Annotated in this window: 33 protein-coding genes and 1 tRNA gene; 18 read left to right on the forward strand and 16 right to left on the reverse strand. The window is 71.3% G+C overall.

Annotation, left to right across the window (positions count from 1 at the left end; translation table 11 throughout):
• The 4 genes from ACFVYS_RS24625 to ACFVYS_RS24640 form a co-directional block, all read right to left on the reverse strand.
• Window positions 1–505: hypothetical protein (locus ACFVYS_RS24625; RefSeq protein WP_389505221.1), on the reverse strand; the 505-nt coding region annotated here is incomplete at its 3' end.
• Window positions 506–548: 43 nt separating this feature from the next.
• Window positions 549–1,544 carry a nucleoside triphosphate pyrophosphohydrolase gene (locus ACFVYS_RS24630; protein WP_389505223.1) on the reverse strand — a complete coding sequence of 332 codons (996 nt, stop codon included), beginning with the start codon at window positions 1,542–1,544 and terminating at the stop codon, window positions 549–551.
• Between the two features lie 79 nt (window positions 1,545–1,623).
• The gene (locus ACFVYS_RS24635) at window positions 1,624–2,268 is read right to left on the reverse strand and encodes a SurA N-terminal domain-containing protein (RefSeq protein ID WP_142264683.1); all 645 of its coding nucleotides are present in this window, start codon (window positions 2,266–2,268) and stop codon (window positions 1,624–1,626) included.
• 201 nt (window positions 2,269–2,469) lie between these two features.
• Window positions 2,470–3,300, reverse strand: coding sequence for a glycoside hydrolase domain-containing protein (locus tag ACFVYS_RS24640; RefSeq protein WP_389505281.1), 831 nt, complete (start codon window positions 3,298–3,300; stop codon window positions 2,470–2,472).
• Window positions 3,301–3,581: 281 nt separating this feature from the next.
• On the opposite strand from ACFVYS_RS24640, the gene ACFVYS_RS24645 reads away from it, so the two are divergent.
• Window positions 3,582–3,971, forward strand: a complete 390-nt coding sequence (locus tag ACFVYS_RS24645) for a hypothetical protein (protein WP_389505225.1) — start codon at window positions 3,582–3,584, stop codon at window positions 3,969–3,971.
• 36 nt (window positions 3,972–4,007) lie between these two features.
• Here the strand turns inward: ACFVYS_RS24645 and ACFVYS_RS24650 are convergent, their stop codons facing one another.
• Together ACFVYS_RS24650 and ACFVYS_RS24655 are read right to left on the reverse strand one after the other, a co-directional pair.
• Window positions 4,008–4,751 (reverse strand): N-acetyltransferase, encoded by a 744-nt coding sequence (locus ACFVYS_RS24650; protein ID WP_389505227.1) that lies wholly within the window; start codon window positions 4,749–4,751, stop codon window positions 4,008–4,010.
• 175 nt (window positions 4,752–4,926) lie between these two features.
• Window positions 4,927–5,691 carry an HNH endonuclease family protein gene (locus tag ACFVYS_RS24655; RefSeq protein ID WP_389505229.1) on the reverse strand — a complete coding sequence of 255 codons (765 nt, stop codon included), beginning with the start codon at window positions 5,689–5,691 and terminating at the stop codon, window positions 4,927–4,929.
• A gap of 188 nt (window positions 5,692–5,879) precedes the next feature.
• Between ACFVYS_RS24655 and ACFVYS_RS24660 the strand changes: the two genes are divergently transcribed.
• Entirely contained in the window at window positions 5,880–6,065 is a 186-nt protein-coding gene (locus tag ACFVYS_RS24660) for an antitoxin (protein WP_389505231.1), read from the forward strand.
• A gap of 139 nt (window positions 6,066–6,204) precedes the next feature.
• Here the strand turns inward: ACFVYS_RS24660 and ACFVYS_RS24665 are convergent, their stop codons facing one another.
• Window positions 6,205–7,146, reverse strand: a complete 942-nt coding sequence (locus tag ACFVYS_RS24665) for a hypothetical protein (RefSeq protein WP_389505233.1) — start codon at window positions 7,144–7,146, stop codon at window positions 6,205–6,207.
• Window positions 7,147–7,254: 108 nt separating this feature from the next.
• Here ACFVYS_RS24665 and ACFVYS_RS24670 point away from each other — a divergent pair, with 108 nt between their 5' ends.
• Window positions 7,255–7,818, forward strand: coding sequence for a TetR/AcrR family transcriptional regulator (locus ACFVYS_RS24670; RefSeq protein ID WP_389505235.1), 564 nt, complete (start codon window positions 7,255–7,257; stop codon window positions 7,816–7,818).
• Between the two features lie 88 nt (window positions 7,819–7,906).
• Here ACFVYS_RS24670 and mfd read toward each other — a convergent pair whose 3' ends face one another.
• The 3 genes from mfd to ACFVYS_RS24685 form a co-directional block, all read right to left on the reverse strand.
• Window positions 7,907–11,440 (reverse strand): transcription-repair coupling factor, encoded by a 3,534-nt coding sequence (mfd, locus tag ACFVYS_RS24675; RefSeq protein WP_389505237.1) that lies wholly within the window; start codon window positions 11,438–11,440, stop codon window positions 7,907–7,909.
• 357 nt (window positions 11,441–11,797) lie between these two features.
• The gene (locus ACFVYS_RS24680) at window positions 11,798–14,377 is read right to left on the reverse strand and encodes an ABC transporter permease (protein ID WP_389505239.1); all 2,580 of its coding nucleotides are present in this window, start codon (window positions 14,375–14,377) and stop codon (window positions 11,798–11,800) included.
• Entirely contained in the window at window positions 14,374–15,162 is a 789-nt protein-coding gene (locus tag ACFVYS_RS24685) for an ABC transporter ATP-binding protein (RefSeq protein WP_389505241.1), read from the reverse strand. Before ACFVYS_RS24685 ends, ACFVYS_RS24680 begins: the two co-directional genes overlap by 4 nt.
• A 421-nt stretch (window positions 15,163–15,583) precedes the next feature.
• Here ACFVYS_RS24685 and ACFVYS_RS24690 point away from each other — a divergent pair, with 421 nt between their 5' ends.
• From ACFVYS_RS24690 to ACFVYS_RS24700, 3 genes are all read left to right on the forward strand, one after another.
• A complete protein-coding gene (locus tag ACFVYS_RS24690) occupies window positions 15,584–17,149 on the forward strand; it encodes an MFS transporter (RefSeq protein WP_389505243.1) in 1,566 nt (521 codons plus the stop codon).
• Between the two features lie 346 nt (window positions 17,150–17,495).
• A complete protein-coding gene (locus tag ACFVYS_RS24695) occupies window positions 17,496–17,924 on the forward strand; it encodes a DUF485 domain-containing protein (RefSeq protein WP_389505245.1) in 429 nt (142 codons plus the stop codon).
• Entirely contained in the window at window positions 17,921–19,531 is a 1,611-nt protein-coding gene (locus ACFVYS_RS24700) for a cation acetate symporter (RefSeq protein ID WP_389505247.1), read from the forward strand. The genes ACFVYS_RS24695 and ACFVYS_RS24700 overlap by 4 nt, the downstream gene beginning before the upstream one ends.
• A 112-nt stretch (window positions 19,532–19,643) precedes the next feature.
• On the opposite strand, the gene ACFVYS_RS24705 is transcribed toward ACFVYS_RS24700, so the two are convergent.
• Complete coding sequence (locus tag ACFVYS_RS24705; RefSeq protein ID WP_389505248.1) at window positions 19,644–20,234, reverse strand: TetR/AcrR family transcriptional regulator; 591 nt, start codon at window positions 20,232–20,234, stop codon at window positions 19,644–19,646.
• A 278-nt stretch (window positions 20,235–20,512) separates the two neighbouring features.
• On the opposite strand from ACFVYS_RS24705, the gene ACFVYS_RS24710 reads away from it, so the two are divergent.
• Both ACFVYS_RS24710 and ACFVYS_RS24715 read left to right on the forward strand, forming a co-directional pair.
• Window positions 20,513–21,532, forward strand: coding sequence for an aldo/keto reductase (locus ACFVYS_RS24710; RefSeq protein WP_389505250.1), 1,020 nt, complete (start codon window positions 20,513–20,515; stop codon window positions 21,530–21,532).
• Window positions 21,533–21,575: 43 nt separating this feature from the next.
• The gene (locus ACFVYS_RS24715) at window positions 21,576–22,451 is read left to right on the forward strand and encodes an LLM class flavin-dependent oxidoreductase (protein ID WP_389505252.1); all 876 of its coding nucleotides are present in this window, start codon (window positions 21,576–21,578) and stop codon (window positions 22,449–22,451) included.
• A gap of 105 nt (window positions 22,452–22,556) precedes the next feature.
• Here the strand turns inward: ACFVYS_RS24715 and ACFVYS_RS24720 are convergent, their stop codons facing one another.
• The 3 genes from ACFVYS_RS24720 to ACFVYS_RS24730 all read right to left on the reverse strand — a co-directional run bounded on the left by ACFVYS_RS24720 (window position 22,557) and on the right by ACFVYS_RS24730 (window position 27,552).
• Entirely contained in the window at window positions 22,557–23,441 is an 885-nt protein-coding gene (locus ACFVYS_RS24720; RefSeq protein ID WP_389505254.1) for a cellulose-binding protein, read from the reverse strand.
• Between the two features lie 200 nt (window positions 23,442–23,641).
• Entirely contained in the window at window positions 23,642–26,545 is a 2,904-nt protein-coding gene (locus tag ACFVYS_RS24725) for an SUKH-4 family immunity protein (RefSeq protein ID WP_389505283.1), read from the reverse strand.
• Window positions 26,546–26,553: 8 nt separating this feature from the next.
• The gene (locus ACFVYS_RS24730; RefSeq protein WP_389505256.1) at window positions 26,554–27,552 is read right to left on the reverse strand and encodes an SMI1/KNR4 family protein; all 999 of its coding nucleotides are present in this window, start codon (window positions 27,550–27,552) and stop codon (window positions 26,554–26,556) included.
• A 306-nt stretch (window positions 27,553–27,858) separates the two neighbouring features.
• On the opposite strand from ACFVYS_RS24730, the gene ACFVYS_RS24735 reads away from it, so the two are divergent.
• Window positions 27,859–28,446, forward strand: coding sequence for a YwqJ-related putative deaminase (locus ACFVYS_RS24735; protein ID WP_389505258.1), 588 nt, complete (start codon window positions 27,859–27,861; stop codon window positions 28,444–28,446).
• Between the two features lie 85 nt (window positions 28,447–28,531).
• On the forward strand, window positions 28,532–29,026 hold the full coding sequence (locus ACFVYS_RS24740) for an SUKH-3 domain-containing protein (RefSeq protein WP_389505260.1): 495 nt from the start codon (window positions 28,532–28,534) through the stop codon (window positions 29,024–29,026).
• Window positions 29,027–29,050: 24 nt separating this feature from the next.
• Here the strand turns inward: ACFVYS_RS24740 and ACFVYS_RS24745 are convergent, their stop codons facing one another.
• Window positions 29,051–30,337 carry a sensor histidine kinase gene (locus ACFVYS_RS24745; RefSeq protein ID WP_389505262.1) on the reverse strand — a complete coding sequence of 429 codons (1,287 nt, stop codon included), beginning with the start codon at window positions 30,335–30,337 and terminating at the stop codon, window positions 29,051–29,053.
• 330 nt (window positions 30,338–30,667) lie between these two features.
• Between ACFVYS_RS24745 and ACFVYS_RS24750 the strand changes: the two genes are divergently transcribed.
• From ACFVYS_RS24750 to ACFVYS_RS24775, 6 genes are all read left to right on the forward strand, one after another.
• Window positions 30,668–30,742, forward strand: a tRNA-Gln gene (locus tag ACFVYS_RS24750).
• Window positions 30,743–30,854: 112 nt separating this feature from the next.
• A complete protein-coding gene (glmU, locus tag ACFVYS_RS24755; RefSeq protein WP_389505264.1) occupies window positions 30,855–32,303 on the forward strand; it encodes a bifunctional UDP-N-acetylglucosamine diphosphorylase/glucosamine-1-phosphate N-acetyltransferase GlmU in 1,449 nt (482 codons plus the stop codon).
• 134 nt (window positions 32,304–32,437) lie between these two features.
• Complete coding sequence (locus ACFVYS_RS24760) at window positions 32,438–33,412, forward strand: ribose-phosphate diphosphokinase (protein ID WP_329410776.1); 975 nt, start codon at window positions 32,438–32,440, stop codon at window positions 33,410–33,412.
• Between the two features lie 176 nt (window positions 33,413–33,588).
• Window positions 33,589–34,176 carry a 50S ribosomal protein L25/general stress protein Ctc gene (locus ACFVYS_RS24765; RefSeq protein ID WP_389505266.1) on the forward strand — a complete coding sequence of 196 codons (588 nt, stop codon included), beginning with the start codon at window positions 33,589–33,591 and terminating at the stop codon, window positions 34,174–34,176.
• A gap of 70 nt (window positions 34,177–34,246) precedes the next feature.
• A complete protein-coding gene (pth, locus tag ACFVYS_RS24770) occupies window positions 34,247–34,849 on the forward strand; it encodes an aminoacyl-tRNA hydrolase (protein WP_389505268.1) in 603 nt (200 codons plus the stop codon).
• 252 nt (window positions 34,850–35,101) lie between these two features.
• Complete coding sequence (locus tag ACFVYS_RS24775) at window positions 35,102–35,548, forward strand: hypothetical protein (RefSeq protein WP_389505285.1); 447 nt, start codon at window positions 35,102–35,104, stop codon at window positions 35,546–35,548.
• 86 nt (window positions 35,549–35,634) lie between these two features.
• Here the strand turns inward: ACFVYS_RS24775 and ppc are convergent, their stop codons facing one another.
• On the reverse strand, window positions 35,635–38,376 hold the full coding sequence (ppc, locus tag ACFVYS_RS24780) for a phosphoenolpyruvate carboxylase (protein WP_389505270.1): 2,742 nt from the start codon (window positions 38,374–38,376) through the stop codon (window positions 35,635–35,637).
• A gap of 313 nt (window positions 38,377–38,689) precedes the next feature.
• Between ppc and ACFVYS_RS24785 the strand changes: the two genes are divergently transcribed.
• The gene (locus tag ACFVYS_RS24785; RefSeq protein ID WP_389505272.1) at window positions 38,690–39,703 is read left to right on the forward strand and encodes an acyl-CoA desaturase; all 1,014 of its coding nucleotides are present in this window, start codon (window positions 38,690–38,692) and stop codon (window positions 39,701–39,703) included.
• The gene (locus tag ACFVYS_RS24790; protein WP_389505273.1) at window positions 39,700–40,380 is read left to right on the forward strand and encodes a TetR family transcriptional regulator; all 681 of its coding nucleotides are present in this window, start codon (window positions 39,700–39,702) and stop codon (window positions 40,378–40,380) included. Before ACFVYS_RS24785 ends, ACFVYS_RS24790 begins: the two co-directional genes overlap by 4 nt.
• The last annotated feature ends 70 nt before the right edge of the window (window positions 40,381–40,450 follow it).

A 40,450-nucleotide genomic window follows, 5' to 3' on the forward strand; every position in this document is an offset into this window, starting at 1 on the left:
GCCGGGCAGTGCGCTCGGAGGACACGGCAGCGGGATCGGGGAGCCGGGCAGTGCGCTCGGAGGACACGGCAGCGGGATCGGGGAGCCGGGCAGTGGGCCCGAACCCCTGGCGAGCGGACTCGGAGGACCCCGCAGGGGGATCGGCGCGATGGGCAGTGGGATCGGCGTGCCGGGCGGTGGGATCGGCGCGATGGGCAGTGGGCTCGGGCGGCCATGGAGTCTGCTCGAAGCGGTCGATCAGCTCGAACAGCTCGGTGAGCGCTCCTTCCTTCCCGGACAGGAGCCAGGCCTCGATGTGCCGGCCCTCGACCTCGACGAGCGTCGCCTCGGAGCCGTCGGAGCCGTCCAGCGGAGAGGTGATCTGTGCCGGAACCGAGCCGGGTCCCCCGTGTCGCACGAACCACTCGACGAACGCCCGCCGGATCTCCTCCCGGTTCTCCGACAGCAGCCCCCGGTTGAGCACCCCCGCGGCCCAGGCCGCCAGCTCCTCCGACTCCCGTTCCATACAAGCCCCCGCACCCCACGAACCGGATCAGAAGCTCACCGTACTAACCCTCGACCCCCTCGACACCCCGGATCGCGTCCCGGTACGCCCGGGCCGCCGCGCGCAGGGCCGCCTCCGGGTCGACGCCCTCCGACTCGGCTCTCGCCGCCAGGGCCAGCAGTTCGTAGCCGATGCCCTCGGCCGTCGGCAGCGGTACCTCCAGCCGTGCCGTGCGGGCCCGGGACACCAGCTTCGCCGCGAGGGCCAGGCCGGGCTGGTGGAGGGGAATGCCGTCGGTCACCGACTCCCGCCGCTTCTCCGCCGCCTTCGTGCGCAGCCAGTGCTCCTTCACTTCCTCCGGGGTGGTGGCCGTGGCGTCGCCGAAGACATGGGGGTGGCGGTGGATGAGCTTGGCGACGATCGTGCCCGCGACGTCGTCGACGGAGAACGGGGACTCCTCGTCCTCCTCGGCGATGCGGGCGTGGAAGACGACCTGGAGCAGGACGTCGCCCAGTTCCTCGCGGAGTTCGTCGTGGTCGCCGTCCTCGATCGCCTCGACCAGTTCGTACGACTCCTCGACCGCGTACTTCGCCAGGCCCTGGTGGGTCTGCCGGGAGGACCACGGGCATTCGGCGCGGATCCGGTCCATGACCTGGACGAGGTCGAGGAGCCGGGCGCCGGGGAGGTCGTAGGAGGCGGGGAGCAGTTCCAGGTCGGGCATGGACACGCGGCCGGAGCCGGCCAGGCGGGCCAGGCCGTCGGTGAGGGCCGGTTCGCCCTCACCGGTGGCCACGACCACGACCGTGCGGCCGTCGGCGCAGGCGGCGAGCAGTTCCTCGGCGGTCGGCGAGGTCTCCTCGACGGTGACGCCCGCGTCCCGCAGATAGGGCAGCTGCGGATGCGCGCCGTCCGCGCACAGCACCCGGTCCGCCGTGCGCAGGGCCTGCCAGGCGGGCCAGGACAGCAGGCCGGGGGCGACGCGGTGGCTGGTGGTGAGCAGGACGACGCGGCCGGGGGCGTCGGCCGTGGTGTGGGCAGCGGCGGAGCTGATGGCGTTCACACCCCGAACGTAACCCACGCCCGTCAGCGGCCCCGCGAGTTATCCACAGGAAGGACCGCCCGGTCGTACGATCACACGATCACGTCGTCTGCTGCGTCCCGGCCGCCGAGATCTCCCGTACCCAGGGCGTCTTCGCGTCGACGCGTGCGACCTTCTGCGCGTCCCAGTTCCCGTAGCGCGGGTTGAGATCCACGTCGAGCGCCTTGGACGCCTTGGACAGCGCGTTCCAGAAGGCGGGCTGGCTGGTGTTGGTGCCGAGTTCGGTGGCGAGTTTCTGGGCCTCCAGCTGGAGGCGGAGGTTCTCGTCGAGACGCTGCGGCGGAATGCCGTACTGCTGGAGCCACGCCGTCTCCAGGCCCTTCGCGCCACCCGCCTGCTGTTCCAGGCCGGCCCGCATCTCCTGGACCTCCCGGCGGCTGACGGTGATACCCGCGTCCTCGGCGGCGCGGTGCAGCACCTTGTCGAGGACCATGCCGTGCAGGGTGTCGCGGGCGAGTGAACCGGTCTGGGCGACGGCCTGCGCGTACTGGGCGTCGTCGGTGACCGCGGCCCGCTGGGCCGTGCGCACCTCGTTCACCCGGCTCTCCAGTTGCGCGACGGTGATCCGCTGGTCGCCGACGACGGCCGCCGCGCCGGGATGCGCGTCGTTCCCGCAGGCGGCGAGGAGAGGGGCCGCCACGATCGCGGCGGACAGCAGGAGCGCGGTGCGACGACGGCGGTGCAAGGGAAACCTCCCGAGGAGATTGTGCGACGGTGCACAAAGTCTTGCGGTGATCGATGGTAGGCAGTGGGGCGGCTGGGGCCAACCCATTCGACCAACGATTCACCAGGACTTCGGGCACCGCCGCGCCCGCTCGTCGCCCGCTCTTCGGTGCGAGGGCTCAGCCCCCCGCGCGCGGGGCACCCCTCACGGGGACGATCCGGTTCAGCCGACGATGGCGACCGGCGCGTCCCACGCGTCGCGGTCCACGGTGATCGTGTAGCCGCCGCGGGTCTCCTTGCTGTTCACCATGTACTGGTGACCACGGCTGTGGGCGGTGTACTGGGTGGCGCCCCACGGCCAGTCGGTGGTCGTGGTGTCCTTCTTGTCCCACAGGGCGTACCAGAGGTTGCCCGGCAGGTCCGTCTTGTTCGTCGCGGTGGCGATCGCCTTGGCGCTGGAACTGCTGAAGCCGTAGTAGCCGGCCCGGTACGTCTTGGCGCGCAGCGTCTTGGTGAAGGAGCGCACATACGTCAACACGGCGTCGTTGCACGCCTTGTCGGTGATGTCGTAGGGCTCCATGTCGAGGTAGATCGGGCTGCCGGCCTTCATGCCGAGCGCCGCGGACTTGGCGACCGCGTCGGCGCCGTCGGTCGCGCCGAGGGAGGCGGCCGTGGCGGCGGTGAGCTTCTCGGGGCTGGAGCCGGTCTGGCAGGACGGCTGGGCGCCCACGTAGATCGGGATCAGCTTCCAGCCGGCCGTGTTGACCGACTTCACCCAGGAAGCGGTCAGGTTGGGCTGCGCGCAGCCGCGGTTCTTGCCGCCGACGTAGACGGCGGCACCCCCGTAGTAGCCGTCGGTCTTCCAGGCCTTCATCGCGGCCGACGAGGGCGCGGTGCAGGCGTCGAAGGCGCGGCCGGTGTACGTCTTCTGGGCGGGCCAGGTGGTGGCCGCCATCGAGGTCTGCGCCGCTATCCCGGCCCCCGCGAGGACGGCCGCGCCGGCCACGCCCCACGTGATGTATCTGCGCTTTCTGGACTGCCGGTGCTCGGCCATCCCCACCCCATCGTTCATCTTCGCGTACGGCGCTGTCGCCGCGCACGGTCGTGTCTGGCTGAAGTCCCCTGATTCGGTGCGACGATACGGCCTCGGCTCGACGTCCAGCACCTGAACGGAACGCACGGTAACCCGCGGCCCGTCACCGATCGGGAAACGCAGGCCCCCCATAGGCACAAGATTCACTCATGTCACAGTAAAGAAGCGATGCCCTGCGGCAGCCTGTCCGTGTCCTACCCTTGGCCTCTGGTGACTTGGGGGGCGACATGACAATGCCGACGATGCCGACCGGGGCGGGCGCGGAGAGACAGCTGACGGCCGGCTGGTTCCAGCGGCTCGCCTGGGTGGCCCTGGTGTGGGTCTCGCTGGGCTTCCTGGTCTGGGTGCCCTTCCTGTACGTGGCGACCCGCCGCGGCCTCTCCTCGGACTGGGTGGCCTTCGGCTCGTTCGCGCTGTACGAGTGCGCGATCCTGCCGTGGGCGGTGATCACGCCCGACGGCGACGGGGACGCGCTCTTCGGCATCGCCATCCTGGTGACCCTGCTGACGGCGACGGTGCTGCTGCTGAGCGCGGTGTTCGACAAGAAGATCCCGGCCGTCCAGCCTGCGTACGCAGGGGCCATGGCCCCTCAGGGCCAGCCGTATCAGCAGGGGTATCCGTACGGGCGGTAACCGCCGCGCGTCAGGGACTTCGGGCGCGGCACCACCTCAGAGCGGGTGCCGCATCCACACGTTGGGCTCGACGTACACCGCGTAGTCCCGCTCCGGTTCGCACCGTACGGGGACCAGCGCGCCGGGCACCTCGACGTCGCCCTGCATGTCGAAGGGCAGCCCGGTCCAGCGACGCCACTCCGCCAGCGAACCCGCCACCGTCATCGACGCCGGCGCGACCCGCTCGATGCTCGCGCCCGCCCGGGCGTGCACCCGCAGCCACGGGTCGTACGGCAGCCCGTCCTCCCGTACCCGGTGCGCGTACTCCTCGATCGGAGTGCGCGGCTCCAGGTGCTTGGCGTTCGGCCGGACCGGGGCCACGACCTCGGTGAAGCCCTTCGCCCGGGCACTGTCCCGCATCGCCGCGAGCATCCGCCCGGACAGGCCGAGGCCCTGCGCGTGCGGGGCGATGACGATGGAGATCGCGCTCACCGTGTCGGGCCGCGTCCCGCTCCGCTGATCGGCGAAGGCCCAGACGAGCACCTGGTCCCAGCCCCGCGCGGGCAACCCGCCCCGGCCGTCGGCGTGCAGGGCGAACGGCACGCTGTAGGCATGGGCGACGACCTGCCCCCGCTCGTCCTGCGCGAACAGCACGTACTCCGGGAACTCGACGGGGATCCGGCCGTAGTGCGCGTTGCCCACCGGGTCCTGAGTCGCGAACTCCGGCCAGGTGTCGGGCATGTCCTGGACCGGGCCGAGCATGTCGGGACGGTCGGCGAGGCTGGACACCTTCAGTTCCATACGGTCACGGTAGGCGAGGAGCCGAGCGGGCGGGACTGGATTTCGGCGGCCTCGGGTGCTTCGGGGACCTGGGCAGCCTCAGACGCTCCGGGGACCTCGCGACTTCGGTCGCCGCAGGGCCTCCCCGAGGCCTCCCTGAGGCCGCCGTAGGGCCGCCGCCGGTCTGCCGTTCCGCTCACCCCGCGTGGAAACGCTCCGGTGCCTTCGTGGGGTTGCCCCCGGTGGGGAGTTTCTGGGCGGGGCAGGTCTCCAGGACCTTCTCCATCGCGGACTTCTCCGCCGCGGTGACCCACAGTTCGTACTTCTTCTTCACGGCGACCTGCGCCGCCACGTACGTGCACCGGTAGGCCTTGTTGGGTGGCAGCCAGGTCGCCGTGTCGCCGTCGCCCTTGGAGCGGTTGGTGCTCGCGTCGACGGCCAGGAGGTTGAGCGGATCGTTGGCGAGAGCGATGCGCTTGCCGGCGTCCCAGTATTTGGCGCCCTTCTGCCAGGCGTCGGACAGGGCGACCACGTGGTCGATGTCGACCTTGCTGCTGCCACGCCGGTACGTCACGTCCTTCCCGGAGTACGGGTCCGACTCCAGCACGCCGTAGGACACCTTGCACACGCCGCCGGTGAACTTCACCTCCTCCAGGTCGCGCTTGAGTATGTCGTCACGGGTGTCGCAGGAGTTGGAGTCCGTGTCCGCCCAGGCGGAGCCGAACTTCTCCCGGTCGTAGCCGGTCTTGGGTGCCCGCCCCTTCACGGCCAGCGACTCGGCCGCCGCGAGAGCCGCTCCGCCGCTCCCCGCTCCATCGCCCGCCGTCGCTCCCGCACCACCGGAACCCGCACCCGCACCGGAACCGGAGTCCGAGCCGGTGACCTGCTCCTTGCATCCGGCCACCGAAACGGCACACATCAGCACGGCGGCGACCGCCGCCCCACCCCTCAGACGCTTCACGCGCCCCTCCCCTTGCCTGCCCGATGCCACCCCGCACAGGGCGCTTTCCCCTGACGGGGACTGCCACACACGGTAGCGGGGGGGCGCCCGGGGGCAGTCGGGAGGTCCAGACCACCCCGACTCAAGTGGGCATCTCGTACTTGTCGGGAATATCGTCGGTGGAGAGTCACCTCCGGAAGGAGCTCTGGATGGGCATCCTCGACAGGTTCAAGAGCCACAAGGCGGCACAGGACAAGGCCAGGAACATGTCCGACTCCGCGGAGCAGAAGGCGAACGAGAGGACGGGCAACAAGTACGAGTCCCAGGTCGACTCCGGGCAGCAGAAGCTGCACGAGCGGCTCGGCATGGACGAGGAACGGCCCGACCAGCCCTAGCCCGCAGCCCGGCCCGAAGACTCATGGGGCCGAGCCACCGACATCACCCGGCACATGAGGCCGTCCGCGCGGAGCGAGCCCGCCGCGGGCGGCTTCGCCCTGCCCCCTCCTCCTCTCCCCGGTGGAGCGGCGGCGACGCTCACACCCTGCCGATGCCGAGCGTCGACTCCGAGGGCAGCAGCCCGGATCCCAGCACCGCGACCCAGTAGTCGCCGAGGAGCGCGGCCAGGCGTTCGGTGCATTGCGGGCCGAGGGCCTGCCAGGGGCCGAGTGCCAGCCGGTCGGTGTCCTCCTCGACCAGGCGGCGCAGGTCACGGCCCGCTTCCGTCGCCGCACCGTCCGGCTCGAGCAGGCCCCTGGCCGTCAGCCGCTCGCGCGCCGCCGCCCACTCCTCGCGGGTCCAGCCGCGGCTTTCGAAGCGCTCGACGGACGCGGCGCCTATCGCGGCGAAGGACACCAGCGCCTCGACCGGGTCGAGGCCGGCGAGCAGCAGGGCGGCGAGATGCCCGTCGCCGCGGTGCTCGCGCAGGACGGTCGCCGCCTGCCAGAGCTGGAGGTGGGGCTCCCTCGGCCACTCCAGCGCGGCGTTGGCCGCGGCGAGCGGGCGCCCCGCCGTGACGGCCGCCTCGGCGGCGCGGCGGGCGAGAGCGGCGGCCTCGGCCAGCCCGGGACTGTCCACCAGGTCACCGAACAGCCTGCGGTACAGCCGGTCGATGCCTCTGCGTCGCGCCGCCAAAGCCGCTTCGGGGGTGGCAACCTTCCAGGCGTCCTCGACGTACCGGGCGACCATGCCGGGCTGGAAACTGTAGAAGGCGGAGGTCACCGCCTCGACACTCACCGGGCCCAACGGGGCGGCCCGGAACGGGAAGTAGCTCCCCCAGCGGTCCTCGGTCGCGTAGCCGAGCGCGCCCGCCTCCTCGAAGACCTCGGGCGCGTAGTACACCACCGCGTGCAGCGGCTCCAGCAGATGCCAGAGCCTGCGCGCCTGCGCCGGCGCGACCTGTTCGCCCCGCTCGCCCGGTCCGAACCGCTCGGCCTGTTCGGCCTGTTCGCTTGCCTGGTGCTCGTGATTCTCGGACATGACGTCTCCCCCTCGTCGCGTTCGGACATCGGCCACAACTTGACACTGACTAGATTGCCCGAGCCTCGCGAACTTGTCAATGCCTAGATACCGCGTACGCTGCTGTCCATGAGCGACCGCCCCTACCACCACGGTGACCTGCGGCGCGCCATCCTGGCCGCCGCCCTCGACGTCATCGCCACCGACGGCCCCACCGGGCTGAGCCTGCGCGACCTCGCCCGCCGCGCCGGTGTCTCGCACGCGGCGCCGGCCCACCACTTCCGGGACCGCACGGGCCTGTTGACGGCGATCGCGGCGGAGGGGCACGGGCTGCTGGCCACCGCGCTGGCGGAGGCGACGGATCTACGGGACTCGGGCGTGCGCTACGTCCGCTTCGCGCGCGAACACCCGGCGCACTTCCAGGTGATGTTCTCGCCCGAGCTGCTGCGCGCCGACGACCTGGAGCTGACCACGGCCCGTGCTCTGTCGGCCGCCGCCCTGGCCGACGCCATCGCCACCACCGCACCCGCCGGGGACGGCACGGACGCCCGGCTGGCCCGTATCGCCGTCTGGTCCCTGGCCCACGGCTTCGCCACCCTCCTGCTCGGCCACAACCTCGACGGCCTCCTGGGCGACGAGGACCCCGAGGAGGTACTCCGCGCGCTGCCGATGGTGCTGTTCCCTTCGGCCTGAACCCGGCAGGCCACCGGCGGACGGATCCGACCGGTGGCCCGAGGACGGCCGCGTCCCCCGCACGCCGCCTGCGACCGCGGCCTGCGACCTACGACCCCAGCACCGTCGCCAGCAGCTCGCCCACCCAGCCCAGCAGTTCGCGTCCGACCAGCGGCTTGCCGCCGACCTTCGCGGTCTTCGGACGGGGCACCAGGATCTGGTGCGCGGCCGGCTTGAGGACGGTCCCGGGGTAGAGCCGCTTGAGGCGCAGCTCCTGGGACTCGCGCAACTCCACCGGCGCGAAGCGGATGTTGGCGCCCTGGAGCACGATCTCGCCGACGCCACACGCGCGTGCCAGCATCCGCAGCCCCGCCACCAGCAGCAGGTTCTCCACCGGTTCCGGCAACTTGCCGTAGCGGTCGACGAGTTCCTCGCGGACCGCCTTGACGTCCTCCTCCGAGTTGGCGGAGGCGATGGCCCGGTAGGCCTGGAGGCGCAGCCGCTCGCCGGGCGCGTAGTCGTGCGGGACGTGCGCGTCGACGGGCAGCTCGATCTTGACCTCGAGCGGCGGCTCCTCCTCGACCCCGCCGGACTCCAGCTGACGCCGGTAGTCCGCCACGGCCTCGCCGACCATGCGGACGTACAGGTCGAAGCCGACCCCCGCGATGTGACCGGACTGTTCGCCGCCGAGCAGGTTTCCGGCGCCCCGGATCTCCAGGTCCTTCATCGCCACGTACATGCCCGCGCCCATCTCGGTGTGCTGGGCGATGGTGGCGAGACGCTCGTGGGCGGTCTCCGTGAGGGGCTTCTCCGGGGGGTAGAGGAAGTAGGCGTAGCCGCGCTCGCGCCCTCGTCCGACCCGGCCGCGCAGCTGGTGCAGCTGGGACAGGCCGAAGGTGTCGCCGCGCTCCACGATCAGCGTGTTCGCGTTGGAGATGTCGATGCCGGACTCGACGATCGTCGTCGAGACGAGCACATCGAACTTCTTCTCCCAGAAGTCGACCACCACCTGCTCCAGCGCCGTCTCCGACATCTGGCCGTGGGCGGTGGCGATGCGCGCCTCGGGCACGATCTCGCGCAGTTTCGCCGCCGCGCGGTCGATCGACTCGACCCGGTTGTGGATGTAGAACACCTGGCCCTCACGCAGCAGTTCGCGGCGGATGGCGGCGCCGATCTGCTTCTGCTCGTAGGGGCCGACGAAGGTGAGCACCGGGTGGCGCTCCTCCGGGGGCGTGGTGATCGTCGACATCTCGCGGATGCCCGTCACCGCCATCTCCAGCGTCCTGGGGATCGGGGTCGCCGACATCGTCAGGACGTCCACGTTCGCGCGCAGCTTCTTCAGCTGCTCCTTGTGCTCGACGCCGAAGCGCTGTTCCTCGTCGACGATGACCAGGCCGAGGTCCTTGAACTTCGTCTCGGAGGAGAACAGCCGGTGGGTGCCGATGACGATGTCCACCGCGCCCTCGTGCAGCCCCTCCAGGGTGGCCTTGGCCTCCGTGTCCGTCTGGAAGCGGGAGAGCGCCCTGACGTTGACCGGGAACTGCGCGTACCGCTCGCTGAACGTGCCGAAGTGCTGCTGCACGAGGAGGGTGGTGGGCACCAGGACGGCGACCTGCTTGCCGTCCTGGACGGCCTTGAAGGCGGCCCGGACGGCGATCTCCGTCTTGCCGTAGCCGACGTCACCGCAGATCAGGCGGTCCATCGGGACCGTCTTCTCCATGTCGTCCTTGACCTCGGCGATGGTCGTGAGCTGGTCGGGCGTCTCCGCGTAGGGGAAGGCGTCCTCCAGTTCGCGCTGCCAGGGGGTGTCCGTGCCGAAGGCGTGACCGGGGGCCGCCATCCGCGCGCTGTACAGCTTGATCAGGTCGGCGGCGATCTCCTTGACCGCCTTCTTCGCACGCGCCTTGGTCTTCGTCCAGTCGGCGCCGCCGAGCCGGTGCAGCGTGGGTGCCTCGCCGCCGACGTACTTGGTGATCTGCTCCAGCTGGTCGGTCGGGATGTAGAGACGGTCGCCGGGCTGGCCGCGCTTGGCGGGCGCGTACTCCACCACCAGGTACTCGCGTGTGGCGCCCTGGACCGTGCGCTGCACCATCTCGATGTAGCGGCCCACGCCGTGCTGCTCGTGGACGATGTAGTCGCCCGCCTCCAGGGTGAGCGGATCGATGGTCTTCCTGCGGCGTGCGGGCATGCGCGCGCCGTCCTTGCCGGCCGCCTTCTGGCCGGACAGGTCGGTCTCCGTGAGCACCGCGAGACGGAGCGCCGGGTCGACGAAGCCGTAGTCGATCGAGCCGCAGGAGACGTGGACGACGGAGGGACTCAGTTCGGTCAGGTCCGCGTCGAGGCGGGCCGCGACTCCTTCGCCGCCGAGCACCTCGACCGTGCGGGCCGCCGGGCCGTGCGCCTCGGTGACGAAGGCGACCCGCCAGCCGTCGGCCAGCCAGCCCTTGGTGTCGGCCAGCGCCTTCGCGGTGTCGCCCCGGTAGGTCTCGGGGGCGTGCATGCCGAGCTTCAGGGTGCCGGCGTCCAGTTCCTCGTCGGCCGCGAACGGCGACACCGACCACCACATCATGTCCAGCTCGCGCGCGTGGTCACGGACGTCCGCGATGGACCACAGGGAGGCCGCGCCGACGTCGATGGGTGCCTCGCCGCCGCCGGCGGTGGCCGCCCAGGACGCCTGGAGGAACTCCTGGGACGTCGCCACGAGGTCGGTGGCACGCGTGCGTACCCGCTCCGGGTCGCAGACGACGGCCATCGCGCCCTTGGGCAGGACGTCGATCAGCAGCTCCATGTCGTCGACCAGCACCGGGGCCAGGGACTCCATGCCCTCGACGGCGATGCCCTCGGCGATCCTGCCGAGCAGGTCGCCCAGCTCGGGATGTTCCTCGGCGAGGGCACGCGCACGCGAGCGCACGTCTTCCGTCAACAGGAGTTCACGGCACGGCGGGGCCCACACACCGTGTTCGGCGACTTCCAGGGAGCGCTGGTCGGCGACCTTGAAGTAGCGGATCTCCTCCACGTCGTCGCCCCAGAACTCGACGCGCAGGGGGTGTTCCTCGGTGGGCGGGAACACGTCCAGGATGCCGCCCCGCACGGCGAACTCGCCGCGCTTCTCGACGAGTTCCACGCGCGCGTAGGCGGCTGCCGCGAGGGCATGGACGATGTCGTTCAGGTCAGCGGTCTGGCCCGAGCGCAGAGCCACCGGTTCCAGGTCACCGAGGCCCTTGACCTGCGGCTGGAGTACCGAGCGGACCGGCGCCACGACGACCGAGACCCGGCCGGTCTCCGGGTCGTCGGGGCGCGGGTGGGCCAGCCGGCGCAGGATGGCGAGGCGGCGGCCGACGGTGTCGCTGCGCGGGCTGAGGCGCTCGTGCGGGAGCGTCTCCCAGGAGGGGTACTCCACCACGCCGTCCGGTGGGAGCAGCGAGCGCAGGGCGGCGGCCAGGTCCTCGGCCTCGCGCCCGGTGGCCGTCACCGCGAGGACCGTGCGGCCGGTCTCGCGGGCGAGGGCGGCGATGGCGAAGGGGCGGGCCGCCGGGGGGCCGACCAGGTCGACGTGCATGCGGTTGCCGTCGGCGGCCGCGGGGATCGCTTCCGCGAGGGCGGTGTCCTTGACGACGGCGTCGAGCAGACCGTGCAGGCTCATGGAGGGCTGGGCTTTCCGTCCGAGGGGCCGGGGTACGTCCGGGGGCGGGCGTACCGGGGTCCGGGGTGGGCAACGCGAAGGGCCCGACGCGTGTCACGGGCCGGGGGTGTCCAGCGTACGTCGGGGCGGGGTTGTTCGTCGGGGGCTGTGGACAACCCGGGGGACGGTGGGGTCGTGCGGGACTTTCCTCGCCCCCGCCGCCCCTTCCCGTCCCGACCCCGGGGCTGCCGCCCCCGGACCCCCGCTTTCGGCCTGCGCGGTCTCGTCCTCGAACGCCGGACCGGCTGAGGAAGCACGAATGAGCCCGGCCCCGAGAAGACCCCCGTTCTTCTCGGTGCCGGGCTGGTTCGGGTGGGGCTAGTCCGTCGCGATCGCGTTCAGGACGTTCATGCGGCCCGCGCGGAACGCCGGGATCAGGGCGGCGAACAGACCCACGAAGGCGGATCCGATGAACACGCCGATGATCGTCGGCCACGGGATCTCGAGGACGTTCAGGCCCTGGAGGGCGAGGAGCTGCTGGGCGGTGGCGCCCCAGCCCATGCCCAGACCGAGGCCCAGGAGGGCGCCGAAGAGGGCGATGACGACCGACTCCATGCGGATCATGCGGCGCAGCTGGCGGCGGGAGAGACCGATCGCCCGCATCAGGCCGATCTCCCTCGTGCGCTCCACCACCGACAGCGCGAGGGTGTTCACCACGCCCAGGACGGCCACGATGATCGCGAGGGCCAGCAGGCCGTAGATCAGGTTGAGCAGCTGCCCGATCTGGTCCTTGAGCTCCTGCTTGTAGTCGGTCTGGTCGCGGACGGTGTACTGCGGGTAGTCGTGCAGCGCCGTCTTCAGGGACGTGTACGCGGCGTCCTGCTGGCCATCCTTCGCCGTGGCGAAGACCAGGTCGTCGAGCGGCAGTTTGTCGGCCGGGACGTACTTCTTGAGGGTGGAGATGGAGGTGTACATCGCGCCCTGGTCGATGACGGCGTCACTACTGGTGATCGCGCGGACCGTCAGCCGGGCCGTGGAGCCGTTCTTGAAGGCCACCGAGATCTCGGAACCGAGGGTGACCTTGTGGTCCTCGGCGAACTTCTCGTGGACGGACATCGAGTCGGGACGATAGGCGTCGGCGAGGTTGCCGGCGACGGTCTCGACACGCAGGTCGGTCGCGTAGGTCGGGTCGGCCGCCGTGATCGCCGTCTTGTCGAGCGTCTTGCCGTCCGGCGTGGTGAAGTCGGCCTGGGTCCACTTGTACTCGGTGACCCGCTCCAGGCCCGGTGTCGACTTGATGGCCTGCACCGCCTGCGGGGTCATCAGCTGACCGCCGTCGCTCTGGATGATGAAGTCCGTGCCGACGCTCTTGTCGAGCTCCTCCGTGGCGGAGGCGACCATGGAGGAGCCGACCACCGACAGACAGGCGACCAGCGCGAGGCCGATCATCAGGGCCGCGCCCGTGGCGCCGGTGCGGCGCGGGTTGCGCAGCGCGTTGCGCTCCGCCATCCGTCCGACCGGTCCGAAGGCCCGCAGCACGATCGCGCCCAGCACCCGGATCACCGCGCCCGCCAGCAGCGGGCCGATCACCACGAAGCCGATCAGACTCAGCACCACGCCCAGGCCCAGCCAGAGCGAGCCCTCTGCGGCCTTGTCGGCGGCGGAGGCGAGGTAGAGGCCGAAGCCGCCGGCGCCGGTGAGGAGCAGGCCGATGACGGCCCGTACGGCGCCCGCCTTGGCGTCGGCGGGAGCGCCGGCGTCGCGCAGCGCGGCCATCGGGGAGACCTTGCCGGCACGGCGGGCCGGAAGGTACGCCGCGAGGACCGTGACGACGACGCCGAGGACCATGCCGACCACCGGGGTCGTCCAGGCGACCGTCAGGTCGTCCGTGGACAGGTTCATGCCGGTCATGCTCATGAGCTTCATCAGCCCGATCGCGATGCCGACACCCGCGCCGACGCCGAGGAGCGAGCCGACCACCCCCAGCAGCAGGGCCTCCGCGAGAACGGACCGGTTGACCTGCTTGCGGCTGGATCCGATGGCCCGCATCAGGCCGATCTCACGGGTGCGCTGCGCGACCAGCATGGAGAAGGTGTTGATGATCAGGAAGATGCCGACGAGGAAGGCGATCCCGGCGAAACCGAGCATCGCGTACTTCATCACGTCCAGGAAGCCCCCGACGCTCTCGCGGTTGGCGTCGGCGGTCTCCTTGGCTGTCTGCACCTTGTAGTCGGCGCCGATCTCGGCCGCCACGTTCTTCTTCAGCTGCGCGTCGCTCACGCCGGACGCGGCCGTCACGTTGACGTTCGTGTAGACGTTCGACTCGCCGACCAGGGCCGCCTGGGCGGTCTTCGTGTCCAGGTAGAAGATCGCCGCGCCGGGGTTGGTGACCTGGAAGGCGGCGATGCCGGAGATCTTCGCGGAGTGCGTGCCGACCGCGGTGATCACGCCGATCCGGTCGCCGAGCTTCAGGTGATGCTTGTCGGCGGTGTCCGCGTCCACCATCACCTGGTCGGAGCCCTTGGGCGCCGCGCCGTCGGTGATCTCCATGGTGCGGGCGTCGTTGCCGTTCCAGTTGCCGACGATGGTGGGCGCGCCGCTGGTGGGCGACAGGCTGTCCTTGTCGGCGTCGACGACGGTCGCGGAGGTCGAGAAGACGGTCCCCTCCGCCGACTTCACCCCGTCCGCCTTGCGGACCGCACCGAGCACGGAGGCCGGCATGACCGGCGGCTTCCCGTTGTCGGACGTCGTCTCGCCGGTGTCGGAGGCGCCCTTCGCGCTCACCGTCACATCGGAGGAGGTGCTGGCGAAGAGCTTGTCGAAGGTGGTGTTCATCGTGTCGGTGAAGACGAGCGTCCCGCAGACGAACGCCACCGACAGCAGGACCGCCACGGCCGACAGGGCCATCCGCCCCTTGTGCGCGTAGAAGTTGCGCATCGAGGTCTTCATGACGGTCATGACGTACGCCCCCGCGCGTCGAAGTCCTTCATCCGGTCCAGGACGGTCTCGGCGGTCGGCTTGAACATCTCGTCGACGATCCGGCCGTCCGCGAGGTACAGCACCCGGTCCGCGTAGGAGGCCGCCACCGGGTCGTGCGTGACCATCACGATGGTCTGGCCCAGGTCGTCCACCGAGCGGCGCAGGAACCCCAGGACCTCGGCGCCCGCGCGCGAGTCGAGGTTTCCGGTCGGCTCGTCCCCGAAGATGATCTCCGGGCGGGCGGCGAGGGCGCGCGCCACGGCGACGCGCTGCTGCTGACCGCCGGAGAGCTGGGTGGGCCGGTGCCTGAGGCGGTCGGCGAGCCCGACGGTCTCCACGACCTGGTTCAGCCACGCCTGGTCCGGCTTGCGGCCGGCGATGTCCATCGGCAGCGTGATGTTCTCTATCGCGTTGAGCGTGGGCAGCAGGTTGAACGCCTGGAAGATGAACCCGATCCGGTCCCGGCGCAGCTTGGTGAGCTTCTTGTCCTTGAGCCCGGTGATCTCGGTCTCGTCCAGGTAGATCTGTCCGGACGAGACGGTGTCGAGACCGGCGAGGCAGTGCATCAGGGTGGACTTGCCGGACCCCGAGGGGCCCATGATCGCGGTGAACTGACCGCGGGCGATGTCCACGTCGACGTGGTCCAGGGCGACGACCCGGGTCTCACCGGACCCGTACGCCTTGACGACCTGCCGCGCCCGCGCGGCTACGGCCGTACGCCCTCCAGTGCCCCCGTGCCTGGGAATGGTCACAGCCGAAGTCACGGTAAGTCTCCTATGTCGGATGTCAGAAGCGAATGAGCGGCGCATCGGACGATCAAGGGATGGTGCGAAGCGCTACGTCGAAGAGTCTGTCGGCGGGAGGGGGTCCCTCGCGCTGGTGCTCGGGCCCGTCTTTCCGGGGGGTTAACCCCACCCCCCGGAAGTGGTGCCGGCCGCCCCCCAGCGGCGTAAAGCCAGGTTAAGGACGGGACCCCGCCCATCTCCTCCTCCGGCAGTACGAACCCTCCCCGAGCCGTAGTACGGAGGTACCCCTAGGGGCCGTCCACCTCGGGGTGGAGGGTCCTCGGGGTTGCCTCCACCCTCCGGCCCGGTCAGGCTCCACCCTCCCGCGACGCGAGGGTCAAGTGGGAAGCTGACCCCCGGCAGTTAGATGCAAGGGGCACGGGAGATACGGGGGCATCAGGTGGGGGACATCCAACCGGCGACACGCGAGGCCGCACGGCCGACCGCACCGGACCGACGGGGAGCGGTCGTCGCCGCCCTCATGCTCTCCATGGCGCTTGCCGCCCTCGACTCCACCGTGGTCTCCACGGCCGTCCCGCAGATCGTCGGCGACCTGGGCGGATTCTCCGTCTTCTCCTGGCTGTTCTCCGGCTATCTGCTCGCCGTGACGGTCACCCTGCCGGTCTACGGCAAGCTGTCCGACACCTTCGGCCGCAAGCCGGTGCTGGTCGCCGGGGCGGCCCTCTTCCTGCTCGGCTCGCTGCTGTGCGCCCTGGCCTGGAACATGGGGGCGCTGATCGCGTTCCGCATCGTGCAGGGCCTGGGCGGCGGGGCGTTGCAGGGCACGGTGCAGACGCTCGCCGCCGACCTGTATCCGCTGAAGGAGCGGCCGAAGATCCAGTCGAAGCTGTCCACGGTGTGGGCGGTCTCGGCGGTCGCGGGGCCCGGCCTGGGCGGGGTCCTCGCCGCCTACGCGGACTGGCGCTGGATCTTCCTCATCAACCTGCCCATCGGGGCCGTGGCGTTGTGGCTGATCGTCCGTCATCTGCACGAGCCGCAGCGGCAGTCGTCGCCGTCCGGACAGAAGCCGCCTCCACGCGCGCGTGGCGGGTCGCGGGTACGCGCGACGCGTGGCGCCACGCGTGCACGCGCGCGTGTCGACTGGGCGGGCGCGCTGACGGTGTTCGCGTGCGGCGGGGTGCTGCTGACCGCGCTGGTGCAGGGCGGGGTGGCGTGGCCGTGGCTGTCGGGGCCGTCCCTCGCCCTGTTCGGTGCCGGGCTGGCGCTGGCCGGGCTCGTCGTCGTCATCGAACGCCGGGCGGCGGAGCCGATCATCCCGGGCTGGGTGTGGCGCCGCCGCACGATCGCGGCGGTCAACCTCGCGCTCGGCGCGCTGGGTCTGCTGATGGTGGCCCCGACGGTCTTCCTGCCGACGTACGCCCAGTCGGTGCTGGGCCTGGGACCGGTGACCGCCGGGTTCGTCCTCTCCGTCTGGACCCTGAGCTGGCCGCTGTCCGCCGCCCTCAGCCAGCACGTCTACCGGCGCATCGGTTTCCGTGACACGGCGCTGCTCGGCATCGGCGCGGCGACGCTGATCCTGCTCGCGTTCCCGTTCCTGCCGTATCCCGGCCAGGCCTGGCAGCCGGCCCTGCTGATGCTGCTGCTCGGCGCCGCGCTGGGCCTCTTCCAGCTCCCGCTCCTGGTCGGCGTGCAGTCGACGGTGGGCTGGTCGGAACGCGGCACCACGACCGCGTCCGTGCTGTTCTGCCGTCAGACCGGGCAGACGATCGGCGCGTCGGTGTTCGGCGCGGTCGCCAACGGGGTGCTGGCGGCCCGGCTGGGCGGCGCGGGCGATCTGGACTCCGTCACCCGCGCGCTCGCCACCGAAACGGCACCCGAGGCCGTCCGTGACGCCGTCGCGAGCGCCGTGCACGCCGTCTACCTGGGCGCGGCCTGCGCGGCGGCGCTCGCCTTCCTGGTGCTGCTGTGCGTGGCGCCACGACGGTTCCCCGTACTGACGGACTGACGGGTTGGTGGGCCGAGGGACCGATCGGCTGACGGGCCGACGGGCCGACGGGCCGACCGAGCGGCTGGCCGATGGGCCGATGACCCGACCGCGCGGCCGGCCGATGACCCCACCGCGCTTCTGTGAAGATGATCGCCACAAAGGCCACAGGAGTCACACGCGTGTGGGGTTAACGCGGGTAACACACCAGGTCAGGCGGCATTTCGCGCAGTAAGCGCATACCGACCACTCAGTTCGGTGAAAACCCTTCGCAGCCGCCGTACTCCCGAGTAACGTGCGTCCCTCGCACCACCCCCCACTCCCTGCGGTCCGCCGCCACGGACCCGAGCCACGCAAGGAGCACGGGATGTCACACGACCCGTCACACCCCGGCCCGACCTACCCATGGCAGCCGCCACCCCAGCCGCCCGAGCCACCTCGGCGCCGGCCGGCCGACCACGCCCCGCTGGGGCGCCACAGCGACCTGCGGGTCCTGCGCGGCGCCTATCGCCGCCAGCGGCGGGTGGCCACACTGACCGCGCTCGGCTACTTCGTCGTCTTCCTGGTCCTGTCGGCGTACGCGCCGTCCCTGATGGCCGACAGGGTCGCCACCGGCCTCCCCGCGGGTCTGCTGCTCGCCCTGCTGCAACTCCCGGTCACCTGCCTGGCGATCGTCCTGTACGAGCGGACCGCCCGCCGCCATGTGGACCCGCTCGCGGACCGCATCCGCAAACTCTCCGAGATCGACGCGAAGCGGGACGCGCGCGGAACCCGTACCAAGGAGGCCGGACGATGACGGAGTTCAGCGACGACGCGCAGACGATGTCCCTCGTCGCGTTCACCGCGATCGCCACGATCACGCTGCTGCTGTGCGTGATGACCGGCCCCGACCGCGACGACCTCGCCGAGTTCTACACCGGCTACCGCTCCCTCTCCCCGCTGCGCAACGGCCTGGCCATCGCGGGGGACTACATCTCGGCGGCCACCGTCCTGGGCACCGGCGGGGTGATCGCGCTGTGCGGTTACGACGGTGTCGTCCTCGCCCTCAGTACGGCACTCTCCCTGATGCTGATGATGTTCCTGCTGGCCGAACCGCTGCGCAACGCGGGCCGGTTCACCATGGGCGACGCGCTGGCCCGCCGTATGCCGGGGCGGGCGGTGCGCATCACGGCGTGCGCGGTGACCCTCGCCGCGCTGTTGCCGATGATGCTCGTGCAGCTCGCCGGCACCGGTCAGCTGCTCGCCTTCATCCTGGGGTTCTCCGGCGCCTCGGTGAAGACGGGCTGTGTCGTCTGCATGGGCGTGCTGATGATCAGTTACGCGGCGATCGGCGGCATGAAGGGCACCGCCCTCATCCAGATGCTGAAGATCGTGATGCTGCTCGGCTCCGGCACGGTCATCGCGGTGCTCGTCCTGTACCGCTTCGACTGGAACCCGGGCACCCTCTTCGACGCGGCGGCCGAGGGCAGCGGGGTCGGCGACGCCTTCCTGCACTCGGGGCTGGAGTTCGCCGGCGGCCCCTTCCCCCGCGTCGACATGATCACCGCCCAGTTGTCGGTCGTCCTGGGCGGCGCCTGTCTGCCGCACATCACCATGCGCATGTACACCGCCTCCAGCGCCCGTCAGGTACGCCGGTCGATGTCCTGGGCGGTCTCCGGCGTCGCCCTGTTCGTGCTGATCATGACGGTCGTCGGCTTCGGCGCGACGGCGATCGTCGGCCGCGCGGTGATCGCACAGGCGGACCCGCAGGGCAACACCGCCTACCTGCTGGGCTCCCGGGGCGCCTTCGGCAGCGAGGTGTCCACGGCCGAGACCCTGCTCTTCACGACGGTCACGACGGCGATCTTCCTCACCGTGCTCGCCTCGGTCGCCGGCATGATCCTCGCCTGCGCCAACTCCCTCGCCCACGACGTCTTCGCGGCACGCGACCCGCACATGTCGGCGCGCCGCGAGATGCTCCTGGCCCGGCTGTCCGCGCTGGCCGTCGGCGTCCCGACGATCCTGCTCGCCGCCCAGGTCCAGCACCGCAGCCTGCAGCCCCTGGTCACCCTGTCCTTCTGCCTCGGCGCCTCGGCGCTCGCCCCCGCTCTGGTCTACAGCCTCTTCTGGCGCCGCTACACCCGGACGGGCCTCCTCGCCACCCTCATCGGCGGCACCCTGTCCGTCCTGATCCTCATGCCGGGCACCAACCTGGTCTCGGGCTCGCCCGTCTCCGCCTTCCCCGAGGCCGACTTCAACTGGTTCCCCTTCACCACCACGGGCATCGTCACCGTCCCCCTGGGCTTCGCCCTCGGTTGGCTGGGCACGGTGGTCTCGGGGCACCGCAAGGCGGAGGAGCAGCGCCGCCAGTACGAAGCGGTGGAGGGCTGGATCCTGGCGGGCGCGGGACGCAGGGAGGCATGAGCGCGCGCGGCACGGACACTCACCCGCCGACCGCCCCGCACCGGCCACCTGACGGCGGTCAGTGCAGTCGGTGCAGTTCGTGCAGTCAACGCAGTCAACGCAGTCAACGCAGTCAACGCGGACGACGCAGTCCCGCGACGAGGAGTTCCACCAGTCGAGGTGGGTCGTAGCGGGGATCATTGTCCGCACCGATGCACAGGTTGCCGACGCCTCGCATGACCTCGTAGGCCTGGAGTCCTGACCGGATCTCACCGGAGGCGGCCGCGGCGTCGAGCAGTCGGCCGCATACGGGCACGAGGCGGTCGAGGAAGTACGCGTGCAGCGTCTCGAAGCCCGCGTTGTCGGGCTGGAGCACCGCGGCGAGCCCGTGCTTGGTGACCAGGAAGTCGACGAAGAGGTCGATCCATCGCCCCAGCGCGACGTAAGGGGTCGGGCCTTCCGCCAGCAGGGCCGGACCGGCCTCGGCGCAGGCGTCGACCTGGTGCCGGTAGACGGCGATGATGAGGTCCGCCCGCGTCGGGAAGTGGCGGTAGATCGTGGCCGTCCCGACGCCGGCCCGGGCTGCGATGTCGCGCACCGGCGCCTCCACGCCCGCCGTCACGAAGATCGCGGCTGCCGCGTCGAGCAGGGTCTCCTTGTTGCGCCGGGCGTCCGCCCGCTGGGGCCGGTCCGTGTGCCCCGCGCCCCGGTCGCCGTCGTTCACCGCGCCACCTTCTCCTTCGCCTGCTTTCCCACTGCCTACTGCTTGCTCGCCCACTGCCCGCTGACCCACGGCCCGCTTGCTCATTGTCCGCTTGCTCACTGCCTGGCTCGCTTGCTGCGGACCCACCTGCCGTCCATCCGGTTGCTAAACGGGACGACGTTCCGTATGTTCAAACGGGACACGGTTCCGTTTGCTCATCATGCCAGAGCGGCGGGCCGTGACCAAGCCACGCACGCGTGGCGACACGACGCCTCATCCTCGAAGAGGAGACAACGGTCATGCAGTACCGCACCTTGGGCCGCACCGGTGTGCAGGTCAGCTCCCTCGCGCTCGGCGCGATGAACTTCGGCAGGATCGGGCGCACCGGCCAGGACGAGGCCACCGCCCTCGTCGACGCCGCCCTCGAGGCCGGGATCAACCTCGTCGACACCGCCGACATGTACAGCGACGGCGAGTCGGAGGAGATGGTCGGCAAGGCCATCGCCGGTCGGCGCGACGACATCGTGCTGGCCACGAAGGCCGGCATGCCCATGGGCGACGAGCGCAACCGGCGGGGCAGCTCGCGCCGCTGGCTCGTCACCGAGCTGGACAACAGCCTGCGCCGTCTCGGCGTCGACCACGTGGATCTATACCAGATCCACCGATGGGACCCGAGCACCGGCGACGAGGAGACGCTCTCGGCGCTGACCGACCTCCAGCGCGCCGGAAAGATCCGCCACTTCGGCTCCTCGACCTTCCCTGCCTATCGCATCGTGCAGGCCCAGTGGGCGGCCCGCGAGCACCACCTGAGCCGCTACGTCACGGAGCAGCCCAGCTACTCGATCCTCCAGCGCGGCATCGAGACCCACGTCCTGCCGGTGACCGAGGAGTACGGGCTCGGCGTCCTGGTGTGGAGCCCGCTGGCCTCGGGCTGGCTCACGGGCGCGATCCGCGAGGGCCGGCCCGTCACCACCAGCCGCTCGACGTTCATGCCGCAACGCTTCGACACCGCCGTCCCCGCCAACCGGGCCCGGCTCGACGCCGTGGAGCAACTGGCCGTGGTCGCCGACGAGGCCGGGCTGACCATGATCCAGCTCGCGCTCGGCTTCGTGACCGCGCATCCCGCCGTGACGAGCGCGCTCATCGGCCCCCGCACGCCGGACCATCTGCGCGCGCAGCTCGCCGCCGCGGACACCGTGCTCTCCGCCGATGTGCTCGACGCGATCGACGCCGTCGTCGCCCCGGGCACCGACCTCGCCGCGCACGAGAAGTTCGACACCCCGCCCGCGCTCCTCGACCCGTCGCTGCGGCGCCGCTGACCACGCGGGACGGCCTCCCCCCACCGAAGGAAGCGACCACTCCATGTCAGTCACACCCCGGCCCCGCTTCGGGATCATGACCGCCCCCATGCAGGTCGACTACCACGACGTCCTACGGGTCTGGCGCGAGGCGGACGCGATCCCGGAGATCGAGCATGCCTGGCTCTTCGACCACCTCATGCCGATCGGCGGCGACCCCGACGGACCCACCCACGAAGGCTGGACCCTGCTCTCGGCGCTCGCCGCCCGGACCCGACGGCTGCGGCTCGGCGTCATGGTGACCAGCAACCGCTTCCGGCCACCCGCGATGCTGGCCAAGATCGCCACGACCGTCGACATCGTCTCCGGCGGACGGCTCGACTTCGGCATCGGCGTCGGCTCACGCCCCGACCACCCGTCGGCCCGGCGCGAGTACGCGGCGCACGGTCTGCCCTTCCACGACACGGCGCACGCCGTGGGGAGCCTCGCCGAAGCCTGCACGGTGATCCGACGGTTGTGGACCGAGGAGAAGCCGTTCGACTTCGACGGCACCCACCACCAGCTCACCGGCGCGTTCGGCAACCCCAAGCCCGTCCAGCGCCCCCACCCGCCGATCCTCGTCGGCGGCCGCTCGGCCGCGACCCTGCGCGTGGCCGCCGAGCACGCCGACCTGTGGAACATCCCGGGCGGCGACCTCGACGACGTCGTCCGCCGCAGCGCCCTCCTGGACCGCTACTGCGCCGAGATCGGCCGCGACCCCGCCTCGATCACCCGCTCGATCCACCTGCCCGTCTCCTACGACCGGCCCGGCGCCACCCGGGACGCGGTCGGCGCCGCGATCGGCGCCGGCTTCCGGCACATCGTTCTCGGACTGCCGACGCCCTATCCCGCCGACGCCGCACGGTGGGTCGCCGACGAGATCGTCAGCCCCTCGTCGTAGACACCGATCGTCCGCGCGACCGACAGATACGGTCGGGTTCCATCAGGTCCTGACCCGGCCAGTTCCCGGTCCCTGCAGTCCCGTCAGGTCCCGGTCCCAGCAGTCCTAGTCGACCGTGCGGCCGGTGAGTGCGCTCAGGCTGTTGCGTACGTGGTCCATGTGCGCCTGCACGTCGTCCCGGCGTTCGTCGTGCTCCCGCAGCAGCCGCTCCGTCTCGTGGACGACGCGCTCCTCCCGGGCGCGCGCCTCGGCGAGAAGCTCGGCGGCACGCGCGTGTGCCTCCTCCTGGCAGCGGCGGGCCGACTCCTCGGCCTCCGCGAACGCCTGCTCGGCCTCGGACAGCGCCGCCTCGGCGCGGGCCACCGCCCGATCGTGTCGCGCGTCGAGGGCGGCGACCCGCTCGGCCTCCTCGCGCTCCGCCGCGGCCCATCGCTCGGCCTGCTCCTTCTCCTGTTCGGCGAGCATGCCGGCGGTGCGCTGCCGCACCTCGCGCAGGGCGGCCAGGGCCTCGCCTCGATACTCCTTGACCTCGCGCCGGGTGCCGATGCGGAGCTCGTCGGCCTCGGCGCGGGCCGCGAGCAACCGCTGGCGGGCGCGTTCCTCGGCCTCCGCGCGGAGCGCGTCCGCCTCCTCCTGGGCCGCGCGGCGCACATCGAGGGCGCACGTCTCGACGTAGGCGAGGTGCTCACGCGCTTCACTCCGCGCGTTGTCGCGGACCGCCGCCGCCTCTTCCTGTCCGAGCTGGAGGATGCGCCGTGCGCGCTCCCCGAGGGAGTCGTACGTCTGCGGCGCGAGCCGGGTCACCACCTCGCGCAACTGCTTGGCCTCCTCCTCCATCTCCCTGGCGAGCACCGTGAGCCGGGCGGCCCGTTCCCACGCGGCGTCCCGGCCGGCGCAGAGGGCGGCGGTGTACGCCTCGACCTGTTCCGGTCGGTAGCCGCGGCCGCGAACGGTCACGAACCCCGGCGGTGACATCGCTGCGCTGCTCATCCTGTAACCCCTCGTCACCCGACGGACACGACATGATGATTTCGCGCATATCTTGATGGATCGGGCGCAAGTGTTCATAACGCGACACTCCGCGCACGGGCCACGGCCAGCCTTGAACACAAAGGGGCCGGACCCGATCATCCGACCGGGTCCGGCCCCTTTCCGTCCTACGCGTCCTTACCAGGCGCGGCGACCGTTCGTCACAGCAGCCCGTCCCACATCTGTTCCAGCAGCACCGACCACCAGCTCTCGGGCGAACCGAGCGCCGCCGGGTCGAGCGAGGCCAACTGGGCCTGGAAGTCGACGGTCCAGCGACCCGCCTGCTCCTGGTTCAGACCGAACCGCAGCCGCCACATCCGCCCGAGCAGCGCCAGACAGCGAGCGAACTCCGGCAGCCCGGAGTTCACGAACTGCGGCGGTACGGGCGCACCGCCCGGCCCCGCCTCCACCGGCACGGCGACGATGTTCGCCGTGCCGTACTGCACACAGATCGCCTTGCCGAAGTCGGTGCCCATGACGAGGTACGAGCCCGCGTCCGACGCCGGCTGCACACCCCGTTCGGCCGCCAGCTCCGCCAGGGTCGGCACCGGCCTGCCCGGCTGGGCCTGCGCCCAGAAGAACGGCCCCATGTCGGCCGGCAGACCCGCCACCACCAGGGTGTGCGCCACGACCGGCGGCACGCCCTGCCGGGACACCGCGGCCTGCTCGAAGCGGAACACCGCCGGCCCGAACACCGCCGCCAGCTCCTGCCCGATCGCCTCCGGCGGCAACGGCGGCGCGGCCTGCACCGGCGGCAACGGCGCGCGAACGGGCGCCGGACGCGCCGGCCCGTCCGCCACCTGGTGCAACTCGCCCTGGTGCGCCAGCAGTTGCTGCATGCCCTGCTGCCGGCTCGCGTGATCCGTGCCGTACGGCGCGATGCTCGTGATCCGGGCCTGCGGCCACTGTTCGCGCATCATCCGCGCGCAGTAGGCGCCCGGCAGCTCGCACGACTCCAGCTCCGTGTGCAGCTCCAGCACCTGGTCCGGCGGCACGTTCATCGCCCGCAGCTCGTGGAAGATCTGCCACTCCGGGTGCGGGGTCCCCGGCGCCGAACGCCGGATCAGCTGCTGCTCCGAGCCGTCCTGCGCGCGGAAGCGCAGCACGGCCTGATAACCCGGTCCGACCGTCGGCAGGCCCTGCTGCTGCGGATACCCGTACGCGGGCGGCTGCCCCGGCGCCTGCCCGCCCGGCGGCATCGGGGGCCGGGGAGCGCCGGGAGCCATACCGGGAGCGGGTGCCATGCCCGGGGCACCCGGGAAACCGGGCGCCGCGGGAGCACCGGGAGCACCCGGGAAACCGGGGCCACCGGGAGCCTGCGGCGGCAAAGGCGCTCCGGGGCCACCCGCCTGGGGCCCGGCCAACATGGTCTGCGCATGGTGGACGACACCGGGCGTACCGGGCGCACCGGGGGCGCCCGGAGCGGCCTGCGCGCCGGGCATACCCGGAGCACCGGGCGCGCCAGGCGCATGCGGGGCACCCGGGGCGCCGGGCGGCTGCGGCGCGCCCGGTCCCATCCGACCGGGGTCGGCAAGCATCGTCGCGGCGTGGTGAACGCCACCGGGAGGCGTACCCCCGGGCGGGTTCGGCCCTGCGGGCGCGCTCGGCCCACCGGGCACACCAGGCGCACCGGGAGGCTGGGGCGCACCCCCCGCACCCTGGCCCGTACCCGGACCACCCGGACCACCCGGACCGGCGGACCCGTCCGGGCCCAGGGACGACACGAGCTGGGTGGGCACATAGCCGCCCGCCGGGGTACCGGGCGCACCCGGGCCGGAAGGCGGAGGCGGAGGCGTGTTCCCCGGTCGCGCGCCCGGCGTTCCCGGCGCACTCGGCGGAGGCGGCGGCTGCGCCCCTCCACCACGCTGACGACGCGGAGGCGGCGCCGCCTTGCTGGTCGCGGCGTCCGCGATGTCACCGGCGTTCGGGGCGAGCGACCGCGCGGGCGTACCCGGACCGGCCGGAGGCGGCGTACCCGGAGCGGCCGCCGAAGACGAAGACGGCGACGAACCCGGGGAAGAACCCGGGGACGAGGACGGAACCCCGGGGCCACCCGGCGCGCCCGCGCCCGGCCCCTGCGGGTAGCCGTACGACGAACCGGCCGGACCGGCCGGCGGAGTCGGCGGGGCAGGCGGAGTCGGGGATGTCGGGGATGTCGGGGAGGCCGGTGTGTTCCCGGCCGTACCCGCGCCACCCGGCCCCGTGCCGGCCGCCCCCGGAGCGTCGAGCGCAGGGGCGACCGCCGTCCGCGGAAGCCCGCTGCCGCCCGACATCAGTGCCGTCTTGGCGTCCGGCGCGGACGTCGGCGGCAACGCCTCGTCGTCGGAGCCGCTCAGCGGCGGCGCGAACACGGTCGCGGGCAGCGAAACGGAACGGTCGTCACCGGCGTCGGCGTTGGTGTCCGTCCCCGCCCACGGGGTCGCCCCGGCGGGAGCGGCAGGCGCCGACGACCCACCGGAGCCCGGACCCGCGGGCACCCCCGCCTGTGTCTCGGGCAGCGCGCTCCCCGACACCCCGCCCTGGGTCCGGGGAAGCGAGGGGTCACCGCCCGAACCGGAACCCACACCCACACCCGCACCCGCACCCGCAGGTGAGCCAGAGCCCGGCGCCGAAGCAGCCTCGCCGTTCCCGGAGCCGGCCGCGGAACCGTTCCCGGAACCGGAACCGGAACCGGCCTCTCGCCGATCCGCGATCCCCAGCTTGTCCGCCGCCTCCTGCAGCCACTCCGGCGGCGACAACAAGAACGACGTCTGATTCAGATCCACCCGTGCCGCGGGGGCCGGCACCGCGTCGGCGGGGGCGTCCGTACGGCCGTACTCCTCCTCGTACCGGCGGATCACCTCGCCCACCGGCGCCGAGGGCCACAGCGTGGCCTCCCCGCTGTCCCGGGCGATCACCAGCCGCTGCGCGCCGCCGTCCGAACGCGGTCCCTCCGCGCGGTCCTCGGCCCACACCACGAACCCGAGCTCGAACTCCCGTACCCGCACCTCACGGTGCTGGTACGCCGGCACATCCCCGTTGATCCACTCTTCGGCGCGCTCCTGCGCCTGCGCGAACGTCACCATCGTCCAGCTCACTCCCCCACCGAAGAGGCGGCGGCCGCCGGCACCGCGCGCGCGAACCCGCCGTCCACCATCAGATTGGCCACCGTCTCCAACTCCGGCGGATTACCGGCCAGCCTCGACAGGAAGACGTCGAAGTCCTCACCGCACGGCAGCAGCAGCCGCTCCATGCGCTCCGCAGGCGACCACGCCGGATCGACGTCCCGGATGTCGTCGTACGCGCAGAACCACACCGAACCGGCCCGCTCGCCCCGTACCTTCACGGCGAGCAACCCGCCCTGCACGAACGCGACGCCCAGGTAATCCTTCGTCAGATGGTCACGCAGACACTTGTTCACGTACACGAGGTCGTTGACCGCCGCCTCGTCGCGCACGGTGAAGAACGGCTGGTCGACCAGGAGCCCCAGCTCCGCGTCCAGGGCCGCGCCCACCGGTGCACAACCACCGGCCGCCTTCACGAACGACCGGTACGCGCCCGGCAGCCGGTACCCCAGGTCCTCCTCGACCCCCTGGACCTGCGCTTCCGTCACCGCCACGCCCGACTTCGGCAGCCCGAAGTGCACCGGACGCGTCTCCTGAAGGGGCCGCGTCCCACGCTTCGCCTGGTCCACGACCGCCGACGACACCCCGCCGTGATGCCGCAGCAGCGCCTTCACCTCGACCGGCACCAGTTCCAGCCGCCGCGAACCCACGACGTGGTGCCACGTCCAGCCGTGCGGTGTCGCCACGCTCGGCACCGTGTCCCACAGCTCGTGCCCCGACGCCGCCAGCACCGCGTTCGCCGACACGTAGTCCGTCAGCCGCAGCTCGTCCACGCCGAAGCCCTCCGGCGGATCCGCGATCTCCGCCGCCGCCCGCGCATACGGCGAGAAGTCGGGGTAGCCCCGCTCGTCCATCCGAACGCCTCTCGGGTGCCGTGCCGCCCGGACCGGATCCGGGAAATGCACGACCTGCCCGGCATAGGCCGCGTTCGGCGGCGCGGCTTGCTGCCCGAGCCGACCTGTCGTCATGGCGGTTGCCCCCTGCGGCACTCTGTACGGCCCGCAGCGGCCGGTTCCGCTTCCGGACCCACCCACCACGCCCCGTATCGACTGTCTCCAACAATCTCCAACGCGCGTCAACCGCGCGCCGACGGTGCCGACAGCCTATGCGGTACGACGACGGCGGTCACCGGCCCTCCGCTTCCGTGACCAGCCGTCACCCCGCCGTGACAGCCCGCCCAAACCCGGGCGTGTCGAACCGCCCCAGCTTCCCCACCCGCCACGCCATTTGGCACTCTGTGACGTCCGGGGGATGCACGGGAGGGGAAAACGATCATGAACGCGACGCAGACGGGGTCACACACCGGCAGGTCGGACGACCTGTACTCCGCCCACACGGCCGCCCACGGCACCGGTCCGGCCGGTGACCCGCGCACCGGTCCGTCCGGCGATCCCCGCATCGGCTGGTCCGCCACCGAGGCCGCGCACGCGCCCGTCCTGCGCCACCGCCGGGACGGCATACTCCCCACCGTCGCCGCCGCCCTCTCCGTCCGCGGCGCCACCCTCACCGGCACCGCCGCCCGCGCCGACCAGCCGCCGCCCCTGCACCCGCTCGTCCAGGACTTCCTCGACACCCTCACCAGCACCCAACGCGACCGCTTCACCGGACGCTGCGCCGAGGTGCTCCTCATCTCGCGGCACATCACCGCCGCCGACGCCGCCCGCAGCAGGCGCGCCGCGCGTCGTCCCATGACCAACGGCGAAGCGCGCAAGGCCCTCAGACAGGCCAAGCTCACCACCCGCCGCATCCGCGAGGACGGCGACCCGCTGCACGGCAGCTTCGCCGCACCCTGCCGCGCCTGCACCGCGCTCAGCGCCCACTTCGGCGTCCGCATCGTCGCCCCGTCGACCGCGGGCGACTGAACCGCCCCCTACCGCCACCCTCCGCGCAGGACGACACCACGGCCCCACCGGGCCACGCACCACCAGCTCGACGAACGAAGGGCCGATGCACCCCGACCGCACTTCCACCACACGCTTCCCCGTCCCCGTGGACGCCGCGCTGCGCGCCGCCGGCTGGCAACCCGGACGCTGGGACATCAAGCAGGCCGAGATCTGGGCCGACACCCTCCGCGAATACACCTCACCCGCCGGCCACCGGCATGCCGTCTTCCCCGCCGCCGTCGAGGCCTGGGCCGAGTTCGGCGGCCTGACCATCGCCCCCACCGGCCCCGGCCGCCAGGTCGCGCCCACCACCGTCCACATCGACCCCCTGCACGGCCTCCACCTCGCCCGCACCCTCGCCGACCTCGGCCGCGCCCTCGACACCGACGTCGCGCCCCTCGGCACCGAGACCGACACCCAGGGCATCCTCGCCATCGACGCCGAAGGCCGCGTCTACGCCCTCGACCACACCGGTGACTGGTACCTCGGCCCCGACATCGACCAGGCCCTCGGCGCCCTCGCCGCCGGCGTCGAACCCGTCCGTCTCACCGCCGGCTGACCGGCCGACGCGGGCACCGGAGGGCTAGGACGCCGGTATCACCGCCGACACCCGGAAACCCCCCGCCTCCGTCGGCCCCGACACGAACACCCCGCCCAGCGCCATCACCCGCTCCTTCATCCCCACCAACCCGTTGCCCCCCGACGGGAACCCCGCCGACAGCGCCGACACCTCGGGCGGCGGCCCGTTCTCCACCTGCATCGCGATCTCCCCCTCCCGGTGCGCCAGGCGCACATGCGTCTTGGCGCCCGCCGCGTGCTTGTGGACGTTCGTCAGGGCCTCCTGCACCACCCGGTACGCCGTCTGCTCCACCTCCGGCGCATACGCCCGCGCCTCCCCCTCCACCAGCAGCTCCACGACCATCCCCGCGGCCGCCGACTGCCCCACCAGCTCGTCGAGCTCGGACAGACAGGGCCCCTCGCCCTCCTCCACCACCACCGCGGCGGCCACCCCCACCGCCACCACCGGCACCGACGCCGCCCGCTCTCCCGGACCACCGCTGCGCAGCACTCCGAGCATCTCCCGCAACTCGGTCAACGCCTGCCGCCCCATGTCACCCACGAGCACCGCGTTGCGCACCGCCTTCTCGGGGTCCTTGCGGGCGACGGCCTGCAACGCGGCCGCGTGGACGACCATCAGACTCACGCGATGCGCGACCACGTCGTGCATCTCGCGCGCGATCCGGGTCCGTTCCTCGCCGCGCGCCCACTCCGCCCGCTCCTCCGCCCGCTCCGCGAGCAGCTGCAACTCCCGCTCGAGGCTGTCCGCCCGCTCCCGCAGGCTCTCCATGAGCCGCCGCCGAGCGCCGACATACATCCCCAGCAGCAGCGGCGGTGCGGTGAGCCCCAGCGAGGTCGTGATGGCGGCGAACGGGATGAACCAGTCGCCGATGGTCAGCCGGCCCTGGTCCATGCTCTGCCGCACGCGCACGAACGTCACGATCAACGTCCCCACCAGCTGCATCCCCGCGAGCGAGGCGATGATCCGGCGGGGCAGCTCGGAGGCGGCGAGGGTGTACAGCCCCACGATGCCCATCAGGTACCCCATCTGAGCCGGGGTGATGGCGATCGACACCAGCACCACCGCGATGGGCCACTTCCGCCGCACCACCAGAACGGACCCGGCGAGCAGACCGAACACCACCCCCGCCGCCGCCGGGATCCCCGCGTCCCGCGCGAACGGGATCCCCTCCACCGCGCACTCCACGGCGGACACGAGCCCCAGGCTCCAGTCGAACGCCGCACTCCGCCATCTGGCCCACCACCACGGCCCTCCCAGGGCCGCCGTGTCCTCTTCCCCCGTCGTGGTCATGCCTCCAGCCTACGGGCGCGGCCCCCGGCTTTTCCGGCGACTTTCCCCGACCGGTCCCCACCACACCCCATAACCGAACAGCATCGAAACCCACTGGTATCCCTCGAACTGCCGAAGCACGCCTGTTCGATCCCGGAACCGGTCATTCCGCCCCGGGCTCCGTCACGCCGGACGCACCTCCGCCACCTCCGCCGGGGGCCGGCCCGCCCGCCCTCGGGTGATCATGGTCCGGAGCACCGTCCAACACCGTCGCGTCGAGGGCGGATAGTGCGGCATAGTAGGAGGCGCCACACGACAGCCGGACCAAATGTCCGGTTAAGTCAACCTTGTTCCCCTGTGGTGTAATTGGCAGCACTGTGGCTTTTGGTGCCATATGTCCGGGTTCGAGTCCTGGCGGGGGAGCCATAGCAGTTCCGGGCCCTGACAGCACGGTCAGGGCCCGCTCTCATGTCCCCAAAGAAACGCCCCGGTATCCTTCGGATGTCCCACCCCACTCCACAGCCGAAGGGCAACTTCCGTGAGCGCCATTCGCCCGGCAGCCGTCGTCGTTCTCGCAGCGGGTGAGGGCACCCGTATGAAGTCCGCCATACCGAAGGTCCTGCACGAGATCAGCGGCCGCTCCCTCGTGGGTCATGTGCTGGCCGCGGCCCGTGAGCTGGACCCCGAGAACCTGGTCGTCGTCGTCGGACACGCACGGGAGAAGGTCACGGCGCATCTCGCCGAGGTTGACGCCGGTGTACGCACCGCCGTGCAGGAGGAGCAGAACGGCACCGGGCACGCCGTCCGGATGGGGCTCGAGCAGCTCGGCGGCGACGTCGACGGCACCGTGGTCGTCGTCTGCGGCGACACCCCGCTGCTGACCGGCGCGACCCTCGCGGCCCTCGCCGCCACCCACCACGCCGACGGGAACGCCGTCACCGTCCTCACCGCCGAGGTGCCGGACGCGACCGGCTACGGGCGGATCGTCCGGGACGGCGCCTCCGGCACCGTCACCGCGATCGTCGAGCACAAGGACGCGAACGACGCGGTGCGCGCGATCCGTGAGATCAACTCCGGGGTCTTCGCGTTCGACGGGCCGCTGCTGGCCGACGCGCTGAAGAAGGTCCGCACGGACAACAGCCAGGGCGAGGAGTACCTGACCGATGTCCTCGGGATCCTCCGGGAGGCCGGTCACCGGGTCGGCGCGTCCGTCGCCGCCGACCACCGGGAGATCGCCGGCATCAACAACCGGGTGCAGCTCAGCGAGGCCCGCCGCATTCTCAACGACCGGCTGCTGACCGCCGCGATGCTGTCCGGCGTGACCGTCGTCGACCCGGCGACGACCTGGATCGACGTCACCGTCACCTTCGAGCGGGACGCCGTCGTCCTCCCCGGTACGCAGCTGCACGGCAGCACGCACCTCGCGGAGGGCGCCGAGGTCGGCCCCAACTGCCGGCTCAAGGACACCCAGGTCGGCGCGGGGGCCCGGGTCGACAACACCGTGTCCGACAGCGCCCGCATCGGTCCGGGTGCCTCCGTGGGACCGTTCGCCTACCTCCGTCCCGGCACCCGCCTCGGGGCGAAGGGCAAGATCGGCACGTACGTCGAGACCAAGAACGCCTCCATCGGCGAGGGGACGAAGATCCCGCACCTCTCCTACGTCGGTGACGCGACGATCGGGGAGTACACCAACATCGGCGCGGCGAGCGTGTTCGTGAACTACGACGGACAGGACAAGCACCACACCACCGTCGGGTCGCACTGCCGTACGGGTTCGGACAACATGTTTGTGGCTCCTGTCACGGTCGGGGACGGCTCGTACACCGCCGCCGGGTCCGTGATCACGAAGGACGTGCCGCCCGGTTCGCTGGCCGTGGCCCGTGGTCAGCAGCGGAATATCGAGGGTTGGGTGGCCCGCAAGCGCCCCGGCAGCGCGGCGGCGAAGGCGGCCGAGACGGCCTCCCGCCAGGCCGAAAGCGAAAGCTGACCGGAAACAGGCACGTCGGACACGGCGTACCGTGATAAGTGCACACCCGCACCCCACCAGCTGAGACGGCCCCGTCGCGCCCAGCGGCGAGGTCTCTCGACACCCAGCTGAGACACCTCTGAGGAGACAGTGCTGTGACCGGGATCAAGACGACCGGCGAGAAGAAGATGATGTTCTTCTCCGGCCGCGCCCACCCCGAGCTTGCCGAGGAGGTCGCCCACCAGCTGGGTGTCGGGGTCGTCCCGACGAAGGCCTTCGATTTCGCCAATGGTGAGATCTACGTCCGCTACCAGGAGTCGGCGCGAGGTGCGGACTGCTTCCTGATCCAGAGCCACACCGCTCCGATCAACAAGTGGATCATGGAGCAGCTGATCATGATCGACGCGCTGAAGCGCGCGTCGGCACGCTCCATCACCGTCATCGTGCCGTTCTACGGCTATGCCCGGCAGGACAAGAAGCACCGCGGACGCGAGCCCATCTCGGCCCGTCTGATCGCCGACCTGATGAAGACGGCGGGCGCCCACCGGATCCTGACGGTGGACCTGCACACGGACCAGATCCAGGGCTTCTTCGACGGCCCGGTGGACCACCTCTTCGCGCTGCCGCTGCTCGCCGACTACGTGGGCAGCAAGGTGGACCGCGACAAGCTCACGGTCGTGTCCCCGGACGCGGGCCGGGTGCGGGTGGCCGACCGCTGGTGCGACCGGCTGGGCGCTCCGCTGGCGATCGTGCACAAGCGGCGCGACAAGGACGTGGCGAACCAGGTGACCGTCCACGAGGTCGTGGGCGAGGTCAAGGGCCGGGTCTGCGTGCTCGTCGACGACATGATCGACACGGGCGGCACGATCTGCGCCGCCGCGGACGCGCTGTTCGCGCACGGCGCCGAGGACGTCATCGTGACGGCGACGCACGGCGTGCTGTCGGGTCCGGCGGCCGACCGCCTCAAGAACTCGAAGGTCAGCGAGTTCATCTTCACCAACACCCTGCCGACGCCGGGTGAGCTCGAGGTGGACAAGATCACCGTGCTGTCGATCGCGCCGACGATCGCGAACGCGGTGCGCGAGGTGTTCGAGGACGGTTCGGTGACGAGCCTCTTCGACGAGCAGTGACGGTCCTCGGCTAGATCGATTTCCTGTACGGCCTTCCCGCTGCGTAAACTGCCACAGTTGCTCGGCGAGGGAGGCCGTACACGTCTGTGTACAGCTGTCCGTTATCGACGCGCTCTTCGTAGCAGGCCGACGGTTTGGCCGGGTGACCACCTTTCCCCTTTCTACGAGGAGTGAACATGGCCGAGGTCAAGCTCGCAGCCGAGACCCGCACCGAGTTCGGCAAGGGCGCCGCCCGCCGTATCCGCCGTGACAGCAAGGTTCCCGCCGTGGTCTACGGCCACGGTGCCGACCCCGTGCACCTCACGCTGCCGGGCCACGAGCTCCAGCTCGCGCTGCGTACGCCGAACGTGCTGCTCAGCCTGGAGATCGACGGCAAGACCCACCTGGCCATCCCGAAGGCCGTGCAGCGTGACGCGATCAAGGGCTTCCTGGACCACGTCGACCTGCTGCTGGTCCGCAGCGGCGAGAAGGTCAACGTCGAGGTCTACGTCCACACCGAGGGCGAGCTGGCCCCGGGTGCGTACCTGCTCGAGCACGTGCTCAGCACGCTGAACGTCGAGGCCGAGGCCACTCACATCCCCGAGTCGGTCACCGTCTCCATCGCGGGCCTGGAGGCCGGCGCGGCCATTCTGGCGAAGGACATCCCGCTGCCCAAGGGCACCACGCTGGCCACCGACGAGGACGCGGTCGTCCTCCAGGTCCTGGCCGCCCAGGCGGAGGAGGCCCCGGCGGAGTCCGCCGAGGCCGAGGGCACCGAGGCCTGATTTCCCGGCACCTCATCCCGTCGGCCGCCGCTTCCTCTGGGGAGCGGCGGCCTGCGCGTATCAAGGAGACATGGACGTGACGACCGACGCCAATGCCCCCTGGCTGATCGTGGGTCTCGGCAATCCCGGCCCCGAGTACGCCATGAACCGGCACAACGTCGGCTTCATGGTGGCGGATCTGCTGGCCGAGCGGATCGGGGGAAGGTTCAAGCGGGCGGGCAAGGCGCAGGCCCAGGTCGTCGAGGGCCGGCTGGGTCCGCCGGGTACGGGGAGCCGGCGGGTGGTGCTGGCGAAGCCGATGTCGTTCATGAACGTGTCGGGCGGGCCGGTGAACGCGCTGCGGGACTTCTACAAGGTGCCGGTGGCGAACATCGTCGCGGTGCACGACGAGCTGGACATCGACTACGGCGTGCTGCGGCTGAAGCTCGGTGGCGGGGACAACGGGCACAACGGTCTGAAGTCGATGACGAAGGTGATGGGCCCGGACTACCACCGGGTGCGGTTCGGGATCGGGCGGCCGCCGGGGCGGATGCAGGTGGCGGACTTCGTGCTGAAGGACTTCTCCTCGGCCGAGCGCAAGGAGCTGGACTACTTCGTGGACCGTGCGTCGGACGCGGCGGCGGCCCTGGTGCTCGAGGGGCTGGAGCGGGCGCAAAGCACGTACAACTCCTGACTTGTCACCCACCCAGGTTGACGGGCCGTTCAGGCATGGCCAATGATCCCGGCCATGCCTGCCACAGCAGCCTCGTCCCACCGCCGCCGGGGTCACTCCCGTAAGGGCTCGGCCAAGAGTCCGGCCAGAGGCGCGGTCACGGCCAAAGGCTCCGGCTCCGGCTCGGCCGGGGGATCGGAATCGGCCAAGGGGTCTGCCAGGGGCGCGGCCAAGGGGGCCAGGTCGGCCGGGAGCTCGGCCTCGGGAACCGCGTTGCGGTTCGGGCGGCTCGTGGCGATGGGCGCGGTCGCCGTGCTCATCCTGTTGGCGGGGGTGTGGGGTTCCTGGGGGTCCGCGCAGCACGTGATGCTGACGAAGGGCCGGGAGCAGGGCACGGTCGAGGTGACACGGTGCGGTGAGGACACGTGTGCGGGGCCGTACTCGCCGCTGTCCGCCGGATCGACGGCACGCGCGCGCGTGGAGATCGAGAAGTCGGTGGCGGTGCGCAAGGGCGGGATCTACACCGTGGTGATCAAACCGGGCAGCGACGAGGTGGTGCGGTCCGGTCCGGCCGGGATCCTGTACGCGTGGGTGCCGCTGGGCGGGGCGCTGCTGCTGGCGTCGGTGGTGGTCGCGGGCGGTCTGGGACGGGCGCGGGTGGGCTGGGTGCTGGCGGGGTCGGGCGTCGCGTTGCTGACGGCGGCGTTCTTCGCGGTGTGAGCGTGTGAGCGCGTGACAAGAGGGTGCCCCCGGGTTCGTACGAACCCGGGGGCACCCTCTTGTGCAAAGAGGTGCGGAGAGCGGGGTCAGCCGGTGTTGCGCAGGCCCGCGGCGACGCCGTTGACGGTGAGGAGCAGGGCGCGCGCGAGGAGCGGGTCGGGCTCCGCTCCCGCGGCCACGGCGTCACGCTGCCGCTTGAGCAGGGTGACCTGGAGGTAGGAGATCGGGTCGAGGTAGGCGTCGCGGATGGTGAACGTCTGCTTGAGCACGGGGGTGGCGTCGAGCAGTTCCGGTTCGCCGGTGATCTTCAGTACCTCGGCGACGGTCAGGGCGTGTTCGGCCTTGATCCGGTCGAAGACGTGCTTGAGGTCGTCGGGGACGAGGGTGTCGACGTAGTGCTGGGCGATGCGCAGATCGGTCTTCGCGAGGGTCATCTCGACGTTGGAGATGAAGTTCTGGAAGAAGTGCCACTGATCGCGCATCTCGTCCAGGACGGTGTCGAGGCCTGCTTCGCGCAGCGCCTTGAGGCCGGAGCCGACGCCGTACCAGCCGGGCACGATCTGACGGGACTGGGTCCAGCCGAAGACCCACGGGATGGCGCGCAGGCCGTCGAGCGAGACGCCGGAGCCGGGGCGGCGGGAGGGCCGGGAGCCCAGGTGCAGGTCGGCGAGCTGGTCCACCGGCGTCGACGCGAGGAAGTACGTCGGCAGGTCCGGGTCCTCGACGAGGGTCCGGTAGGCGTCGTGGGCGGCGTCCGAGACGACGTCCATGGCGGCGTCCCAGCGGGCGAGGGCCTCGTCGGACTGGCGGGGCGCGGTGTGCAGGGCGGAGGCCTGCAGGGTCGCGGCGACCGTCAGTTCCAGGTTCTCCCTGGCCAGGGACGGGATGAGGTACTTGTCGGAGATGACCTCGCCCTGTTCGGTGACCTTGATCTCGCCCTCCAGGGTGCCCCAGGGCTGGGCGAGGATGGCGTCGTGGGAGGGGCCGCCGCCGCGACCGACGGTGCCGCCGCGGCCGTGGAACAGCCGCAGCCGGACGCCGTAGCGGTGGGCGACGTCACGCAGCCGGCGCTGGGCGCGGTGGATCTCCCACTGGCTGGTGGTGATGCCGCCGAACTTGGAGGAGTCCGAGTAGCCGAGCATGACCTCCTGGACGTCTCCGCGCAGCGCGACCAGGCGCCGGTAGGAGGGGTCGGAGAGCATGTCCTCCAGGATGGTGTCGGCGGCCTTCAGCTCGTCCGTGGTCTCCAGGAGCGGCACGATGCCGATCTTCGCCCAGCCGGCGTGCAGGTCGACGAGACCGGCTTCGCGGGCCAGGACCGCCGCCGCGAACACGTCGTCGGCGCCCTGGCACATGGAGATGATGTACGACTCGATGACCTCGGGTCCGAAGACGGCGAGGGCCCGCTTGACCGTCTGGAAGACCCCGAGGGTCTTCTCGCCGGCGGCGTCGACGGGGGCCGGGCTGGGGGCGAGCGGCCGGCGGGAGCGCAGTTCCTTGGCGAGGAGCTTCGTGCGGTACTCGCGGGGCATGTCGGCGTAGCGCCAGGACTCCTCGCCGAGGCGGTCGAAGAGCTGACCGAGGGCGTGGTGGTGGGCGTCGGCGTGCTCGCGGACGTCCATGGTGGCGAGCTGGAGGCCGAACGCGGCGAGGGTGCGGATGGTGCGGTTCATCCGGCCGTCGGCGAACAGCCCGCCGCGGTGCTCGCGCAGGGACGTCTGGATGAGGGTGAGGTCCGCGAGGAGCTCGCTGGTGCCGAGGTAGTCGCGTCCGCTCTCGTGCGGGATGCCCTTGGCGAGGCGCTGCTTGGTGTTCTCCAGCTTCTGCCGGATGCAGGTGGCCTTGAGACGGTAGGGCTCTTCGGCGTTGAGGCGCTTGTAGCGGGGGCTGATCTCGGGCAGCCGTTCGAGGTCGCCCTTCAGCGACTCCAGGAGTTCCTCGGTGGCGCCGGTGTAGCGGATGGAGTTGGAGAGGAAGCCGCGGAGCTCGTCGATCATGTCCAGCGCGTCGTTGATGCCGTGCTCGTGCTGGAGGATGAGGATGTCCCAGGTCACCTGGGGGGTGACGTTGGGGTTGCCGTCGCGGTCGCCGCCGATCCAGGTGCCGAAGGTGAGCGGACGGGTGTTCTCGGGGAGCTTGACGCCGACCCGCTCCAGCTCGGCGGTCAGGTCCTCCAGAACGTCGCCGACGGCGCCCGCGTGGAGTTCGTCGAGGTAGTAGATGGCGTTACGGGCCTCGTCGGCGGGCTCGGGACGGACGACCCGGAGTTCGTCGGTCTGCCAGACGAGGTCGATGTTCTCGGCCAGGCGGGTGTCGTAGCGGCGGCGGTCGGCCTCGATGACCGGGGTCTCCAGAAGCGCGGCGATGCGCCGGAGCTTGTTGAGTACCGACCGGCGCGCGGCTTCGGTGGGGTGCGCCGTGAACACGGGGCGAACGTTGAGGTGGCGGACCGTCTGCTGGACGTGCTCGGGGTCGACGTCCTTGAGGCGGTCGGCGGTGCGGGCGAGCAGGCCGCCCTCGGCGGCGCGGCGCTCGCGCAGTTCGCGGCCGCGGTGGACCTGTTCGGTGACGTTGGCAAGGTGGAAGTAGGTGGAGAAGGCGCGGACCAGCTTGGCCGCGGTCTCCAGTTCGATGCCACGCAGCAGTTCGGCGGCGGCTTCGCCGTCCTCGCGGGTGAGGCGGCGGACCTTCTCGACCAGATCGAGGAGCTCCGGGCCCTCCTGCCGTACGAGGGTCTCGCCGAGCAGGTCACCCAGTCGGCGGATGTCGGCGCGCAGCTCGGTGCTGGTCGTTGTGGTGGCCTGGCCAAGGTCGTCGGCACTGCTCACAGGTGCGGCTCCTTGCAGTGTTGAAGCTCGTCCGGGAGGGAACCCGTACTCCGGCCCCGCGGCGGGCGTCGCATAGGGGCCGGACATCCGGGAAGAAAACAGAGCGGACCGCGCTGTCCGACTGTCTCCAAGGATAGGTGTCCCTGGGGACGCGCAGGTTGGCGGGCTCTTGCCGCCGGGCAGGGCGCTGCCATACTTACGATGCCGTAGGTTACGGAACCGTAGGAAGCGGGGCATTGGTTCGCTGTGCGACCTTCCGCGGTGTGCGGAACGACGGCATCTCCCTCAATCCAAGACCCCCCAGGGGACGCGCATGACCACAGGCAGCTCCAACGTGATCGATGACCCTTTGAAGGCGCCCGACGGTACCCCCACGCCCTCCGCCACGCTCGGTGGCGAGCAGAAGCGTTCGATCGAGCAGATCATGCTGCTGATCTTCATCGTCGTCCCGTTCCTCGCGGTGCTGGCGGCGGTGCCGCTGGCGTGGGGCTGGGGCGTGAGCTGGCTGGATCTCGGTCTGCTCGTCTTCATGTACTTCCTCGGCTGCCACGGCATCACGATCGGCTTCCACCGCTACTTCACGCACGGCTCGTTCAAGGCCAAGCGGCCGCTCCGGATCGCGTTGGCGATCATGGGGTCGATGGCGGTGGAGGGCCCGCTCGTGCGCTGGGTGGCCGATCACCGCAAGCACCACAAGTTCTCCGACGCGGACGGCGACCCGCATTCGCCGTGGCGGTTCGGCGAGACGCTCCCGGCCCTGATGAAGGGCCTGTGGTGGGCACACATCGCATGGATGTTCGACGAGGAGCAGACCTCGCAGGAGAAGTACGCGCCGGATCTGATCAAGGACCCGGCGATCCGCGCGGTCTCCCGGCAGTTCGTCTACTGGACGATCCTGTCGCTGGCGCTGCCGCCGCTGGTGGGCGGGCTGGTGACGATGTCCTGGTGGGGCGCGTTCACGGCGTTCTTCTGGGGCTCGCTGGTGCGGGTGGCGATGCTGCACCACGTGACATGGTCGATCAACTCGATCTGCCACGCGGTGGGCAAGCGCCCCTTCAAGTCCCGGGACCGCTCCGGCAACGTCTGGTGGCTGGCGATCCTGTCCTGCGGCGAGTCCTGGCACAACCTGCACCACGCGGACCCGACATCGGCGCGGCACGGCGTGATGCGCGGCCAGCTGGACTCCTCGGCCCGGTTCATCCGCTGGTTCGAGATGCTCGGGTGGGCCTACGACGTGCGCTGGCCGTCACGCTCGCGTATCGATTCGCGTCGTAACACCGGTGGAGACGGCTCCCGACGGGGGAAGGCCACCGCCGAGGCGGCATGATTGACGGCGTGGCGACCGATCCCAGCAGTACCTCCAGTAACGAAGCGAAGCCGCGGCGCGCCCGGCGCACCCGTATGACGGGTGCGGAAAGGCGCCAGCAGCTGCTCGAGATCGGTCGCACCCTGTTCGCGGCGAAGGGTTTCGAGGGCACCTCGGTGGAGGAGATCGCGGCGAAGGCCGGGGTCTCCAAGCCGGTGGTGTACGAGCACTTCGGCGGCAAGGAGGGGCTCTACGCGGTCGTGGTGGACCGGGAGATGCGCCGGCTGCTGGACATGGTCACGTCGTCGCTGACGGCGGGCCACCCCCGCGAGCTGCTCGAACAGGCGGCGTTCGCGCTCCTGGACTACATCGAGGAGTACACGGACGGTTTCCGGATCCTGGTCCGGGACTCTCCCATCCCGCAGTCGACCGGGTCGTTCGCGTCCCTGATCTCCGACATCGCCACCCAGGTGGAGGACATCCTGGGACGCGAGTTCAAGAGCCGCGGCTTCGACCCGAAACTGGCTCCGCTGTACGCCCAGGCCCTGGTCGGCATGGTCGCCCTGACCGGCCAGTGGTGGCTGGACGTACGCCGCCCGAAGAAGGCGGAGGTGGCGGCCCACCTGGTGAACCTGTCCTGGCACGGGCTGGACGGCCTGGAGGCGAAGCCGCACCTGATAGGCCGCCGAAAGGCCTGACGGGACGCCGTCCACGCATACGGACGGGACACACATGCGGGTGGGGCCCCGACCTTCGTGGTCGGGGCCC

Origin of the sequence: Streptomyces sp. NPDC058295, assembly GCF_042880655.1 — a bacterium.
Lineage (GTDB): Bacteria > Actinomycetota > Actinomycetes > Streptomycetales > Streptomycetaceae > Streptomyces > Streptomyces coriariae.

Bases quoted from the DNA above. Each gene is read 5' to 3' on its own strand.
- ACFVYS_RS24745 (WP_389505262.1), bottom strand. From the start codon at position 30,337: ATGACCACGACGGGGGAAGAGGACACGGCGGCCCTGGGAGGGCCGTGG.
- ACFVYS_RS24695 (WP_389505245.1), top strand. From the start codon at position 17,496: ATGTCACACGACCCGTCACACCCCGGCCCGACCTACCCATGGCAGCCG.
- ACFVYS_RS24700 (WP_389505247.1), top strand. From the start codon at position 17,921: ATGACGGAGTTCAGCGACGACGCGCAGACGATGTCCCTCGTCGCGTTC.
- ACFVYS_RS24790 (WP_389505273.1), top strand. From the start codon at position 39,700: ATGATTGACGGCGTGGCGACCGATCCCAGCAGTACCTCCAGTAACGAA.
- ACFVYS_RS24645 (WP_389505225.1), top strand. From the start codon at position 3,582: ATGCCGACCGGGGCGGGCGCGGAGAGACAGCTGACGGCCGGCTGGTTC.
- ACFVYS_RS24740 (WP_389505260.1), top strand. From the start codon at position 28,532: ATGCACCCCGACCGCACTTCCACCACACGCTTCCCCGTCCCCGTGGAC.
- ACFVYS_RS24785 (WP_389505272.1), top strand. From the start codon at position 38,690: ATGACCACAGGCAGCTCCAACGTGATCGATGACCCTTTGAAGGCGCCC.
- ACFVYS_RS24735 (WP_389505258.1), top strand. From the start codon at position 27,859: ATGAACGCGACGCAGACGGGGTCACACACCGGCAGGTCGGACGACCTG.
- ACFVYS_RS24670 (WP_389505235.1), top strand. From the start codon at position 7,255: ATGAGCGACCGCCCCTACCACCACGGTGACCTGCGGCGCGCCATCCTG.
- ACFVYS_RS24640 (WP_389505281.1), bottom strand. From the start codon at position 3,300: ATGGCCGAGCACCGGCAGTCCAGAAAGCGCAGATACATCACGTGGGGC.
- ACFVYS_RS24680 (WP_389505239.1), bottom strand. From the start codon at position 14,377: ATGACCGTCATGAAGACCTCGATGCGCAACTTCTACGCGCACAAGGGG.
- ACFVYS_RS24665 (WP_389505233.1), bottom strand. From the start codon at position 7,146: ATGTCCGAGAATCACGAGCACCAGGCAAGCGAACAGGCCGAACAGGCC.
- ACFVYS_RS24715 (WP_389505252.1), top strand. From the start codon at position 21,576: ATGTCAGTCACACCCCGGCCCCGCTTCGGGATCATGACCGCCCCCATG.
- ACFVYS_RS24650 (WP_389505227.1), bottom strand. From the start codon at position 4,751: ATGGAACTGAAGGTGTCCAGCCTCGCCGACCGTCCCGACATGCTCGGC.
- mfd (WP_389505237.1), bottom strand. From the start codon at position 11,440: ATGAGCCTGCACGGTCTGCTCGACGCCGTCGTCAAGGACACCGCCCTC.
- ACFVYS_RS24710 (WP_389505250.1), top strand. From the start codon at position 20,513: ATGCAGTACCGCACCTTGGGCCGCACCGGTGTGCAGGTCAGCTCCCTC.
- pth (WP_389505268.1), top strand. From the start codon at position 34,247: ATGGACGTGACGACCGACGCCAATGCCCCCTGGCTGATCGTGGGTCTC.
- ACFVYS_RS24720 (WP_389505254.1), bottom strand. From the start codon at position 23,441: ATGAGCAGCGCAGCGATGTCACCGCCGGGGTTCGTGACCGTTCGCGGC.
- ACFVYS_RS24730 (WP_389505256.1), bottom strand. From the start codon at position 27,552: ATGACGACAGGTCGGCTCGGGCAGCAAGCCGCGCCGCCGAACGCGGCC.
- ACFVYS_RS24660 (WP_389505231.1), top strand. From the start codon at position 5,880: ATGGGCATCCTCGACAGGTTCAAGAGCCACAAGGCGGCACAGGACAAG.
- ACFVYS_RS24765 (WP_389505266.1), top strand. From the start codon at position 33,589: ATGGCCGAGGTCAAGCTCGCAGCCGAGACCCGCACCGAGTTCGGCAAG.
- ACFVYS_RS24725 (WP_389505283.1), bottom strand. From the start codon at position 26,545: ATGGTGACGTTCGCGCAGGCGCAGGAGCGCGCCGAAGAGTGGATCAAC.